Below are 57,671 nucleotides of genomic sequence, written 5' to 3'. Positions count from 1 at the left end.
ATTTAGGAAACGGTGCAAGTATTGCTGCCATTGAAGGCGGTAAATCCATTGATACTTCTATGGGCTTTACCCCGCTTGCTGGCGTGGCAATGGGTACACGTTCAGGAAATATTGATCCAGCTTTAATTCCATTTATCATGGAGAAAACGGGTCATTCTGCGATTGAAGTATTGGATATTTTAAATAAAAAATCCGGTCTGCTTGGAATTTCAGGCTTATCATCTGACCTTCGCGACATTACAAAAGCTGCGGAAGAAGGCAATGATCGTGCAAGAACTTCATTAGAAGTATTCGCAAGCAGAATCCATAAATATATCGGATCTTATGCAGCACGCATGTCCGGTGTAGATGCGATTATCTTCACTGCCGGAATTGGTGAAAACAGCATCGACATTCGTGAACGTGTCCTTCGCGGATTAGAATTTATGGGTGTATACTGGGATCCTGCTCTTAATCAGGTCCGAGGCGAAGAGGCGTTCGTAAGCTATCCTCACTCACCAGTAAAAGTCATCATTATTCCTACAAATGAGGAAGTTATGATTGCCCGCGATGTTGAGCGTATTGCTAAATAATAAGAATTGATTGATAAGAAGACAGTCATCGTTGATGGCTGTCTTTTTGTTGTCTTCATGTCTGCAAGCTGCATTAGTGGAAATGTTATATTTTTGGCACACTATTAAGAAAAGCGGAACCGACTGTTCAGACCCGACAGACAGATAAGGATTCGTCAGAAAAGGCGCTTTTTGCCTTTACTGACGAATCTGTTCTGGCCGAGGGGCTAGGAGGTGAAGCTAGACAATGAGAAAAGCGGAACCGACTGTTCTGGCCGAGGGGCTAGGAGGTGAAGCTAGACACCAATCCGCAAATTTTTTCTCTTTAAAAAATGCATGAAAGAAAGGAGCAATCTGTTTGGAAAACGCCTGGCTCTCACTTGTTCCGTTTTTAATCGTTATTGCCCTATCAATATGGCTTAAAGAAATTTTGCCTGGTCTAGTATTTGGTCTGCTTGCAGGTTCTTTTATTGTAAATCCTGATCTTCTAGGAGGTCTGGAGGAAGTCCTGAATTATGTGTTAAAAACGCTGTCAGACGATACAAATATGAAAATTATCGGTTTTCTGTATTTGTTTGGCGGGTTAGTCGGAATGATGAAAATATCCGGAGGAATTAAAGGGTTCTCCGAATGGGTCGGAAAGAAAGTAAAGTCAGAGAGGGGGCTGCTCAGCATTATTTGGCTGTCTTTGCCTTTCACCTTTATGATGCCGATGTTCAGGATTATGATGATTGGTCCTGTAATAAAATCATTGATGGAAAAAAGAGAGCTGTCGAAACAAAAAGTTGGTTTTACGATGGATGTTTCAACTGCATCAACGATTGTTCTGTTGCCTGCAGGTACAGCATTTACCGGTTTTATGCTTTCACTGGTAGAGGGCGGAATGGAAAGAAATCAGCTGGACTTCGCTCCCTATGAGATTTTTCTCTCAAGCATACCTTTTAATTTCTTTGCGATTGTCATGCTTGTGCTTGGATTGATCAGCACCTTCAGAAAACCTAATAAACAGAGCCGTGCTAAAAGTGAAAAAGCAGCGGAAGAAGAACATCCCTATCATGGAATTGGTCTTAAGCAGGAGCTTGAAGAAGTAAAAGCCGAGCCTTGGCATTTAATTGTTCCTTTATTTCTCCTTCTCGGACTATCTATGTTTCTTCTGTGGCAGGATGGGAGGGAAAAGGGCGGCAATACAGTATTTCAAGCTTTTGCAAAAGCGGATGCGACCTTTGTTATGCTGCTTGCTGTTTTCTTAACACTGGTGATTACTTTCCTGTTTTACAGTATACGCCGTGTCCCGCTGAAAGAAACACTTTACCATTTTTATGACGGCGGCAATCAGATGATGCAGGCAATCATCCTTCTGATTTTAGTATGGGCCCTCTCACTGTCAGCAGAGGATATTGGTTTTTCTGATTTCATCAGTTCGACGCTTGGAAATGTTCTGCCTGCTTCCTTCGTGCCGGCTATAATCTTTTTGCTTGGATCTGCTGTCGGTTATTTTATTGGATCCTCCTGGGGAACATGGGGGTTATTTATGCCGCTTGGAATAACACTTGCTGTCGCTTCAGGTGCTTCCATACCGCTTACTGTGGGTGCAGTATTTGCAAGCGGGGCATTTGGCGCCATGACCTCCCCGCTTGGAGACACTACCATTACTACAGCCTCAATACTCGGTATGCCAGTTGTAGAGTATGCCCGCTATAAATTGAAATTTACCGCAATCGGCTGTGCCGCTGCTGCCGTATTATATGTGGCCGCTGGTTTTTTACTGAAATAATCAACTGAAAACACTAAATAAGACCAATGAAACCGTACGATTCAATATGATATAATTGAAGAAATAATGGAGATGTCTGGAAACAGGAGGAAGGAATATGACGCTTTCAAATCGGGAAAGTCAGCTGCTTGCAGAAATAAAAGAGTGGGAACAGCAATTAGGGGAGGATTTTCGCTCAGATTTTGGCCGCACGTATGATAAATGGCTAAATCGAAAGCTTAATGAGATTCCTGAGCCAATTAAACGAAAATTTTTTGATAAGCTGGACGATATTCTCTTTCATTTGCATTCTTTTATTCAAAATTCTCATGTGCAGCATGATGCAAGACAGCAGCTGCTCATGACTGCAAAAACGTTTGATGAAGATATTCATCATATATATGACCTGAAAAAACTAAGTGTTGATCAGCTGCACTATATATCAGACTTACAATTGTCCAAGCATCGGCTATATTCATTCGTTCAAGGCGGCTTAGCGGGAACAGGCGGATTTCTATTAATGGGAATTGATCTGCCGGCTCAAATGCTGCTGAATCTGCGAGCTGTTCAAATGACGGCTCTAAGCTATGGGTATGAAGTGAATTCTCCTTTTGAAATGATGACATCTTTAAAAGTTTACCATGCGGCGCTTCTGCCCAAGCATCTTCGATATAAACAATGGGCTGCGCTGACAGAGGATCTTAGAAACCAAGATGAAAATCCGTTTTTTTACGAGGGAGAAGATAAGCTTGCCAATCAGGCGAGCATTGATCACTTAATTAAACAGCTTGTTAAAGTATCCGCTATTACCATGCTGCGTAAAAAGATGATTGGCGGTATTCCATTGATCGGCATGGCTATCGGTGCCGGAATCAACTACCAGCTGACAAGACAAATTACAGATTTTGCCCATCAATATTACCGCTACAGGCTGCTGCTTGAAAAAAAGGATGCCGATTATGAGTTCAATTGAACATAAATTGCATGCACCTGTGAAGGTGTGCTGTAAAATTATAACAGTCAGTGATACTAGAACGCCAGATACGGATAAAAGCGGCCAGCTTATTTCGGGACTTATTCAAAATGCAGGCCATGAAGTTGTGCAGTATGAAATTATTCCTGATGAAGAAACGTTAATTAAAAGCGCGGTTGTCAGCGGATGCAAATCCAGTGAAATTGATGTCATCCTTCTAAGCGGCGGCACTGGAATCGCAAAAAGAGACGTCACCATTGAAGCAGTTCAAAGTTTGCTTGAAAAAGAGATCCCGGGGTTTGGAGAGCTGTTCAGAATGCTCAGCTATCAGGAGGATATCGGATCATCAGCGATCCTGAGCAGAGCCATTGGAGGCGTTGCTGATGATACTGTCATCTTCTCAATGCCAGGGTCAGCGGGTGCTGTTAACCTTGCAATGGAAAAGCTGATTATTCCCGAACTTGGACACGTTGTCAGAGAGGTTAAAAAAGATTTAAAATAATGCGCAAAAAACATCACCGTCTCCGGTGATGTTTTTTTTATACATTTCTATTCATTAACCATGCATCCGTTCTGATACGTTCTGATGCAGCCTGAACCAGAGCCATAAGTCATTGATAATGGATGCATGCTCAGATATCTCCGCGTTAAGTCTGCAGGACCTTGAAAAATCCTCTTCATTGTTCAATTCATTCTGTTTAGCGTTAATCTGTTCTTCTATTTTTGCAATTTGATCGGGTATGCTCCCGCGGATTTTTTCCCATTGCATCAGGATCGCTTCCTGTTCATGTGGATGAATCTTTTCCCACTCCACTTCGAGGTTTGGACAGTAGATACCAAGCCTCTCGCTAAAACGAAAATGTTTCATTGCCATTCCCCCGTGCGCAAGCTTTCCTTCATTTTACATGACCCTTGTATAAAATTCACGATTATTTCATAAAAAGTTTTGCGAAATCTATTGAAAAACCATGGATAACTTGTTAAAGTGGTATTTATCAAATGAATAGTTATGAATCTAAATTAATATTTATACATCCGAGAGGGGAAATTAAGATGACTTTAAATAAAAAAGTAGTGTTGGCTTATTCAGGCGGTTTAGATACTTCAGTAGCAATCAAGTGGCTTCAGGATCAAGGATACGAAGTGATTGCATGCTGTTTAGATGTCGGTGAAGGAAAAGATCTTGCATTTATTCAAAGCAAAGCGCTGCAGGTTGGGGCTTCTAAATCATACGTAATTGATGCAAAGAAAGAATTTGCTGATGAATTTGCATTGGTGGCTCTTCAATCACATGCTTTATATGAAGGAAAATACCCGCTTGTATCTGCATTGTCACGTCCTTTAATTGCTAAAAAGCTAGTAGAGGTTGCGGAGCAGGAGAATGCCATTGCAGTTGCGCATGGCTGTACGGGAAAAGGCAATGATCAGGTTCGGTTTGAAGTATCTATTAAAGCTTTAAACCCTGACCTTGAAGTGCTTGCTCCAGTACGTGAGTGGAGCTGGTCGCGTGAGGAAGAAATTCAATATGCACAGGACAACAATATCCCGATTCCAATTAATCTCGGCAGCCCGTTTTCAATTGATCAGAACTTATGGGGACGAAGCAATGAATGCGGAGTTCTTGAAGACCCATGGGCAGCTCCTCCTGAAGAAGCATATGACCTGACAAATTCCATTGAAAATACACCGGATACAGCTGAAATGGTGGAAATCGAATTTGAGCAAGGCGTACCGGTTTCATTAAATGGCACAGCTTATCCGCTGGCAGAGTTAATCCTTCATTTAAATGCACTTGCAGGCAAGCATGGGGTCGGAAGAATTGATCATGTAGAAAATCGCCTAGTTGGCATCAAATCTCGTGAAGTATATGAATGCCCGGCTGCGATTACGCTGCTTAAAGCTCATAAAGAATTAGAAGATCTGACTCTTGTTAAAGAAGTGGCACACTTTAAACCAGTTATTGAAATGAAGCTGACAGAACTCATTTATAACGGCTTATGGTTTTCGCCGCTGAAGGATGCCCTGCTTGGATTCCTGAAAGAGACACAAGCATATGTTACAGGAACGGTGCGGGTAAAACTTTTTAAAGGTCATGCCATTGTTGAAGGCAGAAAATCTGCATACTCTCTTTATGATGAAAAGCTTGCAACATATACAACTGAGGATTCATTTGACCATCAGGCAGCAGTTGGGTTCATCTCGCTTTATGGACTTCCTACTAAGGTCAGCAGCATGGTGCAGGGAAAAAAGAAGGTGAACGTATGAAAAAACTGTGGGGTGGACGTTTTCAAAAAACACCTGAAAAATGGGTGGATGAATTTGGAGCATCCATTTCCTTTGATAAAGAACTCGTTCTAGAAGATCTTCAGGGAAGCCTTGCGCATGCTCATATGCTCGGACAATGCGGGATCATCGAACCAGCTGAGGCCGAGCAAATTAAAACAGGTCTTATTCTTTTAAAAGAAAAGGCTGAAAATGGAGAGCTTGCGTTTTCCGTGGATTACGAAGACATCCATTTAAATCTCGAAAAGCTGCTTATTGATGAAATCGGGCCTGTAGGAGGCAAACTTCATACAGGCAGAAGCAGAAACGATCAAGTTGCTACAGATATGCACCTTTATTTAAAAAATCATGTGAAGGAAATTACTCAGCTGATTACTTCCTTTCAGCAGACGCTTTTAGAAAAAGCAAAAGAGAATGTAGAAACGATTTTGCCGGGCTATACTCATCTTCAGCGTGCACAGCCAATTTCGTTCGCACATCACCTTCTTGCCTATTTCTGGATGCTTGAGCGGGATAAACAGCGTTTTGATGAATCCTTAAAGCGCATCAACATTTCTCCGCTCGGCTGCGGGGCGCTTGCAGGGACAACGTTTCCGATTGATCGTCACTTAACGGCTGAACTGCTTGAATTTGAAGGGATTTATGAAAACAGCCTTGACGGAGTCAGCGATCGCGATTTTATCGTTGAATTTCTGAGCAACAGCTCTCTGATGATGATGCACTTATCACGCTTATGCGAAGAACTGATTTTATGGTGCAGCCAGGAATTTCAGTTTGTAGAGCTTGATGATACTTACGCAACAGGAAGCTCCATGATGCCTCAGAAGAAAAACCCGGATATGGCCGAATTAATCCGCGGCAAAACGGGACGGGTCTATGGCCATTTATTTGCTTTGCTGACGACTTTAAAAGGATTGCCTCTCGCTTATAACAAGGATATGCAGGAGGATAAAGAGGGAATGTTTGACACAGTCCGGACAGTAGAAGGAAGTCTGCAAATTTTTATTGGCATGATCGGCACGCTTAAAGTAAAAAAAGAGAAAATGAAGAAAGCGACAACAGAAGATTTCTCAAATGCAACGGAGCTTGCGGATTATCTTGCTAAAAAAGGCATGCCTTTTAGAGAAGCACACGAAGTAGTTGGAAAACTTGTTTATACTTGCATTGAAAAAGGCATTTATTTAAAAGATCTTTCACTCGAAGAATATCAGGATGCGTCTTCTTTATTTTCTTCAGATATATTTGAAACAATCGATCCATATACGGCGGTTGCCAAAAGAATAAGCGATGGCGGCACGGGCTTTTCAAAAGTAAAAGAAGCGATAGCTAAGGCTGATAAAGCATTACTGTGAAATTTGAAGGTTTTACCATCGTAAACAGGTCCATTTTCACAAACGATAGTAAAGAATACACTATCTGAACTTGAAGGAGCTGTTACCGATGGGAAAAGAAAAAGATCCAAAAAATCAATCGGCTTATTATGATTATGAAGGAGAAAATGAAACATCACAGTTAATTACAGATGCTTATTCAAGCGGAGTAGTTGAACAGCAGTACGAACAAAATTTTCTTCAGGAAAATCTTCAGCCGCGAGACGAAGATAAAGAATAGCTTTTATTCTAATACAAGAAAAAGTCATCAATCATGATGACTTTTTTCTTTTTTATTAAGGATCAAGCAGAGCAGGCCAGAGGTGATAAATGTTAAAAAACCAGGTGAAAAAGGATCAGGAATGATGAAATAAATACATATCCCGCAAATAATGGCGATAGCAGCTCTTCTGTTTATTTGCTTTGAGGAGACTTGTGCTGTTTTATAATGATTCATCACAAATTCCACGACAATAACAGCAGATAGCGGAATAATCGCGGATCCCAACAAAGAAATGAAATAAGAAGCTTCCGTGACAAACGCAGGAATTGTACTCAAGCAGATGGCCGCTATGCCGAAAACAGCTGCACTTTTCAGTCTTCCAAGTGCCGGGAAAATATTCAGCAGGCTGAAGGCACCTGTATAAGCATTGTTCAGATTGATTGAAAACATCGATAAAATCGAACAAAGTAAAATGACCATCACGAGTGGAATGGAATCAGTCAAGGTACTTGCTGATATGAATGGATTCAGCTGGTTATAATAAAAGGCACTATATGCCCCGAAGCAGGCTGTCAGGAAAAATCCAAAAAAATTGCCTGCATATAAGCCAAAAAATCCGTGCTTAGGAGATTTCGCATATCTCGCCATATCCGCTGAAGCGCTGACGCCAGAAATATACTGGACAAATACAAGGCTTGCATAGAGAGCCATTGTCAAAAAGGCAGAATTTGAGTTTATGGGCATATCAGATGCTGAAGGCGATGCTGATCTTGTAGTAAAATACAAATAGAAAATAGCTCCTTGTCCAGCAAGCAAAAAAGGCAGGAAATATTTTGTGATTTTTTTTACAGCATCAAAACCTGCAGCTGCAATTGCAGCCATGCCTGTTCCAAGCAGCATAGCAAGGGGAGCGAATTCAAGTTCAATTTGAAAGTATCGTCTGCAGATCTCAATGATCATCAGTGTTCCGCCTATTGTTTGAACGCAGAACCAATAAAGTGATGTAATAGTGCGCACCGGTGAAGAGAAAAAGCGCGCTCCTTTTGTTCCAATAAAAGACCTTATCGCATATTGTGCAGGAATTCCGTGAACTGAGCCTGGAAGCGATAAAAGCGAAACAAAAAAGAAGGCAAGAGAAGCTCCAATCACTGTGCATAGTACTGCCTGGAAAAAAGAAAGTCCCCCTTCCATAACGGCCAGCGCAGGAAGAAGAAAATTGCCTGCATTAACAGAAAACGATAATTGAATGATAAAATAGTCAAACCAGGAAGTGCTGCGACGTTCCTTAGGGACAGCCTCTAATCCGTATTGTTCAAGTTTTGATGCGATCGCAGATTGGGCCATGATTTTTCCGCCTTTGTTAATTATTTATTTTATGTATCTGGATCATCTGCGGACTCCATGCTGTTATATAATCAGATCTGCAGAAGGTTCAGGCATTGTCAAACCCGGACTTTTCGGGTGAATTCTTATCAGTCTGTAGGAGCTAAACAGTCGGTTCCGCTTTTCGTTTTGTCTAGCTCCACTTCCTAGCCCCTCGGCCATAACAAATTCCCCCAAAAAGTCAAAACCGGACTTTTCGGGTGAATTCTTATCTGTCTGCCCGAGTCTGAACAGTCAGTTCCGCTTTTCGTTTTGTCTAGCTCCACCGCCCAGCTCCTCGGCCAGAACGGCTCATCCAGCAAAGGCAAAAAGCGCCTTCGCCGGCTGATCCTTATCTGTCTGTCGGAGCTAAACGGGCGATTCCGCTTTTCGTTATTGTAAGATTGTTTTCATTTCAATACAATAAAAAAGATAAATAGCATACTATATCCCGGTGCACCGAGGAGGATTTTAACGTTGAGACATGCCATCATAACAGCTGGTTCAAAAGGTTTAGGAAGAAAAGTGACGGAGCTGTTCCTCTCTGAAGGCTACTCTGTCACAATTAATTACCGCAGTGATGAATCTGCCGTTGCAGAGCTAAAGAAACAATATGCACATCTTGAAGACCGCATGCTTTTTATTAAAGGGGACGTAACTAAAAAAGAAGACCTGCTTTATTTAGTTGATGAGGGATTTAAAAAGTTTGGCCGCATCGACTGTTTAATTAATAATGCCGGTCCTTACATATTCGAAAGAAAAAAATTGGCTGATTATCTTGACGCGGAATGGCATGAAATGATAGACGGCAATTTGACCGCTGTCTTTTATCTGCTGAAAAAAGTGATTCCCATCATGCGAAAACAGCAATACGGACGCATTATCACATACGGTTTTCAAGGAGCTGATTCATCATCAGGCTGGCTGCATCGGTCTGCATTCAGCGCAGCTAAAACCGGTCTTGCATCTCTCACTAAAACGATTGCGATTGAGGAAGCAGAATACGGCATAACGGCAAATATGATTTGCCCTGGCAATATCACAGGAGAGATGAAGGAAGCCAGTATTTCTCAGGCAAGAGAGATTCACGACCCGGATACTCCGATTGGCAGATCAGGAACGGGAGAAGATATCGGAAGACTGATTGCGTTTTTATGCAGTGAAAATTCAGATATGATTACCGGAGCTGTCATCGAAGCTACCGGAGCTGTAAATGTATTGAACCGCCGCCCGTAATGTTCACCTCAACTCATGTTGGGGTGTTTTTTAATAGAGAGAAAATAAACCTCCCAGCTCCTCGGCCAGAACGGCTCCGTCTGTAAAGGCAAAAAGCGCCTTTTCAGCCGGATCCTTATCTGTCTGCCTGCGCTAAACAGGGCGGTTCCTCTTTTCGTGGTATCTAGCTCCACCTCCTAGCCCCTCGGCCAGAACAAATTCCCCCAAAAAGGCGGGACCCGGACTTTTCGGGTGAATTCTTATCTGTCTGCCCGAGTCTGACCAGTCGGTTCCGCTTTTCGTTATTGTCTAGCTCCACCGCCCAGCTCCTCGGCCAGAACGGCTCCGCCAGTAAAGGCAAAAAGCGCCTTTTCTGTCGGATCCTTATCTGTCTGTCGGAGCTAAACAGGGCGGATCCGCTTTTCGTGGTAAACGCACATTTCCTAGAATACATTTCCAATTCAGGTGAGTTTCCATATGATAAATTAAGGAAATACTTAAAATAGAAACGGATTGAAATGGAAATGATACAGGAGGAAAAACGATGAAGATCGGCATACCTAAAGAAATTAAAAATAACGAAAACCGTGTGGCTATGACCCCTGCTGGTGTCATTCCCCTTGTTCAGGCGGGGCATGAGGTGTATATTGAGCAAAACGCAGGGGAAGGATCGGGTTTTCCGGATCATCAGTACATGGAAGCAGGTGCGAAAATCGTTGTCTCACCAGAAGAAGCCTGGGCGATGGATATGGTGATGAAGGTAAAGGAACCCCTTCCATCTGAATACCAGTACTTTCGTGAGGGGTTGATTTTATTCACCTATCTGCATCTTGCTGCTGAATCAGAGCTTACCCGTGCACTGATTGACCGGAAAGTGGTTGGGATTGCTTATGAAACGGTTCAGCTTCCAAACCGCTCATTGCCTCTTTTAACACCGATGAGTGAAGTGGCCGGAAGAATGGCTTCACAGATTGGCGCGCAATTTTTAGAAAAGCCAAAAGGCGGAATGGGTATCTTATTGTCAGGGGTACCCGGAGTGAAGCGCGGGAAAGTGGCCATTATCGGAGGCGGGGTAGCTGGAACGAACGCTGCCAAAATCGCCGTCGGGCTTGGGGCCGATGTTACCATGCTCGATGTAAACCCGGATCGTTTGCGCCAGCTGGATGATATTTTTGGAAAAGAAATCACCACGCTTATGTCAAACCCCTACAATATTGCTTATGCTGTCAGCCAGTCAGATCTTGTGATTGGAGCTGTGCTTATACCTGGGGCAAGAGCTCCAAAGCTTGTGTCTGAGGAAATGGTCCAAAGCATGACTCAGGGTTCAGTCATTGTCGATATTGCAATTGATCAAGGAGGTATTTTTGCTACTACAGACAGAATTACAACTCATGATAATCCAACATATGAAAAGCATGGAGTTCTTCACTATGCTGTAGCGAATATGCCTGGTGCTGTGCCAAGAACATCAACGATTGCTCTGACGAATGTAACTGTTCCTTATGCAGTGCAAATCGCAAATAAGGGTTACAAAAAAGCCTGCCTGGAAAATGAATCGCTTTTAAAAGGACTCAATACATTAAACGGTTTTGTAACTTATGAAGCAGTGGCGGAATCTCATGGATTAACTTATTCAGATGCGAAAGCATTGCTGGGTGAATAATCGAGTACAGCGGACATTGAAAAGAATGTCCGCTTTTTCATGTCTGTTTGAAGGTTATAATGTGACATCAATGGTCATTTTTAGTACGATAAAATTATCAATGGATTGGGAGTGAGAAAATGAAGGTTTCATACCATGGACATTCAGTTGTGAAAATTCAAACGGATAAACATACGATTGTCATTGATCCATTTATTAATGGAAATGGCCAGACAGACTTGAAGGTTGAAGATTTAAAAGTTGATGTTATATTACTGACACACGGTCATAATGACCACGTCGGAGACACCATTCAGCTTGCGAAACAAAACAATGCCCTGGTTGTTGCTCCTTTTGAACTTGCTACATATTTGGGATGGAAAGGATTAAATGTCCATCCAATGCATATAGGCGGATCACACAAATTTGAATTTGGAACGGTGAAATTCACTCAGGCATTTCATGGTTCCAGCTATGAAGAGGAAGAGGAGCAAAAAATCGTTTATACAGGCATGCCAGCCGGGATTCTTTTTAAAAATGAAGGAAAAACGGTTTACCATGCAGGGGATACGGCGCTCTTCTCAGATATGAAGCTTCTGGGAGAATTTGAAGATCTTGATCTGGCCTTTTTGCCGATTGGGGATAATTTTACAATGGGACCTGAGGATGCTGCGATTGCTGCCAAGTGGATCAAAGCAAAAACGGTTGTTCCTATGCATTACAATACATTCCCTGTCATCGAACAGGATCCAAAAGAATTTGTCAGCAGACTCTCCAGCAATACCGGAAAAGTGATGGAAGCTGGAGAATCTATTAAACTATAAAGCGCAGGCGGGGGTTATTCCTCCGCTTTTTCTATGTCAATTTTTCTTCTCTTAAATCCACGGTGTTTCGCATGAATGAGAGGACCAGTGCATAAAATGAAACAAGCTGTAAAAAGGAGTTGGTCTATAATGCGTATTCTTTATATCTTATTTGCCGGAGCCATTGTCTATTTTGCATTGCCCCGTCTGGATTTTTCAAGCAGCAGTTCTTTGGAAAGCTTCTTTTCTCTAGTTTGGCTGATCTTTGCTTTATGTGTGATTGGCGGTAATATGACGGGGCTGATTTATGCTCCTAAAAAACGTTCTGCAAAACGTGCAGCTGTGCGCAAGTACCAGGCAAAAACTAAGCAGCGTGCAGCAGCTCGTTGATATAAAGCGTTCACACCCTTATAATGAAATTGGAAGATAAGAATGGCTGATGAAAAAAGGGTGAAGAAGCTTGGCAACAAAGCATGAACAAATACTGCAGCATATTGATTCCCTCCCGATCGGGGAAAAGATCTCGGTCCGGCAGATTGCAAAAGATATGAGTGTAAGCGAAGGTACAGCTTATCGTGCGATAAAAGAAGCTGAAAATAAAGGGTATGTTAGCACGATAGAGCGCGTGGGAACAATACGGATTGAAAAAAAGAAAAAAGAAAACATCGAAAAACTCACTTATGCTGAGGTTGTAAATATTGTTGATGGACAAGTACTTGGAGGCCGTGCCGGACTTCATAAAACACTGAATAAATTTGTCATCGGCGCAATGAAACTAGAAGCAATGATGCGTTATACGGGCGCAGGCAACCTGCTGATTGTAGGAAACAGGACGAATGCTCATCAGCTTGCCATAGAAGCGGGTGCTGCCGTGCTGATAACAGGCGGCTTCGACACGGACGAGCATGTCAAAAAAATTGCCGATGAGGCAGAGCTTCCGATTATTTCAACGAGCTATGACACCTTTACTGTTGCAACTATGATCAACAGAGCCATTTACGATCAGCTTATAAAAAAAGAAATTGTTCTTGTAGAGGATATTCTAACATCGCTTGATAAGACCGTATGCCTGAAAACGACTGATCCTATTGAAGAATGGTATCAGCATAACTATAAAACAGGGCACGGGCGTTTTCCTGTTATCGATCATAATTTAAAAGTTCAGGGAATGGTTACATCAAAAGATGTGATGGGATATGAGCGTAATGTTTCTGTAGAAAAAGTGATGACTAAAAACCCAATTACCGTTATCGGCAAAACCTCTGTGGCATCTGCGGCCCAAATGATGGTCTGGGAAGGCATCGAGGTCCTGCCAGTCGTTGATCAGAACAATCGGCTTGAGGGAATGATCAGCCGTCAGGATGTGCTTCAGGCGCTGCAGATGATTCAAAGGCAGCCTCAAATAGGAGAAAAGCTGGATGATATTGTGACAAACCAGTTTGTTGTAATTGCAGAGGATGCAAAAAAGGCGAATGTTTATCGCTTTCAGGTCAGTCCGCAAATGACAAATCATCTTGGAACGATTTCTTATGGAGTGTTTACAACGGTCGTTACAGAAGCAACAAATCGCTATTTGCGCACACAGAAAAAAGGCGAAATTGTTGTTGAGAATATTACGATTTATTTTATGAAGCCTGTTCAGATGGACAGTATGCTTGAGGTTCATCCGAAAATACTGGAAGTCGGACGCAAATTCGGAAAAATAGATGTAGAAGTGTTCAGCAATGGAGTCGTTGTCGGGAAAGCGATGATGATGGTTCAGCTAATAGAGAGAAGTTAAAAAAAAAGGACGGTTATCCGTCCTTTTTCTTTTTTAAAAGATAAGAAAGTATAAAATTTTGTGCTTCGATGGCGAGCGGAACCGCTCAGGCTCCTCGGCCAGAACGGATCCGAAAGTATTGGCAAAAAGCCCTTTTCTGTCGGATCCTTATCTGTCTGCCTGCGCTAGACGGGCGCTTGCGCTTTTCTTATCAGCCCTGCTTGGATTCCTTAAGAGCAAACGGCAAATAATGTTTATAGGCTTTATATCCTGCCCAGCTGCTTGCGAGTCCGACGATCATAAAAATGATTCCAACGACTAATGATACGGTTGAATGAAAAAGAAATAATTGATTGAGTCCAAAGAAAAAGACGAAAATTCCAAGGGCAATGCTTGACTTTGCAGAGAGCCATTGCTTCTCCATAGGCTTTTTTGTTCTGTAGAATTTGACTTTATAGAAGAGATAAAAGGAAAAGGCAAAGATGATCAGAATTACGAATACAGGCATTAAGTAAAACCTCCATATTAAACTTACATCCTCTATTTTAATCATTCTTGCAGTGAATTGCCATAACCAAAAGAGAAGATTCGCTTTTCTGCACGATGGTTTTTATGATTTAATTAGTTTATAAGCAGGTACGCAAAGGAGACTACATATGAAAAGTGAAATACTGTCAGCCATAAAAGAATATCAAACGATCATTATCCATCGCCATGTGCGGCCTGATCCGGATGCTTACGGATCTCAGTGCGGATTAGCTGAAATCATCAAAGCATCATTTCCTGATAAAAAAGTATTGCTCGCAGGACTTGGGGAGCCGACTCTTGAATTTTTGTATAAGATGGACACTGTTGCAGACAAGGATTTTGATGGCGCTCTGGTAATTGTCTGTGACACAGCGAATCAGGAGCGTGTTTGTGACCAGCGTTACCGTACAGGTGCAAAATTAATTAAAATCGACCATCATCCAAATGAGGATCCATATGGTGATCTGTTGTGGGTAGATACGAAAGCAAGTTCTGTCAGTGAAATGATTTATGAATTTTACCTTTCAGGGAAAGAAGATGGACTTGTTTTGCCTGATAAAGCGGCTCAGCTGATTTATGCAGGCATTGTTGGAGATACAGGCCGTTTTCTTTTTCCAAGCACAACGAAAAAAACGCTGAGGTACGCAAGTGAGCTCGTGGAGTACAACTTTGCTTTCACAGAAATTTACGATGAGTTATATAAGACGAAAGTGAATGCAGCTAAGCTTAGCGGATATGTTCTTCAAAATTTTAAACTTTCATCTTCCGGTGCTGCATCGATGATTCTGACAAAAGAGATTCTTAAAAAATTTGAAGTAAGTGCTTCTGAGGCTTCTCAACTGGTTGGGATGCTTGGCAATATAGAAGGTCTTCGGGCATGGGTCTTCTTTGTAGAGGAATCCGATCAAATTCGGGTGCGTTTAAGATCTAAAGGACCGATAATCAATGAGTTGGCAAAGAAATATCGCGGCGGAGGGCACCCGCTTGCTTCGGGGGCATCAATCTATAACTGGGAAGAAGCAGAGCAGGTTCTTGCAGATCTTGAAAAAGTGTGTCAGGCTTAATCAATTATTTAACTGGGATAAACCAATACCCGAATTCGGTTGAATCCTCGTGGAAGGTTAGTCCTTGTGCAAGCAGTTCCTTTTTAATTAATGAAGCTAGTTCAGCAGACTCTGCATAAGCGGAAAAGCCTTCTTTCAGCCGTTCAGCTTTTTCACGGGCCATCTTTTTGTGATTTAATACATACATCACATTCCCTCCTTCTATAAAATGGGTGATTGGGTCTGATGCTATTACCATTTTACCCCATAGATGCGAGGGAGTGCGATGTAATTAATTGAAATTTCAAAAAATAATTCCATTTAATTAGTTGATTCCCTTTTGAAACTATTTATTCGGTTCGGAAGTCCCGGCTGCTACTTTGCAAATGCTACTTTAAGCTCGATAAACAGGGTCGTGTATATGAACATTTCCTCAATTTCCACTTTATATTGTTTGTCGTCAATTTTATAGACCTTATTTTCAATCGCTTTTTTCATCAGCTTCCGGCTTTTATAGACACTCTCTAAATCCTTTGCAATTACGTCAGAAATATCCTCTTTAACATGATCTTGAATCATATAAGTCATAAGCGAAGTGAATTGATACCTTTCCCCGTTTACCAGAGTTACATGAATGTTTTGGACCCTCAGTTTTTCCTGATTGATTTTATTGAGGGTCTCAATTTCTTCTTTGTAGCTTATATTTGTCTTTTTTAATTCTGCGATTGTATATGCCTGATCTTCAATCTTAGTTATTAGTTCCTCCTGCCATTCACCGTAAATGTAGAGAAAGATACACCAGCTGACGACAGCGCCGAGAACCATTCCCGCGAAAAGCCGCTGCCAGGAAGGTCTTTTGTACAGAGGCGGAATTCTCATTGCGGCTGCTCCTGTGTCAGCCATGAAATAAGGAGCCAGCCTGTCTGGGCCCCGCCCATAGCTGAAATAATCAGCAGAATCTGTTTGATGACATCCCGTGTTTCGCCTTCGAAAAATCCTCTTTCAAAACTGTAAAAGGTATCAAATGTACCGCCGATTGCAGCAACAAGCGCCCAAATTTTCAATCTGTTTGCAAGACTGTAAATAGTTGACAGAGGAGGCTCCCCGGCTAAGTATGCTCCTACGCCGCCAATAATTGAACCGCCCAAGATTACTCCAAGCGCTATAAAATAACTATTTATAAAGGCTGGTATAAAAGCTTCTTTAACCTCCATTTTTATCATCATCCCCTTACTGACATGTATATGGACAAACAGAGTGAAGTATGTGATGAGAAAGCTTCAATTTGTGTCACTTTTCAAACAGGAATATAATAAAACTATGAGAATGCCAGAAAGGATGGGAACATAGATTGCCATTTGTTCACCTTCAAGTTCAAAGTGCCTACAGTCTGCTGAACAGCTCAGCAAGAATAGATAAGTTAATCGAAAAAGCAAAATCATATCAATTCAAGGCTCTCGCTATTACAGATTTTCATACGATGTATGGAGCGATTGCTTTTTATAAACAATGCAAAAAACATGGCATCAAGCCAATTATCGGACTGACAGCTTCGGTCATTTTAGAAGAGACCGGTGAGGATGCAGGGTATCCCCTTATACTGCTCGCTAAAAATAATGATGGATACCGGAACCTTTTGAAAATCAGCAGTGTTCTGCAAACAAAATCGCCTCAAGGAATTAAGAGCAGATGGCTGAAATCCTACAGCAGCGGTTTAGCGGCCTTTACCCCCGGCAGAACAGGACTTGCTGAAAAGTATATTGGAGAGGGAAAAAGTGAAGAAGCAGTAAAGATACTCGAAATGTATAAGAGCTTTTTTAAAGAAGGAGACTTCTATTTATCTGTTCAAAAGCATTCTCTCCAAGATGATTTTCGAATGACTGAGGAAATCCTCAAAATAAGCCATCAAACAGGTCTGCCGCTTGTAGCAGCAAATGATGTTCATTACGTGGAAAAAGAGGATGCCTTTGCCCATAATTGTTTGCTTTCTATTAAAAATGGCTCAAAAATGGAAGATGACAGTGATTATGCGCTGCCTTCGAATCAGTATTACTTTAAATCCTCTTCTGAGATGACTGAACTTTTTCAAGATTGTCCTGAAGCTCTGGAGAATACGCTGAAAATTGCTGAAGAATGCAACGTCTCTCTTGAACTCGGAAAAACACAGCTTCCGAAATACCCTGCACCAGCCGGCCAATCAGCTGATGAGTATTTGGAAAGACTCTGTCTGCAAGGATTGAAACATCGTTTTTCTGAGCCGGAAGATACATATTTTAAAAGGCTTGAGTATGAACTGAATGTTATCAAACAAATGAAGTTCAGTGATTATTTCTTAATCGTCTGGGACTTCATGAAGTATGCCCACGACCATCATATTCTGACGGGGCCAGGGAGGGGATCTGCTGCCGGATCCCTTGTAGCGTATGTGTTGAAAATTACAGATGTAGATCCAATTGAACATCATCTTTTATTTGAGCGTTTTTTAAATCCTGAACGCATCAATATGCCTGATATAGACATTGATTTTCCTGATGCAAGACGGGATGAAATGATTGCCTATGTTGCAGAAAAATACGGCTCTATGCACGTTGCCCAGATTGTGACATTCGGAACGCTTGCAGCTAAGGCTTCGCTTCGTGATGTCGGAAGAGTCATGGGGGCATCAGCAAAAGAGGCGGATGTGCTGGCAAAGCTCATCCCTTCTAAACCCGGAACAACGTTAAAGCAGGCTTATTCAGAGTCTAAAGATCTGCAAAATCTTCTAGCAGAATCAGATTTATATAAAAAGATTTATGAAACGGCCCTGAAGATTGAAGGCCTGCCGCGCCATACATCCACACATGCTGCCGGTGTAGTATTCAGCAGCGAGCCGCTGACTGACATCATTCCCATTCAGGATGGGCATAACGGGATCTATTTAACTCAATTTTCGATGGATTACCTTGAAGACCTTGGATTGCTGAAAATGGATTTCTTAGGCCTCAGGAACTTAACGCTTATCGAAAGAATAACAGGTCTTATTGAACGGAATGAGAAGAAAAAAATCGATTTCTCCAAAATTTCTTATAAAGATGAAAAGACATTTGAACTGCTCGGCCAAGGAGATACAACGGGGGTTTTTCAGCTGGAGTCTGAAGGAATGCGGAGCGTTCTTAGAAGGCTGAAACCAACAGATCTTGAAGATATAGTGGCTGTAAATGCCCTTTTTCGTCCGGGACCAATGGAAAACATACCTCTCTTTATAAACCGGAAGCATCACAGAGAAAAAATCGAATACCCGCATCCTGCACTGGAGCCTATCTTAAAAACAACCAATGGGGTAATCGTGTATCAGGAGCAGATCATGGAAATAGCCTCAAAAATGGCTGGGTTCTCTTTGGGTGAAGCTGATTTATTAAGAAGAGCAGTAGGGAAAAAAATTAAGGATATGCTTGATCAGGAAAGAGAGCATTTTGTATCGGGCTGCATCAAAAACGGCTATGATGAAGCTTCTGCAAACAGCATTTATGATTTAATTGTTAAATTTGCAAACTATGGATTTAATAGAAGCCATGCCGTGGCCTACAGCATGATTTCGTTTCAGCTTGCTTATCTGAAAGCCCATTATCCTGTTTATTTTATGGCGGCACTTTTAACTAGTGTGATCGGCAATGACGAAAAAGTCGCTCAATATATTAGAGAGGCAAAGCAGCATGGCGTTGCTGTTTTACCGCCATCTATTAACAGAAGCGAATATCCTTTTACTGTAGAAAAAGGAAGCATTCGATTTAGTCTCAATGCAATTAAAAGTGTTGGAACAAACGCTGTTAAAGAAATCTATCAGGCAAGAAAGAAAAAGGAATTTGCTGATCTTTTTGATTTTTGTGTGAGGGTATCAATGAAAATCGTCAACCGAAAGGTGATGGAATCTCTCATTTTTTCCGGAGCAATGGATGAGTTTGAGATGGAAAGATCGACGCTGCTGGCAAGTCTTGATTTAGCAATCGAGCATGCGGCACTTTTTTCTTCAGATGATGAAAATCAATATGATTTGTTTTTGGAAGAGGAAGAATTCAGCATTAAGCCGAAATATATAGAAGTTGAACCATTCAAAATGGAAGAAATGCTTAAATTTGAAAAGGAAGCATTGGGATTTTACTTTTCAAGTCATCCAGCATCAGCGCACCCGTTCTTATTTAATCGTTTTGGGGTTGTGAAAATCAGCGATGCGCGGCAATTGCTTCATCAGAAGGTGAAGGTCGGAGTATTTATCACAGCAATCCGCACGATCCGGACAAAAAAAGGCGAGGTTATGGCATTTCTTGCTTTAAGTGATGAGAGCGGGGAACTTGAAGCGGTAGCCTTTCCGGCTGTTTATACAAAAGCCGGGGATATCTTTTCTCAAGGGAAAGTTGCAGTACTGAGCGGAAAGATTGAGAATCGCAATGACCGGCTGCAGCTGATTATTTCAGATGCAGAAACCATTCAAGATCTCGAGAAGAAAACGAAAACATTATTCCTTAAAATTGAAGAGTCACATCTGGCTGAAGGGAAAATGCAGACTGTACAAGATACCCTAAAGCAGCATCGCGGGAGCACACCTGTTTTTCTTTATTACGAGAAGGACAAAAGAACCGTCCAGCTGCCAAGAGACTATTTTGTGGATGCAACTGACCGGTGTTTGTCGGAGCTTAGAGAACTTTTAGGCAATCAGAATGTGGCAGTGAAAGATTAAAAACGTTTAATCGGAGAAGTCAAAAAAATACAAGTCTTTACAATAACTAAAATTATGATATGATTTATTATTGGCTGGAGTGGTCAGACCACCTCCAATATGACCCTAAGGAGTGAGAAGATGTCATTGCGAGAAGAAGCATTACATATGCATCTAATTCATAAAGGAAAGCTAGAATCAAAATCAAAAGTGCCAGTCAGAAATGCTAAAGACTTAAGCTTAGCTTACTCTCCAGGGGTCGCTGAACCTTGTAAGGCAATTTATGACGATAAAAATAAAGTGTACGACTATACGATGAAAGGCAACATGGTGGCAGTAGTATCAGACGGCACTGCCGTGCTTGGCCTTGGAAATATCGGACCGGAGGCAGCACTCCCGGTAATGGAAGGCAAAGCAGTCCTTTTCAAAAGCTTTGCGGGAGTGGATGCATTTCCGATTTGTTTGAATACAACAGATGTGGATAAAATTGTAGAGACGGTCAAATTGCTTGAGCCTACATTCGGAGGCATCAATCTTGAAGATATTGCAGCACCGAATTGTTTTGTTATTGAAGAAAGATTAAAAAAGGAAACGAATATTCCTGTTTTTCATGATGATCAGCACGGAACTGCCATTGTGACTGTTGCAGGACTTGTGAATGCACTGAAGCTTGCAGGCAAACAAATGTCGAACATAAAAGTGGTGGCAAATGGAGCAGGTGCAGCGGGGATAGCCATTATCAAGCTTCTATACCGCTATGGCGTGCGCGATATTATCATGTGCGATTCAAAAGGTGCAATTTTTGAAGGACGTTCGTTTGGCATGAATAATGTAAAAGCGGAAGTAGCTAAGTTTACGAACCGTGACCGTGCTGAAGGCTCATTGGCAGATGTCATCAAAGATGCCGATGTATTTATCGGTGTTTCAGTTGAGGGCGCATTGACAAAAGAAATGATTGCAACCATGAAAAAGGATCCAATTATTTTCGCGATGGCGAATCCAGTGCCTGAAATCATGCCGAGTGAAGCTAAAGAAGCAGGTGCGATGGTGATTGGCACCGGACGTTCAGATTTCCCGAATCAAGTCAACAATGTTCTTGCATTCCCGGGCATTTTCCGAGGTGCTCTGGATGTGCGTGCTACACATATTAACGAACAAATGAAAATTGCGGCTGTAGAAGCAATTGCTTCATTAATAAGTGCAGAAGAATTATCCGCGGACTATGTTATTCCGGCTCCATTTGATGCGCGTGTTGCTCCTGCAGTTGCTGCAGCGGTGGCAAAAGCAGCGATGGAAACTGGTGTGGCAAGATTAAAGGCTGATCCAAATGAAATAGCTGAAAAGACTAAACAGTTAGCGATCATCGAGACAAAGTGAGTGGTGTACTGTGACTGCACCGAAGTCGAAGGTATATATTGAGATACTTCGTCAAATAAGGTCCATTATCCACGAAGATGGTCTTTCAGCAGGCGATAAAATTCCATCTGAAAGAGAACTCGCTGAACGCTTAAATGCAGGGAGATCATCTGTCAGAGAAGCTCTTCGGGCACTCGAGCTCCTCGGAATGATTGAAACAAGACGCGGTGAAGGAACGTATATCAAGGATTTCCGCGAACATGGTCTTGTTGAAATTCTAGGCACGTTTATTTTGCAGGATAAGAATGCGATCGCAGATTTGATTGAAATGAACGGTCTGCTGGAATCAAATGCGTTAAAATTATTGCTTGTAAAAGATAATCATGCTGAAGAATTAAAGAATATCGGCATCTCTATTCACGATCAGAATCTGGGACATGTGGAGATTATGACTAAGTTTATGCAGCTGTCGGACAACTACCTTTTATTCCGGATATGGACGGTCCTGAATGAGTATTTAAAGGTGATCCAGCCGGAGCAGAAGACCAGCAGAGCTAATGTATATGAAACAATAATTGATGGACTCATTTCAAAAGATGAAAAGAAGGTTTTTGATTCTTTTAACACTCTAACAAAGAAAGAAAATGTCGAATAGGACATGACACCTTTTTACAAAAAAATTGAAAATGATTCGGTAAAGTAGATAGATATGGCTAAAAGACAGGAATGAATCATTTTATTCAATCAGGCGATCTGTCTAGCGACACCGAATGATGTTCATAGAAAAGGAGGCAACGTTTTGTTAAAGGATTTATTTTCTAAAAAGAATTCAAAAAAGAAGAAATATGCATCCATTCCTTCTGAGCAGGCAAAGCATGATGTGCCTGAAGGAATCATGACAAAGTGTCCTAGCTGCAAAAAGATTATGTATTCAAAAGAATTGAATAAAAACCTGCGTGTATGCATGAATTGCGGCCATCATCACACCATGACTGCCAGAGAAAGAATTAAAAGCTTATTTGATGAACATTCATTTACTGAGTTTGATAAGGAAATGGTCTCTGAAAATCCGCTTAATTTTCCCGGGTATATGGAAAAAGTAGAAAAGGACCGCAAAAAAACAAATTTAAACGAAGCAGTTGTAACCGGAGAAGGCACGATAAACGGCAATAAAACGGTCATTGCCATTATGGATGCAAGCTTCAGAATGGGCAGCATGGGTTCAGTTGTCGGCGAAAAGATTACTAGAGCGATAGAGCGTGCAAATGACCGCGAGCTGCCATTTATTATTTTTACAGCTTCCGGCGGTGCAAGGATGCAGGAAGGTGTTCTTAGCTTAATGCAAATGGCCAAGACCAGCTCTGCACTGAAAATGTTCAGTGATAACGGAGGTCTGATCATCTCTGTCATGACTCATCCGACAACAGGAGGGGTTTCTGCAAGCTTTGCTTCTCTTGGTGATTATAATTTTGCAGAACCGCGTGCACTGATAGGATTTGCAGGACGACGAATCATTGAGCAGACTATCCGTGAAGACCTGCCGGAGGATTTTCAGACGGCAGAATTTCTTTTGAAACACGGCCAGCTCGATGCTGTTATTAATCGATTGGATATGAAGGAGACTCTTTCAAACATCCTAGAACTTCATACGTCAGGAGGTGGATCTGCATGGTAGGAGAACTTGAGTTTGAAAAACCGGTAACAGATTTAAGGGAAAAAATCTCAGAGCTTAAAGAATTTACAAAGAATACCGATGTAGATCTATCGGCTGAGATAGTAAAGCTTGAAGGTCGTCTTGAAAAGCTTGAAAAAGATATTTATACCAATTTACAGCCTTGGGACCGGGTGCAAATTGCAAGACATCCTAACCGTCCGACAACATTGGATTATATTGATAAACTTTTCACAAACTTCTTTGAAATACATGGCGACCGCTACTATGGCGACGATGAAGCTATTGTTGGCGGCATCGCTAAATACGATGGACTTCCTGTAACGGTCATTGGCCATCAGCGCGGCAAGGATACGAAAGAAAATATCCGCCGGAACTTCGGAATGCCTCATCCGGAAGGCTACCGCAAAGCACTGCGCTTAATGCATCAGGCTGAAAAGTTCAACCGTCCGATTATTTGCTTCATTGATACTAAAGGAGCTTATCCCGGCAAGGCTGCAGAAGAACGGGGCCAAAGCGAAGCAATCGCCAAAAACTTATTTGAAATGGCTGGATTAACTGTTCCGGTTATCTGTATTGTGATTGGTGAAGGCGGCAGCGGCGGCGCGCTTGCGCTCGGAGTCGGAAACCACATTCACATGCTTGAGAACTCGACTTACTCTGTTATATCGCCTGAAGGAGCAGCTGCTCTTTTATGGAAGGATGCAGGGCTTGCGAAAAAAGCGGCGGAAACAATGAAAATAACAGCGCCTGATCTCAAGAAGCTTGGCGTCATTGATCAAATTATCAATGAAGTTAAAGGCGGCGCACACAGAGATGTTTCTGAACAGGCAAAAAATATTGATAAAGTCATTCATGCTTCCCTGAAAGAGTTATTGAAGCTTGATGGACCTCAATTGGTTCAGCATCGCTATGAAAAGTTTAAAAGAATCGGTCAAGTTTCGTTTGCAGAAGAAATACTTGGGGTAAAATAGATTAACGTGTAGCCTCCGAACAGGAAGGCAGCACGTTTCTTTTTTTAAGGGAATATACCTAGAAAATGATGGTAAACGCATGCCCTCTGAGCTGATGAGATTATTCGACAAATTGAAAAGGAAGCGTTTACTTTATTTAATTTTCAAAGATTCGCTGAAAACCCCTCAAAACAAGAGGTTTTATTGTATAATGAGAAAGGTTTAAATGTAACGTGAAAATTCGACATTTGTCGTTTCTTGTCTATTGTGTTGCCCATTTCTTCATGTTATTTTAATATCACATACTACTTTGGGGTGAGAAAAATGAAAAAAATCGGCGTATTAACTAGTGGAGGAGATTCACCTGGTATGAACGCAGCCGTACGCGCTGTTGTACGTAAAGCGATCTATCATGATGTAGAAGTGTACGGAATTTATCACGGTTATTCTGGATTAATTGCTGGACATATCGAAAAGCTGGAGCTTGGATCTGTAGGAGATATTATCCACCGCGGGGGTACAAAGCTCTATACAGCACGCTGTCCTGAATTTAAAACAGTTGAGGGACAATTAAAAGGAATCGAGCAATTAAAGAAGCATGGAATAGAAGGCTTAGTTGTCATCGGCGGAGATGGTTCTTATATGGGAGCCAAAAAGCTGACTGAACATGGTTTTCCATGTGTAGGCGTTCCGGGAACCATTGATAATGACATTCCAGGCACTGATTTTACAATTGGATTTGATACTGCACTGAATACAGTCATTGATGCTATAGATAAAATTCGGGATACTGCAACATCACATGAACGTACATACGTGATTGAAGTCATGGGAAGGCATGCTGGGGATCTTGCGTTATGGTCAGGTCTTGCAGGCGGAGCAGAAACGATTCTGATTCCGGAAGTGGACTATGATATGGAAGATATCCTTGCACGGTTAAAGCATGGAACAGACCGGGGCAAAAAACACAGTATTATCATTGTGGCAGAAGGCGTAGGAAGCGGAGTCGAATTCGGCAGAAAAATTGAAGAGGCTACAAAGCTTGAAACACGCGTATCAGTACTCGGGCACATTCAGCGCGGAGGATCTCCTACGGCGTTTGACCGTGTGCTTGCCAGCCGTCTTGGTGCTTATGCTGTAGAATTATTGCTTGAAGGAAAAGGCGGACGCGCAGTCGGCATTCAAAGCAATAAATTAACAAACAATGATATCCTTGAGATTTTAGATACACCGCATACAGTTGATAAGAACATGTATCAGCTTTCAAAAGAATTATCAATCTAAATGATATCTGTTTGGTATCGTTTTCATACCTATTAACAGGAGGAATATAACGAATGAGAAAAACGAAAATAGTCTGTACGATCGGCCCTGCAAGTGAAAGTGTTGAAAAGCTTACGCAATTAATGGAAGCCGGTATGAATGTTTCACGTTTAAACTTCTCTCATGGAGATTTCGAAGAGCACGGAGCACGCATCAAAAACATTCGCGAGGCATCAGGAAAACTTAATAAGGATATTGCAATCCTCTTGGATACAAAAGGACCTGAAATCCGCACGCACTCCATGCAGGACGGTGCAATCGAGTTAGTTGCAGGATCAGAAGTGATCGTGTCAATGACTGAGGTACTTGGAACAGCTGATAAGTTCTCGATCTCATACGAAGGTTTAATTGATGATGTACATGCAGGATCAATCATTTTGCTTGATGATGGTCTGATCGGACTTGAAGTTCTTGAAATGAACAAACAGGCGAAAGAAATCAGAACAAAGGTTTTAAACACAGGCACATTAAAGAACAAAAAAGGTGTCAATGTTCCAGGCGTAAGCGTTAAGCTTCCGGGAATCACGGAGAAAGATGCAAATGATATCGTTTTTGGAATCGAGCAGGGAGTAGACTTTATCGCTGCATCATTCGTACGACGTGCAGCAGATGTTCTTGAAATTCGCGAATTGCTTGAAAAACACGATGCGGGCCACATTCAAATCATCCCTAAAATTGAAAACCAGGAAGGTGTCGATAACATCGACGAGATTCTTGAGGTTTCAGATGGTTTAATGGTTGCACGCGGTGACTTGGGTGTTGAAATTCCAGCTGAAGAAGTGCCATTGGTTCAAAAAGACCTAATTAAAAAGTGCAACGCTTTAGGCAAACCTGTTATTACAGCTACACAAATGCTTGACAGCATGCAGCGCAATCCACGCCCGACACGTGCAGAAGCAAGTGACGTTGCAAACGCCATTTTTGACGGGACTGATGCAATCATGCTATCTGGTGAGACGGCTGCAGGATCATACCCTGTTGAAGCTGTTCAAACTATGAATAACATTGCTTCACGTGCGGAACAAGCTCTTGATTACAAGCAAATTCTTGCAAAGCGCAGTGAACAGGCTGACATGACAATTACGGATGCAATTGGACAATCGGTTGCGCATACAGGACTTAACTTGAAAGCTGCTGCAATTGTAGCAACGACTGAAAGCGGGCATACGGCGAGAATGATTTCAAAATACCGTCCTAAAGCTCCGATCGTGGCAGTTACTTCATGTGAGTCAGTTTCACGTAAGCTTGCTCTTGTTTGGGGCGTATACCCACGCAATGGTCAAAAAGCAGCATCAACAGATGAAATGCTTGATCAGGCAGTACAAGAGTCTCTTCAGTCTGGAATTGTTAAGCATGGTGATTTAGTTGTCATTACTGCAGGCGTGCCAATCGGCGAAACTGGCACAACGAACTTAATGAAAGTTCACGTTGTTGGCGATGTGATTGCTAAAGGACAGGGAATCGGACGCAAAACAGCGTTTGGAAAAGTTGTCGTGGCAAGCTCAGCATCTGATGCTGAATCAAAAATGACTCAGGGTGCTATTTTAGTTTCTCAAAGCACAGATCGAGATATGATGGGCGCATTAGAGCAAGCATCAGCACTAATTACAGAAGAAGGCGGATTAACAAGCCATGCTGCTGTAGTTGGCTTAAGCCTTGGAATTCCTGTAATCGTAGGAGTGGAAAATGCAACTTCTATCCTGAAAGATGGTCAGGAAATCACAGTTGATGGATCTCGCGGTGCCATCTATCAAGGACATGCAAGTGTTCTTTAAGTAAATACAGACAAAAAGAGAAGGGCTTTTCCTTCTCTTTTTTGCATGCATTCCATATACTCTTTATATACGACAAAATGAGGTGCATTAGATGAGATATTTACTGCCGTTTTTAATCATCATCCCAGCATGTGAAATTGGCATCCTTCTTTTCTCAGGCAAAACAATCGGAATCATTCCAACGATCCTTCTGATCATTGCAACTGGAATAGCTGGAGCGTGGCTGGCAAAGAAGCAGGGAATGGAAGCGATCCGAAAAGTTCAGCGTGAAATCAGCTTTGGAAATATTCCCGGTGATGCCATAATTGACGGGCTTTGCGTTCTCGTTGGGGGCTTGCTTCTTTTAACACCAGGTTTTATAACAGATTTGACAGGGTTTGTTTTATTAATCCCCGCAACAAGAAAATTTGTAAAACCGCTGCTGCAAAAGTGGATGAGCAGAATAATCGATCAAAATCGATTTACAATTATCCGATAAAACCGCCTGAGCTTATTGCATCAGCGGTTTTTTCCTGTTTGCCAATACAGAGACAGAGAAAAGCGGAGGACTGGCCGAGGAGCTAAACAGGCGTTTGGCGCTTTTCTGGTGAGAGTATAAAATTTTGCGTTTCGATGTCTAGCTCCAGCGCCAAACTCCTCGGCCAGAACGGATCTGCAAGGAAAGGCAAAAAGCGCCTTTCCTTGCAGATCCTTATCTGTCTGTCGGAGCTAAACAGGCGCTTCCGCTTTTCTGTAGGCCCTTACGATTTTTTAGCAGTGATAAATGTCCAAATATCTTCAAATATTCCTGCATTGTGAAGGGCATTGAATATGACTAAAGAAACTGGCCCGACAATTAAACCAAGAAACCCAATCAATTTGAAACCTACAAATAACGAAATCAGCGTAGCAAGAGGGTCAAGTCCAATCGTTGAAGATAAAATCTTAGGTTCCATCATTTGACGCTGAATCAATATAATCAGGTATAATACACCTAAACCAATAGCAAACGGCAGATCGCCGCTGAATGCTGAGTAAATGATCCACGGGACAAAAACAAGACCTGTTCCCAGATAAGGAAGCAAATCAACAATGCCAATCAGCAAAGCAATTGTAATTGCATAATCCACCCTTAGGAAGAGTAACCCTATTAATACGATAATTGTTGTGATGCTGATTAAAATCAGCTGAGCTTTAATGAAACCAAGCAAGGCTTTTTTTAAGTCATCTACAACCGTTCTGCCGCTTTTTCTCGCTTTAATAGGAAGGTATTTGCGCAGCAGCTTCTGAAATTTGTACCAGTCTTTGCTGATGAAAAAAGCTGCAAGCAAGGAGAAAATCGTTACTGTTGCAGCGTTCGGGAGCCAGCTGATCAACAGCGGAATATTCTCAAGCAGCCCTTTTAAGAAGTCGGCTGCATTTGATCCGATTTTTTCGCCTGCATTTTGAATGTTGGCAAGGATCGTGGCCTGCTGACTTGAATCAAGCGTATTAAATAAAGCAGCAACATCTTCATAGATGGGAAGCACGCGGTCCCCAATGAATGTCTCAATATAAACGACAAGTGCTTTGAAATGCTCAGGCACGGATGATGCAAGATACGTTGTTCCCGTTACTAGTTCAGTGACCAGCAAAGTAATAATGCCTGCGAAAATGACAAAAAGAAACGCGATAGATAGAAAAACGGCAGCACTTCGGACCATTTTTTTTTCGAGCAGGTTGACCATCGGATTAATGAACATCGCAAGGATGAGTCCTATTATAAACGGATAAGTGAGAGCCGATACATAATAGACAGAGGCGAGCACAGCGGCAATCATGCCGGCAACTGCAAGCGTTCTGACAGTAACTTGTACAATATAAGCGTTCAAATGATCCCCTCCTGTTCACCATTCAGATTTTTTATAGATTAAGATCGTTTATAAATTTCGGTACTTGTGTCAAGCACGAGGCCCCAGACTCTTTGCCGAAAAGAGATCTGTATCTGCCGCTGTGCTGGCAAAGACTTTTGAAAGGAAGTAAGAAAATGAATCAACCTGTCCTATTCTTAATCATATTATTGATCGTTGGATTTCTTGCCAAAAATCAATCATTAATGTTCGCAGTCGGTTTTTTACTAGCAGTGAAATTGACCGGCCTTGATACGAAATTGTTTCCTCATATCCAGGCGAAGGGGATAAATTGGGGTGTCACCGTTATTACGATCGCCGTTTTGGTGCCGATTGCTACCGGTGATATTGGATTTAAACAGCTGACAGAGGCAATGAGATCCTCCTATGCATGGATTGCTTTGGGAGCCGGGATTGCAGTAGCCCTTATTGCTAAAAATGGTTTGACGCTGCTTGCTGAAGATCCCCATATCACTACAGCTCTTGTGTTTGGAACCATTTTAGCAGTGTCTTTATTTGGGGGAGTTGCCGTCGGACCGCTGATTGGAGCGGGAATTGCCTATTTGGTCATGCAAACGGTTAAATTTTTTGGTTAATATAATAAATTCTGATACAATAAGTGAGAAGGCGCCTTTAAAACTCATTATTCTTCTTAAATATCATTTTTCTGACAAATTTTTTGGTTCTGGAAATTCTTTTCGTTCACAAAAATCAGATAATTGTTTATAATGGGTATAGGCAGTTTCATTCCGCCTTCTTATTAATTAAAGTCACAATTGAAGATAACATTCGATGTGGCTATTATATTAGCTGTAAATGTAAGCATTTTCTTTTTAAAAAATGCTTGTGTATTGAGCAAGCGCTCGGTCGTTTAAACGATTGAAAGATTGGGCAAATAAAAAGAAAAAGACCAGTTTGTCGAATGCTATCTTTTATTGTTGACGAGAAGAGCGGATCAATGGGGATATTTTTGCAAAGGAGAGATTTACATGACAACAACACGGGGTCTAGAAGGAGTAGTTGCTACTACTTCATCTGTAAGTTCTATTATTGATGATACTCTTACATATGCGGGGTATAATATCGATGATTTAGCAGAGAATGCTAGTTTCGAAGAGGTCGTTTATTTATTGTGGCATAGAAAGCTTCCAACGAAAGACCAGCTTGCCGAAATTAAAAAAGAACTTGCTGAGAATGCTGAAATACCGCAGGAGGTTGTTGATCACTTTAAATCATACGATTTAAAATCTGTACATCCGATGGCAGCTCTGCGTACAGCTGTATCTCTTCTTGGCTTGTTTGACAGTGAAGCAGATGTAATGGATCCGGAAGCTAACTACCGCAAAGCGATCCGCCTTCAGGCTAAACTGCCGACAATTGTTTCAGCATTTGCCCGGATCCGTAAAGGACTTGAGCCTATTAAACCAAAATCTGATGCTAGTTTAGCAGCGAACTTCCTGTATACTTTAACTGGCGAAGAGCCGAGCAGTGTAGCAGTTGAAGCTTTCAACAAAGCGCTGGTCCTTCATGCGGATCATGAGCTCAATGCATCTACATTTACAGCACGGGTTTGTGTAGCAACATTATCAGATGTTTATTCCGGCGTGACTGCAGCAATCGGAGCTCTTAAAGGGCCTCTTCATGGCGGTGCAAATGAAGCAGTTATGAAAATGCTCAAAGAAATCGGCGATGTTGATAACGTTGAGTCATATTTGCATGAAAAGTTCGCACGCAAAGAAAAAATTATGGGCTTTGGACACCGTGTGTACCGCCAAGGTGATCCTAGAGCGAAACATCTTAAGGAAATGTCTGAAAAATTGACGAACCTCACGGGTGAGCCAAAATGGTTTGAAATGTCTACAAAAATTGAAGAAGTCGTAACAAGTGAAAAATCCATTCCGCCAAACGTAGATTTTTATTCAGCATCTATGTACCACAGCTTAGGAATCGATCATGATTTGTTCACGCCTATCTTTGCTGTCAGCCGTGTATCCGGATGGCTCGCTCATATTCTTGAGCAATATGAGAACAACCGTCTGATCCGCCCGCGTGCAGATTATACAGGACCTGACATGCAGAAGTATGTCCCAATCGATGAGCGCGGCTGATCTCTTTTAAAGATTAGAGGCCCTTTACAGTGAAAGCTGGACCGGCCTCTTATTGAAGAATCAGAAAAAACCAGGCGATTCCGCTATTCTAGCTGTCTAGCTCCACCGCCTAACTCCTCGGCCAGAACGGCTTCGCAAGCATTGGCAAAAAGCGCCTTTACTTTCGGATCCTTATCTGTCTGTCGGAGCTAACCAGGCGATTCCGCTTTTCTAACTATTATACATAACAGGAGGTAATTATTTTGACACAAGGACAAAAAATTACAGTAACAGATGGAGTATTAAACGTACCTAACAATCCAATCATTCCATTTATCGAAGGGGACGGAATTGGTCCTGATATCTGGGCAGCAGCTTCTCGCGTTTTAGAGGCAGCAGTTGATAAAGCATATAACAGCGAAAAGAAAATTGAGTGGAAAGAAGTTTTGGCTGGGGAAAAAGCATTCAACCAGACTGGCGAATGGCTTCCTGAAGAAACACTTAATGTAATCCGCGAATACTTCATCGCGATTAAAGGACCTTTGACGACTCCAGTAGGCGGAGGAATTCGCTCATTAAATGTTGCTCTTCGTCAAGAACTTGATTTGTTCACTTGCCTTCGTCCTGTTCGCTATTTCAATGGAGTTCCTTCTCCAATTAAGCGTCCTGAAGATACAGACATGGTCATTTTCCGCGAGAATACGGAAGATATTTATGCTGGAATTGAGTATGCTAAAGGATCTGAAGAAGTAGAAAAATTGATTTCATTCCTTAAAAATGAGTTAGGCGTTAATAAAATCCGCTTCCCTGAAACTTCAGGCATCGGCATTAAGCCTGTTTCTGAAGAGGGAACTCAGCGTCTAGTGCGTGCTGCGATCAATTATGCAATTAAAGAAGGCCGCAAATCAGTAACACTAGTTCACAAAGGAAACATCATGAAGTATACGGAAGGTGCTTTCAAGAATTGGGGCTATGAACTGGCTGAAAAAGAATTCGGAGATCAAGTATTTACTTGGGCTGAATATGACCGCATCGTTGAAAAAGACGGTAAGGATGCTGCAAACAAAGCACAGCAGGATGCAGAAGCTGCCGGCAAAATCATTGTAAAAGATTCTATCGCTGATATTTTCCTTCAGCAGATCTTAACTCGTCCTCGTGAATTTGACGTAGTTGCAACAATGAACTTAAACGGAGACTACATTTCTGATGCCCTTGCTGCTCAAGTAGGCGGAATCGGTATCGCTCCTGGAGCAAATATCAACTATGAAACTGGACATGCTATCTTCGAAGCTACCCATGGTACAGCTCCTAAATATGCAGGACTTGATAAAGTAAATCCATCATCTGTCATTCTTTCCGGTGTGTTAATGCTTGAGCACTTAGGATGGAATGAAGCAGCTAAATTAGTTGTTGATGCAATGGAACAATCAATCTCAGACAAAGTAGTTACGTATGACTTTGCCCGTTTAATGGACGGCGCTAAAGAAGTAAAATGCTCTGAGTTCGCAGATGCGTTAATCAGCAAAATGTAAGAAAACCAGTAAGGCTATTTTTCATCTTTGAAAAATAGCCTTATCATACATTGTAAAGGGGTTGTTTTGAATGGGAATGAAACGCAAAAAGGTTTCAGTGATCGGTGCTGGCTTCACTGGTGCGACAACTGCATTTTTATTAGCTCAAAAAGAACTTTCAGATGTCGTATTAGTAGATATTCCGCAGCTTGAGAATCCTACTAAAGGGAAAGCTTTAGATATGCTGGAAGCTAGCCCTGTTCAAGGATTTGATGCTAATATTATTGGAACAAGCGATTATGCAGATACAGCTGATTCTGATATTGTCATCATTACAGCAGGCATCGCCCGCAAACCTGGTATGAGCCGGGATGACTTAGTTCAAACAAACCAAAAAATTATGAAAAGCGTTACAAAGGAAATTGTGAAATACTCTCCAAATACAATCATCATTGTTTTAACAAATCCTGTCGATGCTATGACTTACACTGTGTATAAAGAATCAGGATTCCCGAAAAGCCGTGTAATCGGACAATCAGGAGTGCTTGATACAGCACGATTCCGTACATTCGTAGCACAAGAGCTGAATCTTTCAGTGAAAGATGTAACAGGTTTTGTACTGGGCGGACACGGAGACGATATGGTGCCGCTCGTACGCTACTCATATGCAGGCGGTATTCCCCTTGAAACATTAATCCCGAAAGACCGTTTAGAAGCAATCGTTGAGAGAACACGCAAAGGCGGCGGAGAGATTGTTAACTTATTAGGCAATGGCAGCGCGTATTATGCTCCAGCAGCTTCATTAGTTGAAATGTCAGAGGCGATTCTTAAAGATCAGCGCCGCGTAATCCCTGCGATTGTTTACCTCGAAGGCGAATATGGCTATAAAGGAATTTACTTAGGCGTTCCAACGATCCTTGGAGGAAACGGGCTTGAGCAAATTATTGAGCTTGAATTAACGACTGACGAAAAAGAAGCATTAACAAAGTCTGCAGAATCTGTAAAAAGCGTAATGAAAGTTCTTACGTAATAACTCTGAAGTTGGAGAGAGATCTCCAGCTTCTTTGCGAAAGAAATTGTAAACGTTTTCACTTTTGGAGGTGACCGCAAGTGCTGCTTGGCAAAAAAAGAAAACTTGGGAGACAAATCGATGAAATCACTACAGGAGAAAAATTAACACTTACTGAGAAGATTGAAGATAAAGATTTGCTCCTGTATCTTGGCCTGACAAATGATGCAAACCCGCTTTATATTCAGCATGACTATGCCTCGTTAACACCTTATGAAAAACCGATTGTACCAAGTATCATGCTTACAGGAATTATTACTTCTGCTGTTTCTAAATATTTACCGGGACCAGGAAGTCACATTCTGCAGCAGAATCTCTCGTTTCCTCTGCCAGTCTATCATTACAGCATGATTCAATTTTTCTTTGAAGTCACAGATGTTAATAAAGCAGAGAATCAGATTACCTTGCGTGTAGAAGCGCAGAATGAAAAAGAAGTGACTGTTATCGAAGGATCGATTATTGTTGTACCACCTGTTCAGCTTTCATCAATGGACGGACATGCTCTTGAAAACTTTTAAACCTGAAATACCAGTGTCCTAATGCGGATGCTGGTATTTTTTTTAGATTCATGTGTTCTTTTGTTCTGCTAAGAATACAATAGGAATTTGTCTGCTTTTATTGGTCATTCTAAGGAATAGTAACCTGCTTGATTAGAGGTGGATCTGTATGATTTGAAAGAAAACGTTTGTTCAATTGCATCTATCCTCTATAATGGAGATATAAAAAGAGATAAGCGATTTGGATTGTTTGGGGTAAAACTATTTGGTGGAGGCTTATATGAGTAAGAAAATTCTGGTCGTAGATGACGAACAATCAATTTTAACCTTGCTTCAATACAATCTTATTCAAGCGGGTTTTGAAGTAATTACAGCAATCGATGGAGAAGAAGGTCTTGAAATGGGGCTGACTGAATCACCAGATTTAATGGTGCTCGATCTCATGCTTCCAAAAATGGACGGCATAGAGGTATGCAAACAGCTTAGACAAAAGAAAATCATGGTGCCGATTCTGATGCTGACGGCTAAAGATGATGAATTTGATAAAGTTCTTGGTTTAGAACTTGGGGCAGATGATTATATGACAAAGCCTTTTAGTCCAAGAGAAGTTGTTGCGAGGGTAAAAGCCATTTTAAGAAGAACACAGACTTCATCTGATCCAGAAATTAAAGAACTTGATACTTCTGAAAGAATGATGATTGGAGATCTGAAAATCCTTCCGGAACATTACGAAGCCTATTACGGGGATGAACGTCTTGAGCTGACTCCTAAAGAATTCGAACTTCTTGTTTATTTAGCCAGACATAAGGGCCGTGTACTGACAAGGGACCAGCTGCTGAGCGCTGTCTGGAACTATGATTTTGCCGGAGATACACGAATAGTCGATGTACATATCAGCCACTTGCGTGAAAAAATTGAGCGAAACACAAAAAAGCCGCTCTACATAAAAACGATAAGGGGACTGGGATACAAGCTCGAGGAGCCTAGAATGGATGAATAGGTTTCGTTCACGCCTGATTTTTGCTCTTATCACGCTGATCATTGCGGTTTTAATTGGCCTTGGGCTGCTTCTTGGACAAATATTCGGCAGTTATTATATGAATTCCTTTCAAGAGCGGATAAAAGAAGAGGCAAAAATAACGGAACTTTTGATTCAGGAAAAGGGATTTACTTCACCTAATTTTGATTCGTTTCTTAAAAACTACAGCGAAACAATCAAATCTCATATTACAATTTACGATCGAAACGGAAATGTGTTAAAGGATGCCGGGCCATTTCAGCAAAATCATGAGGCAATTGCGAAAGAAATATTGATAAAACACCGCAATTCCAAAAAAGGATTCAAACTCAATATCGAGGAAGAAAATCTCTATTTCTATGGTTTGCCTTACATTGAGAATGATGTGAAACAGGGCTATATTATCCTTAGCTCAACAGAAAACTCCTTAAAGAAAATCAATCAGCAAATATGGGGTCTTCTTATTGCGAGCCTTGGTTTGGCTCTTCTCGTTATCCTCCTCCTTGCTGTAAGGATCACTTCCCGTTATACAAAACCGATTGAATCCGCCACAAATGTGGCTATGGAGCTTGCAAAAGGCAACTATAAAGCGAGAACGTATGAAGATCGCCTTGATGAAACCGGCATGCTCAGTCAATCCATCAATGTTCTGGCAAGAAATCTTCAGGATATGAACCGTGCTCAGGAAATGCAGCAGGATCGTCTCCAGACTCTAATAGAAAACATGGGCAGCGGCTTGATTTTGATTGATGGCAGAGGATATATCAATCTAGTCAATCGTGCCTACAAAGAATTATTCAATATTGAATCCACCGACTTTTTATATAAACTATATTATGAAGCCTTTCAGCATAAAGAAATTGTTGATCTGGTCGAGCACATCTTTATGACCGAAATCAAGGCGAGAAAACAGCTGCATCTTCCTCTTAAAATAGAGCGCAGGCATTTTGAAGTATACGGTGCGCCGATTATTGGCACCAATGATGAATGGAAGGGCATCGTTCTTGTTTTTCATGATATTACGGAACTGAAAAAGCTTGAGCAAATGAGAAAAGACTTCGTTGCGAATGTATCTCATGAGCTGAAAACGCCTATTACATCCATTAAAGGCTTTACAGAAACATTGCTTGACGGGGCACTCGAGGACAGGCAGACCCTGGAGTATTTCCTATCCATTATTCTTAAAGAGAGTGACAGACTGCAAACCCTGATTCAGGACTTGCTTGACTTATCAAAAATAGAACAGCAGGGCTTCAAGCTCAATCTTCAAAACTGCAATGCAAAGGAAATCCTTGAAGAAGTCATTATCATTCTCAAAAGCAAAGCAGATGAGAAAGAAATAGAGTTATCACTTCATGTGAATTCTGATGAACTGTATGTGTTTGGGGATGTTTATCGTCTAAAGCAAATCTTTATTAATCTTATTAGCAATGCCTTGAACTATACGCCTAAAGGGGGTAAAGTGCAGGTGTTTCTAAAAGACGGTGAAAGTCACGCAGCTTTTATTGTCAGTGATACAGGAATTGGAATTGAAAAAGAAGAAATTCCAAGAATTTTTGAACGTTTTTACAGAGTAGATAAAGCGAGAAGCCGTAATTCGGGCGGAACGGGGCTGGGACTTGCTATTGTTAAGCATTTGGTTGAAGCGCATAAGGGGCAGATTTTTGTAAACAGCACGGTAGGTGAAGGAACGACTTTCACAGTAAAGCTGAAAAAAAATCATCATTTGGAGTAGGTTTACATTATATTTACATCACATTTAATCTTGCTTAATAAAGTGCTGATAATATAATAAGTGAAAACCCCTTCATCCAAGGAGCCAATCTTTTGGACGAGAACATTCCCTGTTCTCGTCCCTTTTTTTGTTCCAATATTTAAAAAACTTCCAAAAAAATGAAACCTTTTCACCGGCGCTGCGTAAATATTTGTGAAGGTAAAAAGGGGGCATAGAAATGATCAGCATCAAGCGCATTTATACAATAATCGGAGCTGTCTTATTAGTTATTGTTCTAGCTATTCTTGCATTTACAACCTGGTATACGGTGGATGAATCGGATCAGGCTGTTATTATCACATTTGGCGAAGTGGAAGAAGGCATCAGTGAACCCGGGCTTCACTTTAAAATGCCATGGCCAATTCAATCTGTTGAAAAACTGTCAAAAGAAACATTCAGTCTTCAGTTTGGCTATACAGAAAAAGATGGAGATGTAAAATCATTTCCAAAAGATACAAAAATGATCACAGGTGATGAAAATATTGTTTTGGCTGATATGGTTGTGCAATGGAAAATAACCAATCCTGAAAAATATTTATTTAACTCGGAGGATCCTCAGGAAATTTTATATGATGCAACATCTGCTTCTTTAAGAAGTATTATCGGAAGTTCAATTATTGATGATGCACTTACATCCGGAAAGGTAGAAATTGAGGAAGATGTACAGGAACTGTTAATCTCCCTTGTTGAAAAATACGATATCGGCATTTCTATACTTGCAGTAAAGCTTCAGGATGTTGATCTGCCGAATGATGAGGTCCGCAAAGCCTTTACAGATGTAACAAGTGCACGTGAAACAATGAACACTAAAATAAATGAAGCAAAAAAATATTCGAATCAGCGGACTCAAGAGGCAGAGGGAGAAAAAAATGCATTAATGTCAAAAGCTGAAGGGGATAAAACGGCAAGAATTGAGAAAGCACGCGGTGAGGTTGCTACATTCAATGCTGTTCTGGGAGAATATCAGAATGCGAAGGCAATCACGGAGAAACGTTTAATCCTTGAAACGATTGATCAAGTGCTTCCGGGAGCAACGATTTATTTCATGAAAGATGACGGCAGCACAATGAAGTATTTCCCAATTGGCGACATGCAAAAGCAAGCAGAGGCAAAGCCAAAAGCAGCAGATGAAGAAGGAAGTGATAAAAATGGCCAATGATAATCTAGTCAAAATGAAAGATCAGCGCAAAGATTTCAGCGGATACCGAAAATATATCCGTGCTGGGATCTGGTTTGTCTTAACGCTCATCCTTGCCATTGTCCTGCTTACAAATCTGTTTGTCGTGAAAGAAAATGAGTACAAAGTAATCCGCCAGTTTGGAGAAGTTGTTAAAATTATTGAAAAACCTGGTCTGCACATAAAAATACCATTTGTTCAAACGGTATCTTCCATTCCAAAATACCAAATGACTTTTGACGTAGAAGAGGCGGAAATAAACACAAAAGATAAAAAGCGGATCTTGATAGATAACTATGCTGTGTGGAAGGTAGATGATCCGAAAAAATTGATTGCCAATGCAAGAACGCTTGTAAACGCTGAAACAAAGATGGCGGAATTTACGTTTTCAACCGTTCGTTCTGAGCTTGGGAAATTAAACTATGATGAAATCATCAACGATGAAAAGTCATCCAGGGGAAGCATTAACGATAAAGTAACGGAGATTGTGAATTCTCTTCTTGAAAAAGACGGATACGGCATCAGTGTAACGGACGTGCGGATTAAACGGACAGATTTACCGGAAGATAATGAGGAATCGGTTTATACCAGAATGATTTCAGAGCGGCAGTCAACGGCACAGGAGTATTTATCCATGGGAGATGCGCGGAAAAATACGATCATTGCAGAGACAGATCGGACGGTAAAAGAAATGCTTGCTAAAGCAGCTGCAGACGCAGACGTCATCCGAAGCCAGGGTGAAAAGGAAGCAGGTAAAGTTTACAATAGCTCTTATTCAAAAGACCCAGCATTCTATGAGCTGTATCGAACACTCGAATCCTATAAGAAAACAATCGGCGATGAAACAGTCATCATCATGCCGTTTGACTCCGAATATGCCAAAACATTGATGGGTGAGACGGAATAAACCTAATCAGCTAAACAGAAATAATAAGCCCTTGATTTTCTTTCTTTCTGCCTCTCATGGTAGAATAGAGAAAGATAAATCATGGGTTTTTTCTTAAGAAAAACGTATGAATAAGGTGTATTTCTTACATACAGGAGGTTCGGTTGAATGACAAAAAAACTCGTTCTCATTGACGGGAACAGCATTGCCTATCGCGCTTTTTTTGCCTTGCCATTGCTGAATAACGATAAAGGCGTACATACGAATGCTATATATGGATTTACTATGATACTTATGAAAATACTTGAGGATGAAAAACCTTCACACCTTCTTGTTGCATTTGATGCAGGGAAAACTACTTTCAGACATGAAACGTATAAAGAATATAAAGGCGGAAGACAGAAGACCCCGCCTGAGCTCTCGGAGCAGTTTCCATTTATCCGCGAGCTGCTGGATGCCTACAGCATTTCACGCTATGAACTTCCGAATTTTGAAGCGGATGACATTATCGGAACGCTGTCAAAGCAAGCTGAACGGGATGGATTTGAAGTGAAGGTCATCTCTGGTGATAAAGATTTAACCCAGCTTGTTTCAGAGCATATCACGGTTGATATAACGAGAAAAGGAATTACAGACGTGGATTCCTATACACCTGAGTTTGTTCAGGAGAAATATGGACTTGTTCCGGCTCAGATTGTGGATATGAAAGGATTAATGGGTGACAGCTCGGATAATATCCCAGGTGTTCCCGGTGTTGGAGAGAAGACAGCGATTAAGCTGCTGAAGGAGCACGAAACGCTTGAACGTCTCCTCGAATCTCTGGATCAGGTGACCGGTAAGAAGTTAAAAGAGAAGCTTGAAGAAAACAAGGATCAGGCCATCATGAGCAAGGAGCTTGCAACAATCAACTGTGCTGCACCTGTAGAAATAACATTAGCTGATGTGCAGTACGGAGGCTACGATGTAAAGAATGTTGCAGGGATCTACAAAGAACTGGGGTTCAATTCATTGCTGGGCAAGCTTGGAGCGGAAGCAGAGATTGAGGAACAGCCAATTGAGGATGTCCAATATGAAATCGCAGAAGACATAACAGATGATTTGCTTACAGATGATGCTGTTTTAATCGTTGAAGTATTGGAAGATAACTATCATAACAGCGACATTATCGGTCTTGCGATCATAAATGAGAACGGAAACTTTTACGTTCCGACTGAACTGGCTTTAACCTCTGAAAAGTTTTCAAAGTGGGCTTCAGATCATACGAAGCGCAAAACTGTGTATGATGCTAAACAATCGATTGTCGCTCTTCATTGGCAGGGGATTGATCTTAATGCGGTTGAATTTGATGTTTTGCTTGCGGCATACATCCTCGACCCTTCACAAACGTTTGATGATGCAGCAAGTGTTGCCCGCCATAAAGGCATACATATTGTTCAGTCAAATGAGGCTGTTTATGGAAAAGGAGCCAAGAGGGGAATTCCTGAGACAGAAAAACTTGCGGAACACTTAGTGCGCAAAGGCATTGCTCTGCAGACAGTCAGAGAAAAACTGCAGCTTGAGCTGGAGGAGAATGAACAGCTTGAGCTTTACCAGGATCTTGAAATGCCGCTTTCAATCATTTTGGCTGAGATGGAAGCAACAGGTGTAACGGTGGATGTGAACCGTTTAAACGATATGGGGCAGCAGCTGACTGAAAGGTTAAAAACTCTTGAAGAGAATATTCATCGCTTAGCCGGTGAAGCGTTCAATATTAATTCTCCGAAGCAGCTTGGAGTCATTTTATTTGATAAGCTTCAGCTTCCGGCAGTTAAAAAGACGAAAACAGGCTATTCTACATCGGCTGATGTTCTGGAAAAACTTGCGGATAAGCATGAAATCGTACAGGAAATTCTTCACTATCGTCAGCTTGGGAAGCTGCAGTCAACCTATATTGAAGGATTGCTTAAAGTTGTTCACCGCGACACAAATAAAGTTCATACAAGATACGTTCAGACATTAACGCAGACTGGGCGGTTAAGCTCAACAGACCCGAACCTGCAGAACATTCCAATCCGATTAGAAGAAGGGCGGAAAATTCGTCAGGCATTTGTCCCATCTGAATCAGACTGGGTAATGTTCGCTGCTGACTACTCTCAAATTGAGCTCAGAGTTCTTGCCCATATAGCAGGAGACAGCAATTTGATTGAAGCCTTTCAAAATGATTTGGACATTCATACAAAAACAGCAATGGATGTCTTCCATGTTGAAGCTGACGCCGTGACTTCCAATATGAGAAGACAGGCAAAAGCCGTAAACTTTGGAATCGTCTATGGAATCAGTGATTATGGATTATCTCAAAGCTTAAATATTACCCGAAAAGAAGCGGGTGAATTTATTAAGCGTTACCTCGAAAGCTTCGAAGGTGTTAAAGAGTACATGGAGGAAATCGTTCAGGAAGCAAAGCAAAATGGCTATGTAAAAACGCTGCTTCAGCGCCGCCGCTATATTCCTGAGATTACAAGCAGAAATTTTAATGTGCGCAGCTTTGCCGAGAGAACGGCTATGAATACTCCGATACAGGGAAGCGCCGCTGACATCATTAAAAAAGCGATGATTGATATGGCTGCACAGCTGAAAGAGAAAAAACTGAAAACGCGATTATTGCTGCAGGTGCATGATGAATTGATCTTTGAAGCTCCTAAAGATGAAATTGAAATACTTGAAAAACTGGTTCCGCAAGTGATGGAGCATGCAGTTGAACTGAAGGTGCCGCTTAAAGTCGATTATTCATTCGGATCATCTTGGTATGACGCAAAATAAGGAAGTGATAAGATGCCTGAATTGCCAGAGGTTGAAACCGTCAGACGAACACTTATTGAACTTGTAAAAGGAAAAACAATCGCAGCGGTTTATATCCATTGGCCTAAAATAATTAAAAGACCTGAAGTGATTGAGCAATTTCAGGATGCTGTAATTGGTCAGACAATCCATGATGTAGGGAGACGGGGAAAGTTTCTTAAATTTTTCCTTGATGACTATGTGCTCGTTTCACATCTGAGAATGGAAGGAAAATACGGCCTTTACAAGGACTCTGATCCGATTGATAAGCATACACATGTTGTATTTGTGATGACAGACGGCACAGAACTGAGGTATAAAGATGTACGCAAGTTTGGAACAATGCATCTTTTTAAAAAGGGAGAGGAAGAACTCGATCTTCCTTTATCTCATTTAGGACCTGAGCCTTTTTCTGAGCATTTTACAGTGAATTATCTAAGCGAAAAGCTCCAAAAAACAAATCGTAAAATAAAAGTTGTTCTGCTGGATCAAAAAGTGATGGTCGGACTTGGAAATATATATGTTGATGAGGCTTTATTCCGTGCGGGCATTCACCCCGAACGCCCTTCAAACGAATTGTCGAATGAGGAAATGATAAAGCTGCACCATGAGATTATTCTTACTTTAAGCGAAGCGGTTGAAAAAGGCGGAAGCACTATAAGGTCTTACGTCAATACACAAGGACAGATTGGTATGTTCCAGCTTGAATTGTTTGTTTACGGAAGAACGAATGAGCCGTGTAAAGTTTGCGGAAAAACATTAATCAAAACGGCTGTAGGGGGCAGAGGAACACACTACTGCGAAAACTGCCAGCGATAAGACTTTAACACCTCATAGGCCATTGTCATATACTACCGTAGCTTTTGCGGAAGGGGCATGGTTTATGGTTGCAGCTGCATCACTCTTTTTATTAGCATTTGCAGTAAGTTTGGATAGTTTTTCAGTCGGTTTTACTTATGGATTAAGAAAAATGAGCATGCCGATTAAGTCAATTATTATTATTGCCTGCTGTTCAGCAGTGACTTTGCTTTTAGCGATGGGAGCAGGGCATCTTCTCACGTCCTTTCTTCCTCATAGTCTGACTGCAAAACTTGGAGGCGTCATCTTAATTGCTATTGGAGCCTGGGTTCTTTATCAGTTTTTTCGTCCGGTAAAGGAAATGACTCAGGAAGAATCGGAGAAAACACTGCTCAACTTAGAGATTAAATCGTTTGGCATCGTGATTAATATATTGAGCAGGCCAACTGCGGCAGATATAGATAAATCCGGAACCATTACAGGAATAGAGGCGCTGCTGCTTGGTTTTGCGTTATCACTGGATGCATTTGGAGCGGGTATCGGCGCTGCTCTATTAGGTTATTCACCTATAATGACCAGTTTGCTGGTAGCTGTTATGAGCTCATTGTTTGTGGCGTTTGGAATCAAATCGGGCCATCTGTTTTCCCGGTTTGCCTGGATGGATAAACTCACTTTTTTACCAGGTGTCCTGCTGATTATTTTAGGCATCTGGAAGCTTTAGGCAAGGGGGATTCAAAGTGACATTGGCGATTGGATTAACAGGAGGCATTGCAAGCGGTAAAAGCACAGTCTCAAACATGTTTAAGGAAGCAAATATCCCGGTAATTGATGCAGATGTAATCGCCAAACAAGTAGTGGAAGCGGGAGAACCTGCTTATCATTTAGTGGTGGAGACATTCGGCCGCAGCATCTTAAAAGATGATGGCTCAATTGACCGTGAAAAGTTAGGCAGCATCGTTTTTCAAAACGAAACAGAGAGAAAAAGACTGAACGGCATCGTTCATCCTGCAGTCCGCAGGGAAATGCTGCAGCAAAAAGAGGATGCTGAAAAAAGAAATGAGCCTGCAGTAGTGCTGGATATTCCTCTCTTATTTGAAAGCAATTTATCACATATGGCAGACCTGACGGTTGTTGTTTATGTAGACCCGAGTGTGCAGCTTGAGCGGCTAATGAACCGGAACCAATTAACTAAGCAGGAAGCTGAATGGCGGATTCAGTCTCAGCTGCCTCTGAAGGATAAAAAGGAGAAAGCAGACGAAGTAATTGATAACAACGGCTCGCTTCAGTCAACGAAAAAGCAATTCGAAGATCTGATGAAAAAATGGAATCTTGCTTCTGAATGAAGCTTGATTCTTTTTTTTGAAAAAAAACGAATTTAATCATCCTAATAGTGGTTAAATGTGATATACTATTTATGAAATTAAGCATATATTAGTATATCACATAATCCGGAAGGGGTAATGGTATGAAAGCGAAGATTGCCATTAACGGTTTTGGTCGCATTGGGAGAATGGTATTTAGAAAAGCAATCTTTGAAGAAAATTTATCGATTGTAGCGATTAACGCAAGCTATCCGGCTGAGACGTTGGCGCACATGATAAAATATGATACAAATCACGGGAAATTCGAGGGAGAAGTTATTCCATTCGATGATTATTTACTTGTAAATGGACAAAAAATTCAGCTGCTGAATTTCAGAGATCCAAGGGATCTGCCTTGGGGATTGATGGATATCGATATCGTCATTGAAGCAACGGGTAAGTTCAATGACGGCGAAAAAGCCATGTACCATGTACAGGCAGGGGCTAAAAAAGTTGTCTTGACGGCACCTGGCAAAAACGAAGATGTAACAATTGTGATGGGTGTAAATGAAGAGGCTTACAATAATGAGCAGCACGTTATTATTTCAAATGCTTCCTGCACAACTAACTGTCTTGCTCCAGTTGTGAAAGTACTCGATGAGCAATTCGGGATTGAAAACGGATTAATGACGACCGTACATGCATACACAAATGATCAAAAAAACATAGATAATCCTCATAAAGACCTTCGCAGAGCAAGAGCCTGCGGCCAGTCTATTATACCTACAACTACAGGAGCCGCCAAGGCGCTGTCGCTTGTATTGCCGCATCTTCAAGGGAAACTTCATGGCATGGCGCTAAGAGTGCCGACACCAAATGTTTCACTGGTAGATCTTGTAGTGGATGTGAAGAGGGATGTAACGGTTGAGGAAGTAAGTTCAGCATTTATGACTGCTGCAATCGGACCATTACAAGGAGTGCTTGACTTCACGACAGAGCCGCTTGTTTCCATAGATTTCAACACAAACCCTCATTCTGCAATCATTGATGGTTTATCAACAATTGTGATGGCGGGCCACAAGATAAAAGTGCTTGCGTGGTATGACAATGAATGGGGATATTCTTGCAGAGTCGTTGACTTAGTCCAGTTCGTTGCTTCAAAAATGAAGAAGCTGTCTGCAGTTTAATAGGATGATAAAATGAAAACAGGCTGGGACAAAAGGTTTTCAGCCAAAGAATAATCCGAACTATTATGTGAAATTCCAACTTGAATTTCGTTATAGTTCGGATTTTTTTCTTTGGCTCTTTTCATAAATATTGTTGCTGCAGTACTAATTGTAGAAACCTTAAGTGGATTGCAGCGGAAGGAACTTGACTCCTGCGGGACATAGAGCAAAATGGGAGACCCCACAGGCAAAGCCGAGGAGGCTCCCATGCTCCCCGCGGAAAGCAAGTTCCTGGAGCTGCAAGGAACGGACATTATTTATCATGTAAAACAACAATTTATGCGAAAATAGCTCTTTCTTTTAATGGTTTTCGCACTATTCAATGTTCGGCTTTCATTCAGGAGATAAGGAGATAATCGTTACGTCCCAGTCTCTTTTTTTTTTGCTCAGAATGAGTGTTAGTTCCGCAAGAGGTATGTAAATGTCTCGATATTCACAGTCAATCAGCTTTAGCAGGTAATCGCCACCCAGTATCGTAATCAAAAAAATGGGCTGCTTAAAAAATCAGTTTTGGCGGGCTCTGCGGTTCATGTGAGAAAAGGTGCTGTATTTTTTCAAAAAAAGTTTGTTGCAAAAACAAACTAAAGGAAGTATACTATTTTTCGTGAACTTCTTACTAAGCGCGGCCTTGTGGCTACTTAAAGGGTTAGGACCTCTTTGGACTAACTTTCCCCCGTGGTAGTTGAACAATCCATTTGCGAAGAATTCATGTAAACTAATTTTGCTAAAGGGGGATCCATTAAAAATGGAAACAATGGGAAGACACGTTATCTCAGAATTATGGGGATGTGACTTTGATAAGCTGAACGATATGGAATACATTGAAAAGACTTTTGTAAATGCTGCTTTAAAATCAGGTGCCGAAGTACGCGAGGTTGCCTTTCATAAATTTGCTCCACAAGGTGTAAGCGGAGTTGTTATCATCTCTGAATCACATTTAACTATCCACAGCTTTCCTGAACACGGATATGCAAGCATCGATGTATACACATGCGGTGACTTAAATCCGAATATTGCTGCAGACTATATTGCAGAAGCTCTTGGAGCACAAACTCGCGAGAATATCGAAATTCCGCGCGGCATGGGTCCTGTACAAGTTAAACAAGCTCAAGTAAAAGCTCTTTAATGATGAATGATTTTCATGTAAAATAAAAGAGGTGCGAACTGCACCTCTTTTTCTTATGCTTCATATTTATTTTTTGAAATGATAAAAAACTCAGTGCTGCCTGCACGATTGTTTAAGAATGACAAATTTACATACAGAAAACAATAAAAGGAGCTTTACTTCGACTATGAGCATGCTGCGAAAAATGAAGGTTTTTCTTTCTACAGGTCAGGAAACATCCGAGAATCATTATGACGATGCTTTAAAAAGCCATTATTATAAAACTACCGCGAAAAAGGCAATTGAAGCAGTTGAAAATTCATTCAGCAAACAGCCCGGTGCGACGGTTACATCAGTATCAGAAGATCGCGGCGAAATCAGCGTTGTAATCGACAAACCGAAAAAAGCGCTGATGATTATCACGATCGTTTCGGTAAGACCTTATGAAACAGCCATTGATTTTAATGTATCAACAGATACTAAATTGGCAAGTGATTTCGGATTCAGCCGCAAGCTGATTATTGATTCATATGAGAAGCTGAACAAGGCACTGCCGTTTATAGGAACAGGACTGCATTCAAAGTGATCTTTGCTGCATGTCATTTATTTTCATAAAATAAGGCTCTTTTCGTAAACATTGTTGCTTTTAGACTAGATGTTAAAATCTTAAGTGAATTGTAGCGGAAGGAACTTGACTCCTGCGGGAAATTAGAGGGAAATGGGAGACCCCGCAGGCAGGGCCGAGGAGGCTCACACCCTCCCCGCGGAAAGCAAGTTCCTGCAGCGGAAAGTAACGGACAACATTTATAATCAAAAACAACAATCTATGCGAAAACAGCTTATAATAAAGATACAACCCTGATGCTTTTGGATTGGAGCTGGTAGTATGAAATGTCCAACATGTCAGCATAATGGAACAAGAGTGCTTGACTCACGGCCTGTTGATGAAGGGAAATCGATTAGAAGACGACGTGAATGCGAGGAATGCCAATACCGATTCACAACCTTTGAAAAAGTGGAGGAAATTCCGCTTATTGTTGTGAAAAAAGAAGGCGTCAGAGAAGAGTTCAGCAAGGACAAAATCCTGCGGGGCTTGATTAAAGCATGTGAAAAACGTCCTGTGCCTCTTCCGAAATTAGAGGAAATCGTCCAGGATATTGAAAAAGAATTAAGAAATCAAGGAATCTCAGAAGTAAACAGTGAAGATATCGGCGAGATGGTCATGGACAGACTTGCGCATGTAGATGAAGTTGCATACGTCCGGTTTGCTTCTGTTTACCGTCAATTTAAAGATATCAATGTTTTCATTCAAGAGTTATCAGAACTGATTAAAAAGGTGAAATAAAGAGCTCGTGAAGGAATCGCTTCAGGCTCTTTTTTTAACTTATGAAATAGAGGGAATGTAATGGACAAGCATTGGAATCAGTTATTGCCTGTTGATCGGTATTTGGTCAAAATGAATGGTGTCCTGCAGGATTTTGACAGGAAAGTTTTGACGCTGCTCTATCAGCCGCTATTAGGTGCAAAATGCTATGGTCTTTATATGACGCTTTGGGCTGAGCTTGAACAGGACCGGATGTGGAGCGAAGAAACGACACATCATGGGCTGATGTCCCTCATGCAGAGCAACCTGAGAGAAATCTATGAAGAGCGGATTAAGCTTGAGGGGATCGGGTTATTAAAGACGTTTCAAAAAGAACAAAGTGATACAAAGCTGTATATCTACGAATTGATGCCTCCTCTGAAGCCTGCTGACTTTTTTCAGGATGGGGTACTGAACATCTATTTATATAATCGCGTCGGGAAAAACAAATACAATCAGCTGAAGAAGTTTTTTGCAGACAGCAGCCTGTCTTCGGATCTCGTTCAAATTACGCGCCCGTTTAATGAGGTTTTTAAATCTCTGCAGCCGAGTGAAATGATATCTAGACTCACAGATGAAGTGCAGGAAGATCTTGAACCAGAAAAGGGAACAGAATTTTATCATTCTGGAGAAGCAGCATCGCCTTTGATGACAGATGATGTGTTTGATTTTGATTTATTTTTTGCAGGATTGTCAGAAGCGGTCATTCCTAGAAAGTCCATAACGAAGAAAGTGAAAGAAACCATTAAAAAACTTTCATACTTGTATGGGATTAATGCAATGGAAATGAAAAATGTCGTGATGAATGCCATTGACGCAAATGAAACAATCCAAATTGACAGCTTAAGAAAAGCTGCAAGAGACTGGTATCAATTTGAGCACGGAGAAAAATTGCCTGCACTTGCCGATAAAACCCAGCCTGCTTTTCTAAGGTCTGAAACTTCCCCTGAAAAAGAACTGTCTCAGGAGGAAATGCTGATCAAACAGCTTGATTCGATTTCGCCAAAGCAGTTTTTAATGGATCTCGCAGATGGAATTGAGCCAGCGTCAGCTGATTTGCAGATTGTTGAAGAAGTCATGTTTAAGCAGAAGCTTCATCCTGGCGTCGTTAATGTTTTAATTTACTATGTTATGTTAAAAACAGATATGAAGCTATCGAAATCCTATGTGCAGAAAATTGCAAGTCATTGGGCCAGAAAACAAGTAGCCACTGTCAGATCCGCAATGGAGCTCGCAAAGCAGGAGCACAGGCAATACCAGGAGTGGGCAGAAAAGAAAACTGTTTCTAAAACTGGCAGAAAACTGATAAGAAAAGAGAAGCTGCCTCAATGGCTTAAAGAAGATCTGGAAAAACCTGAAACAAAAGAAGAAATCAACCAAACAGAAGTGGATATCGAGCGGAAAAGGCTTGAAGAAAAAATAAAACAATACAGACAGCAGCAGTCAGAATAACTTGTGGAGGTGAAATCAATTGGAATCGATTAATAAAACGTTAAGCGGACTTGCTAACCGTGAGGATTTTCAAAAACGGATGAGTGCGATGAAAGCACAAATTATGAAGAATCCAGACATTCAAAAATTTCTGAGTGAACATCGTTTGGAAATTGATGATGCGATGATTAACAGAAGTCTAATCAAGCTGTATGAATACATCGGCCAAAGCAAGCGGTGTGCAGATTGCCCGAGCCTCTCAGAATGTAAGAACCTAGTTGAAGGATATCATCCGCAGCTTATTTTACAAGGGAAAACGATCGATTTAAAATATGAGGTTTGCCCAATGAAGGAAGCAGAGGATGAGCGCAAGAAACATCAGGCTTTAATTAAATCCATGTTTATTCCCCGTGATATTTTAAATGCGAAGCTTGAAGATATTGATTTAAAAGAAGACAGCAGGGTAAGAGTTGTTCATACGGTTCTCAGCTTCAGCGAAGAATATGAAGCAGGAAAGAATGTGAAGGGAATGTATCTTTACGGTTCGTTTGGAGTCGGCAAGACCTATATACTCGGAGCCATTGCAAATGAGCTCGCCAAGAAAAAAATTCCTTCCATGCTCGTTTATGTTCCTGAATTTATGAGAGAACTGAAGAGTTCACTCCATGACAATTCACTTGAAAGCAAGATTGATGCCGTTAAAAAAGTGAAAGTGCTTATGCTCGATGATATTGGTGCAGAGGCGATGTCCAGCTGGATTCGTGATGATATATTAGGCTCTATTCTTCAATACCGCATGCTTGAAAATCTGCCGACATTTTTCACGTCAAACTTCAGCATGAAAGATTTGCAGAGTCATTTAAGTGTTACACAGCGCGGGGAGGAAGAACCTGTAAAATCCGCACGAATCATGGAGAGAATTAAATATCTTGCCGATCCTTATGAATTAAAAGGCCGAAATTGGCGGGAGAGGTAGCTCAGCGAGACACAGTTCTAAAAGGACTGTGTTTTTTATTTTCCCTTAAAAAACGATTCTATTTAACGGTTCTCCGCCATATAAATGAAATCAGGTATTGGCTAAAAAGGGGGGACAACCATGATCGAAATATTTTTCAATTCTCCGCATGAAGCAGAAACAGTCCACAATATGCTTGATCATGAACGCGATAAATGGAAAGCTGAGATTGTTAGAATAAAGGAACATGGAATTCAGATTATGAGCAATGATCCAGTTGAGATGATTAACGTCCTTCTGATTCCGGTGATCGTCCGCTACATCCTGAAGTACAAAGAATCTCACCTGATGCTGTCCATCATTAAAGACAGATTCTATTTTCAAGAGCCTGAGGAACAGCAGCAAATCATACATATTGCCGAGGCGATTATTGAAGGAGAACGCAGCGAGATTCCGAAAGTTGATCAGCTTCCATTAAGGGAAACTCCGATCTATGAAGCTCTGGCTGATTTTATCAGGCCTAATCTGTCTTTTGCGCTTCCATCCTTTATAAAATTCCGTCTTCACCAGTATGTGGAGCGTTTAAATAAATATATTGAGATTGCCATTGAAGAGTACAAGCTCGAGCAGGAATACCAGACATTTATTCAGAGTTTAAGAGATTATGCCATGAGCAGAGAAACGAAAGTGAACGTGCTTCATATCGTGCATGAAAAAGAGCTGACAGTTTACAATGAACAGTTTGCAAAACTGAGCCAGGATGAGCTGATGAAGTATATTGACAGGTCCTTTATTCATCAGCATCCTATGTACATTGACGCTTCGCTTTTGGCGCCGCTGGTGTCAATTGCTCCTAACAAAATTCATTTATATACCGATTCTCCAGACTTTGGCATGGTTAGAACCATACAGAATATTTTTTTAGAGAGAGTAAACATTTATCCGAGAAAAAAGGCGGGTATTTAAAAAAAAGCTGAATAATCTTGATTTCCCCTGGAAATGATTTTATAATACGTAATAAATACATGATAAGTTATGATGAGGACATGAGAGTGTTATCACGGCGCAAAGAGAGGGAAGTCAAGGCTGAGAGCTTCCTGGCATGAATAACCCGCTTACCACCTCTAAACTTCAGCTGTGAAAGGCATGATGCCGAGTAATCGCTGACGGGTATTCCCGTTACAGATTTTTTTGAGCCATTCACTTTAAGACGTGAATGGAAACAAGGGTGGAACCACGGCGAATAATCACTCGTCCCTTACTTTAGGGACGGGTTTTTTATTTTTCAAAAATTATCAAAGGAGTGACAAGGATGTCAGACGCTGTAAAAATTTCATTTCCGGACGGAGCTGTAAAGGAATATCAGGCAGGCACAACAACTGAAGATATTGCGGCATCCATCAGCCCGGGGCTTAGAAAAAAATCATTAGCAGGAAAATTCAATGGTGAATTGATTGATTTGAAAACACCAATCGATCAAGATGGAAGCATTGAAATTGTCACACTTGACAGTCCTGACGCATTGGAGATCATCAGACATAGTTCTGCACACGTGCTCGCGCAGGCTATAAAAAGAATCTACAAAGATGTGAAGCTTGGAATTGGACCGGTTATCGAGAACGGATTCTATTATGACATTGATATGGAACAATCGATTTCTGTTGAAGATCTACCGGCCATTGAAAAAGAAATGAAAAAAATCATCAATGAAAACATCGAAGTTGTCCGCAAGATCGTTACAAGGGAAGAAGCAAAAGCCATCTATGAAGAGATTGGCGATAATCTGAAACTTGAACTTCTGGATGCTATTCCTGAAGGCGAAAAGGTAACAATCTACGAGCAGGGTGAATTTTTCGACCTTTGCCGCGGCATACACGTTCCTTCAACTGGAAAATTAAAAGAATTCAAACTTTTAAGTGTAGCAGGTGCGTACTGGCGCGGAGACAGCAACAATAAAATGCTGCAGCGCATTTATGGCACAGCTTTTATTAAAAAAGCAGACTTAGATGAGCATCTTCGTTTATTAGAAGAAGCGAAAGAGCGCGATCACCGCAAGCTGGGTAAAGAGCTGAGCTTATTCACTACGTCCCAGAAAGTAGGTCAGGGTCTTCCAATCTGGCTTCCAAAAGGTGCGACAATCCGCCGTATCGTTGAGCGCTACATTGTGGATAAAGAAGAGCGCCTGGGCTACCAGCACGTTTACACTCCTGTTCTTGGAAGTGTGGAGCTCTACAAAACATCAGGTCACTGGGATCATTACCAGGATGACATGTTCCCTGCTATGTCTATGGACAATGAGGATTTAGTTCTTCGTCCAATGAACTGCCCGCATCACATGATGGTTTACAAACACGACATTCACAGTTACCGCGAGCTTCCGATTCGTGTAGCTGAGCTTGGAACGATGCACCGCTATGAAATGTCTGGTGCACTGAGCGGCCTTCAGCGCGTGCGTGCAATGACACTTAATGATGCACATATTTTTGTCCGCCCTGATCAAATCAAAGATGAGTTTATCCGAGTGGTGAGATTGATTGAAGAAGTCTATAAAGATTTTGGAATCAACGATTATTCATTCCGTCTTTCTTACCGCGATCCAGAGGATAAAGAAAAATACTTTGATGATGATGCAATGTGGGAAAAAGCTCAAAGCATGCTGAAGTCAGCAATGGATGAACTTGAACTTGATTATTTTGAAGCAGATGGCGAAGCAGCGTTCTACGGTCCTAAGCTTGATGTGCAGGTTCGCACAGCACTTGGAAAAGATGAAACACTGTCTACAGTTCAGCTTGACTTCTTATTGCCGGAGCGTTTTGATTTAAATTATGTCGGCGAGGACGGCAAACAGCATCGCCCGGTTGTTATTCACCGCGGGGTCGTATCAACAATGGAACGCTTTGTAGCCTTCTTGATTGAAGAATACAAAGGAGCTTTCCCGACTTGGCTCGCTCCGACTCAAGTGCAGGTTATTCCGGTTTCGCCTTCTGTACATCTTGACTATGCGAAAAAAGTTCAAGAACTGCTGCAGGCTGAAGGAATCCGCGTAGAGCTTGATGCACGCGATGAAAAAATCGGCTATAAAATCCGTGAGGCACAAATACAGAAAACTCCTTATATGCTTGTTGTCGGTGACAATGAAGCGGCTGAGTCTGCTGTTAATGTCCGCAAATACGGAGAACAAAAATCAGAGACAATTGCTCTTAAAGAATTTATCGATGGAATTGTTAAAGAAGTGAAGAGGTAAAATCTTCTCGAAAAAAACTATTGCACATCCAGTAAATGTTTGATACAATTCATTTTGTTGCAATAAAACCAGCATGACTTGACAGCGGAAGTTTTTTCGTGATATAATTTGCAGGGTAATTGAATAGAAGTTTGTCTTGCAAGCAGAAGCACCCGCTTCTCACCTGATCGACGCATCATTGCAGTCTGCAGGTTTACGACTATATATACTTAGTATACTAAATCGTAGTGTGGGTGTTTTGTGCGCCCACACTTTTTTGTTTTTCAAGAAAGTGTAGCACAAACAATTCATCTGTTCAGTTAAAAATCCTTGGAGGTGGCTAATTATTAGCAAAGACATGATGGTAAACGATGGAATTCGCGCTCGTGAGGTTCGTCTGATTGGTGCAAATGGCGACCAGCTTGGAATTAAATCTCGCCAAGAGGCGCTTGAGATTGCTGCCAGATCGAATCTTGATTTAGTTTTAGTTGCTGCAAATGCGAAACCACCTGTATGTCGCATAATGGACTACGGCAAATTCCGTTTTGAGCAGCAAAAGAAAGATAAAGAAGCACGTAAAAATCAAAAGATCATCAGTATTAAAGAGGTTCGCTTCAGCCCGACAATTGATGAGCATGATTTTAACACAAAACTTAAGAATGCACGCAAGTTTCTTGAAAAAGGCGATAAAGTGAAAGCTTCTATCCGTTTTAAAGGCCGTGCAATCACTCATAAAGAAATTGGTCAACGTGTTTTAGACCGTTTTTCTAAAGCTTGTGAAGATTTAAGTACAATTGAGTCTCATCCGAAAATGGATGGACGAAGCATGTTCTTGGTTCTAGCACCTAAAGTAGAAAAGTAAAGATACGAGGAGGAATACCTTATGCCAAAAATGAAAACTCATCGCGGCGCTGCAAAGCGTTTCAAAAAGACTGGATCAGGTAAATTAAAACGTTCACACGCTTACACTAGCCATTTATTTGCTAACAAATCTACAAAAGCAAAACGCAAACTTCGCAAAGGCACTTTAGTAAGCAAAGGCGACTTCAAACGCATCCGTCATTTATTAGATAATATTAAATAATTCGTTTTCACATAGGAGGGAATTGACATGCCAAGAGTAAAAGGCGGTACTGTCTCACGTCAAAGACGTAAAAAAGTTATTAAATTAGCTAAAGGTTATTACGGTTCAAAACATACATTATACAAAGTTGCTAATCAGCAAGTAATGAAATCATTAATGTATGCTTACCGCGATCGCCGTCAGAAAAAACGCGATTTCCGTCAGCTTTGGATTACTCGTATCAACGCAGCTGCTCGCTTGAATGGTCTTTCTTACAGCCGTTTAATGCATGGCTTAAAGCTTGCTGGCATCGAAGTAAACCGCAAAATGCTTGCTGAGCTTGCTGTAACAGATGCTCAAGCATTTGCTCAATTAGCAGACGCTGCTAAAGCTAAATTAAACAGCTAATCATTGCTGAAAAGGTCATTCTCACCGTTTGAGAATGGCCTTTTTTCACATTTATTTTTATAGAAAGGGTGCAAGTTGATGGCGCTTCTGATTGGATATTACATAATACTGAATATTTACGGCTTCTATTTAATGGGAGCAGATAAAAATAAAGCGAAAAAGGGACAATGGAGAATCAAAGAAAACACGCTTTGGCTTATTGGCTTCATTGGGGGTGCGATCGGGCTGACAATTGGAATGAATGCATTCAGGCATAAAACGAAGCATCAATCGTTTGTTGTCGGTCTGCCTGTTTTGATGGTGATTCATCTCGTCCTGTTCAGCTATTTTTTATATAAGATGTCATAATGCCGCTATAAAACAGATACAATTTAGTAACACGTTACTCACAAAAAGTCATCTTATGAACTGCATGAAAGAGGTGAGAACAATCGATCTTGCAACTTCAGCAGTCGTTTCAACGGTTCAGTCCACAGGCTTTCTGGCACCGCTCTTTTTTATCTTTATGCACATCTTAAGACAGTTTTTATTCATTCCTGTGGTTGTCATCTGTATCATTGGAGGAATACTATTCGGAACTCAATTTGGGACCTTTTATTCGATTATCGGGCTGACTGTCGCAAGCATAAGTTTTTATATCCTATCAAAACAATTTCCTTCTTTTTTGGAGCGGTTTTCAGGATTAAGGAAAAAATGGCTTGGTAAATACACGAGACTTTCTGTAGGACAAATCATTGTTCTTAGAATGATCCCGTTCGTTAACTTTTCCATTTTATCATTATGCATTCTTGACCGGTCGACATCATTTAAAGATTACGCAAAGCTTTCTTTTTGGACTCATATCCCTGCAGCCTTTTGTTTTACATCCTTTGGGGCTTACTTTGGAAAATTCTCGCTTATTACAACAATTGTATTAATTGGAACGCTGATTTTATTTGTTTATTTGCTGAGGGAAAAAAGAGTGGTCTTAAAATGGAACGATTTCTTTATAAAATCAATGGAAAAGCCGTGACCTCTGTCACGGCTTTTTGCTTTTTAATAATAATTCTTTTACTGGACTTTTCCAATCGAGTGCGGCATGAGGATATTGTTCCCTCACTTTTTCCTCAACAAATTCAAAATCAGAGAGAGAAAGTCCTTGGAGTTTACTTGGACTGCCGGTCCACATAAAGATGGATACAACCTCAAACGCCAGATCTGTTGTTCCAAGGTATTTCTCGCCTTCGAACAAAACACCCTTGTAGGTTAACAAAAAGTTTTTGCGCACGTTGTCACGGTCATCAAGCAGGAAATACTCTTTTTGCTCCTGTGCAAGCTCAAGCTTCCGCTTGGGATTCAGCACATATTTTACAAGAGAATAAAGGACAAAGACAATAAGAGCAAGCAAAAGTAATCGTAACAGGATTACTATCATGGTAGTGCCTCCCAAACGTATTTTGTTACAATACGTTTGAAGCATTCATAAAGTTTCAGTTTTTTTATGGAAGTTCAGATTTTTTTTGAAGTGAAAAGGTGCAAGTGTTAAACTTGGCGAGTATAGGAGTGATAAACAATGAATTTTTTGAAGCTGTTTGAGATGCAGAATGATCTTGATTCGAAAATTGAAAAACAGCACGGTTTGGAAGAAGAACCGCTGCTTGAAAAGAAAATTTTAGCTTTGCTGGTTGAGGTAGGCGAACTGGCCAATGAAACAAGATGCTTTAAATTTTGGAGTTTAAAGCCCCCGGCTGAAACAATCGTTATTCTTGAGGAGTATGTGGATGGCATACATTTCATTCTGTCGCTTGGAATTGAGATAGGCGTGACAGATGGTGTTGAGTTTGATTTAGCCGCTGATGAAAATTCCTTAACAGCCCATTTTGTGCTTGTTTATGAAAAAATTGCGCAGTTTGAAAAAAGCCGTTCAGAAGCACACTATCTAGAACTGTTTCGACAGTATCTTTTGCTCGGAGAAGCTCTTGGATTTTCACCTGAAGAGATTGAGGCTGCTTATGTTAAAAAAAATGAAGTCAATCACGATCGTCAAAAACAAGGGTATTGAGAATTTTGAATTACTTTCCAGCGTCTAGTATAATAGTAATTAATAAAAGAGGGGGGTAAACTGATGGTGAAATTAGACGAAACACTGCAGATGCTGAAAGATTTAACAGATGCAAAAGGAATTCCCGGCAACGAAAGAGAGCCGAGAGAAGTCATGAAGAAATACATAACGGCATATGCCGATGAGGTAACAACAGACGGTCTTGGGAGCTTGATAGCCAAAAAAACAGGCAAAGAAGGCGGCCCGAAAATTATGGTTGCGGGTCATTTAGATGAAGTAGGCTTTATGGTTACCAAAATAGATGATAAAGGATTTCTCCGTTTTCAGCCGGTAGGCGGATGGTGGTCGCAGGTTATGCTCGCACAGCGTGTGACGATCAGCACCAAAAAAGGGGACGTGACAGGTGTGATCGGATCTAAACCGCCGCACATTCTTCCTCCTGAAGCAAGAAAAAAACCGGTCGATATTAAAGATATGTTTATTGATATCGGTGCATCAAGCCGTGAGGAAGCGATGGAGTTCGGGGTCTTGCCTGGAGATCAGATCGTTCCTTATTTTGAATTTACAGTTATGAACAATGAGAAGATGCTTCTTGCGAAAGCATGGGATAACCGCATCGGCTGTGCAATAGCAATTGATGTCCTTAAAGGGCTGAAAGACGCCAACCATCCAAATGTTGTTTATGGGGTCGGAACGATTCAGGAGGAAGTAGGTCTTCGCGGAGCGCGTACTTCAGCACACGTAATCCAGCCTGATATCGGTTTTGGTGTCGATGT

General features: G+C 41.3%; 57 protein-coding genes and 1 other annotated feature (2 of these 58 only partly in view). Of the genes, 49 read left to right on the top strand and 8 right to left on the bottom strand.

Annotation, left to right across the window (positions count from 1 at the left end; genetic code table 11):
• From AC3ISE_RS17025 to AC3ISE_RS17010, 4 genes are all read left to right on the top strand, one after another.
• A protein-coding gene (locus AC3ISE_RS17025; RefSeq protein ID WP_489221885.1) for an acetate kinase crosses the window boundary here: on the top strand, positions 1–572 show its final stretch. It extends 616 nt beyond the left edge of the window; 572 of the gene's 1,188 nt are visible here — the last part of the coding sequence; the start codon falls outside the window, past its left edge; the stop codon is at positions 570–572.
• A 337-nt stretch (positions 573–909) separates the two neighbouring features.
• A complete protein-coding gene (locus AC3ISE_RS17020) occupies positions 910–2,325 on the top strand; it encodes a Na+/H+ antiporter NhaC family protein (RefSeq protein ID WP_489221884.1) in 1,416 nt (471 codons plus the stop codon).
• A 97-nt stretch (positions 2,326–2,422) separates the two neighbouring features.
• Complete coding sequence (locus tag AC3ISE_RS17015) at positions 2,423–3,277, top strand: EcsC family protein (RefSeq protein ID WP_489221883.1); 855 nt, start codon at positions 2,423–2,425, stop codon at positions 3,275–3,277.
• The gene (locus tag AC3ISE_RS17010) at positions 3,264–3,779 is read left to right on the top strand and encodes a MogA/MoaB family molybdenum cofactor biosynthesis protein (protein ID WP_489221882.1); all 516 of its coding nucleotides are present in this window, start codon (positions 3,264–3,266) and stop codon (positions 3,777–3,779) included. Before AC3ISE_RS17015 ends, AC3ISE_RS17010 begins: the two co-directional genes overlap by 14 nt.
• 54 nt (positions 3,780–3,833) lie before the next feature.
• On the opposite strand, the gene AC3ISE_RS17005 is transcribed toward AC3ISE_RS17010, so the two are convergent.
• Positions 3,834–4,145: a hypothetical protein gene (locus AC3ISE_RS17005; RefSeq protein WP_489221881.1), complete on the bottom strand. Its 312-nt coding sequence runs from the start codon at positions 4,143–4,145 to the stop codon at positions 3,834–3,836.
• 185 nt (positions 4,146–4,330) lie between these two features.
• Here AC3ISE_RS17005 and AC3ISE_RS17000 point away from each other — a divergent pair, with 185 nt between their 5' ends.
• From AC3ISE_RS17000 to AC3ISE_RS16990, 3 genes are all read left to right on the top strand, one after another.
• A complete protein-coding gene (locus AC3ISE_RS17000) occupies positions 4,331–5,542 on the top strand; it encodes an argininosuccinate synthase (protein ID WP_489221880.1) in 1,212 nt (403 codons plus the stop codon).
• Positions 5,539–6,912: an argininosuccinate lyase gene (gene argH, locus AC3ISE_RS16995; RefSeq protein WP_489221879.1), complete on the top strand. Its 1,374-nt coding sequence runs from the start codon at positions 5,539–5,541 to the stop codon at positions 6,910–6,912. The genes AC3ISE_RS17000 and argH overlap by 4 nt, the downstream gene beginning before the upstream one ends.
• 88 nt (positions 6,913–7,000) lie before the next feature.
• Positions 7,001–7,171: a hypothetical protein gene (locus AC3ISE_RS16990; RefSeq protein WP_165971054.1), complete on the top strand. Its 171-nt coding sequence runs from the start codon at positions 7,001–7,003 to the stop codon at positions 7,169–7,171.
• Positions 7,172–7,198: 27 nt separating this feature from the next.
• On the opposite strand, the gene AC3ISE_RS16985 is transcribed toward AC3ISE_RS16990, so the two are convergent.
• Complete coding sequence (locus AC3ISE_RS16985; RefSeq protein WP_489221878.1) at positions 7,199–8,497, bottom strand: purine-cytosine permease family protein; 1,299 nt, start codon at positions 8,495–8,497, stop codon at positions 7,199–7,201.
• 495 nt (positions 8,498–8,992) lie between these two features.
• On the opposite strand from AC3ISE_RS16985, the gene AC3ISE_RS16980 reads away from it, so the two are divergent.
• The 5 genes from AC3ISE_RS16980 (at position 8,993) to AC3ISE_RS16960 (ending at position 13,955) form a co-directional block, all read left to right on the top strand.
• Positions 8,993–9,751 (top strand): SDR family oxidoreductase, encoded by a 759-nt coding sequence (locus AC3ISE_RS16980; protein WP_489221877.1) that lies wholly within the window; start codon positions 8,993–8,995, stop codon positions 9,749–9,751.
• 523 nt (positions 9,752–10,274) lie between these two features.
• Positions 10,275–11,393, top strand: coding sequence for an alanine dehydrogenase (gene ald, locus AC3ISE_RS16975; RefSeq protein ID WP_489221876.1), 1,119 nt, complete (start codon positions 10,275–10,277; stop codon positions 11,391–11,393).
• 119 nt (positions 11,394–11,512) lie between these two features.
• Positions 11,513–12,196: a metal-dependent hydrolase gene (locus AC3ISE_RS16970; protein WP_489221875.1), complete on the top strand. Its 684-nt coding sequence runs from the start codon at positions 11,513–11,515 to the stop codon at positions 12,194–12,196.
• A gap of 129 nt (positions 12,197–12,325) precedes the next feature.
• Positions 12,326–12,565, top strand: a complete 240-nt coding sequence (locus AC3ISE_RS16965) for a hypothetical protein (RefSeq protein ID WP_070877738.1) — start codon at positions 12,326–12,328, stop codon at positions 12,563–12,565.
• Positions 12,566–12,635: 70 nt separating this feature from the next.
• Positions 12,636–13,955, top strand: a complete 1,320-nt coding sequence (locus AC3ISE_RS16960) for a DRTGG domain-containing protein (RefSeq protein ID WP_489221874.1) — start codon at positions 12,636–12,638, stop codon at positions 13,953–13,955.
• A 190-nt stretch (positions 13,956–14,145) separates the two neighbouring features.
• Here AC3ISE_RS16960 and AC3ISE_RS16955 read toward each other — a convergent pair whose 3' ends face one another.
• Entirely contained in the window at positions 14,146–14,442 is a 297-nt protein-coding gene (locus AC3ISE_RS16955; protein WP_070877736.1) for a YtpI family protein, read from the bottom strand.
• Positions 14,443–14,590: 148 nt separating this feature from the next.
• Here AC3ISE_RS16955 and AC3ISE_RS16950 point away from each other — a divergent pair, with 148 nt between their 5' ends.
• On the top strand, positions 14,591–15,526 hold the full coding sequence (locus AC3ISE_RS16950; RefSeq protein ID WP_489221873.1) for a DHH family phosphoesterase: 936 nt from the start codon (positions 14,591–14,593) through the stop codon (positions 15,524–15,526).
• A gap of 4 nt (positions 15,527–15,530) precedes the next feature.
• Here the strand turns inward: AC3ISE_RS16950 and AC3ISE_RS16945 are convergent, their stop codons facing one another.
• From AC3ISE_RS16945 to ytrH, 3 genes are all read right to left on the bottom strand, one after another.
• A complete protein-coding gene (locus AC3ISE_RS16945) occupies positions 15,531–15,713 on the bottom strand; it encodes a YtzJ family protein (RefSeq protein WP_489221872.1) in 183 nt (60 codons plus the stop codon).
• Between the two features lie 167 nt (positions 15,714–15,880).
• Positions 15,881–16,384 (bottom strand): sporulation membrane protein YtrI, encoded by a 504-nt coding sequence (gene ytrI / locus AC3ISE_RS16940; RefSeq protein ID WP_133309870.1) that lies wholly within the window; start codon positions 16,382–16,384, stop codon positions 15,881–15,883.
• Positions 16,381–16,719, bottom strand: coding sequence for a sporulation membrane protein YtrH (gene ytrH, locus AC3ISE_RS16935; RefSeq protein WP_070877732.1), 339 nt, complete (start codon positions 16,717–16,719; stop codon positions 16,381–16,383). The genes ytrI and ytrH overlap by 4 nt, the downstream gene beginning before the upstream one ends.
• A 137-nt stretch (positions 16,720–16,856) precedes the next feature.
• Between ytrH and dnaE the strand changes: the two genes are divergently transcribed.
• The 8 genes from dnaE to AC3ISE_RS16895 all read left to right on the top strand — a co-directional run bounded on the left by dnaE (position 16,857) and on the right by AC3ISE_RS16895 (position 27,755).
• Positions 16,857–20,219: a DNA polymerase III subunit alpha gene (gene dnaE, locus AC3ISE_RS16930; protein WP_489221871.1), complete on the top strand. Its 3,363-nt coding sequence runs from the start codon at positions 16,857–16,859 to the stop codon at positions 20,217–20,219.
• A 120-nt stretch (positions 20,220–20,339) separates the two neighbouring features.
• Positions 20,340–21,575: an NADP-dependent malic enzyme gene (ystJ, locus tag AC3ISE_RS16925; RefSeq protein WP_070877730.1), complete on the top strand. Its 1,236-nt coding sequence runs from the start codon at positions 20,340–20,342 to the stop codon at positions 21,573–21,575.
• A 10-nt stretch (positions 21,576–21,585) separates the two neighbouring features.
• Positions 21,586–22,209 (top strand): FadR/GntR family transcriptional regulator, encoded by a 624-nt coding sequence (locus AC3ISE_RS16920; RefSeq protein WP_489221870.1) that lies wholly within the window; start codon positions 21,586–21,588, stop codon positions 22,207–22,209.
• A 144-nt stretch (positions 22,210–22,353) separates the two neighbouring features.
• Complete coding sequence (gene accD, locus AC3ISE_RS16915; RefSeq protein WP_489221869.1) at positions 22,354–23,229, top strand: acetyl-CoA carboxylase, carboxyltransferase subunit beta; 876 nt, start codon at positions 22,354–22,356, stop codon at positions 23,227–23,229.
• Positions 23,223–24,200 (top strand): acetyl-CoA carboxylase carboxyl transferase subunit alpha, encoded by a 978-nt coding sequence (accA, locus tag AC3ISE_RS16910; protein ID WP_489221868.1) that lies wholly within the window; start codon positions 23,223–23,225, stop codon positions 24,198–24,200. Before accD ends, accA begins: the two co-directional genes overlap by 7 nt.
• Positions 24,201–24,503: 303 nt before the next feature.
• Positions 24,504–25,463: a 6-phosphofructokinase gene (pfkA, locus tag AC3ISE_RS16905; protein ID WP_070877726.1), complete on the top strand. Its 960-nt coding sequence runs from the start codon at positions 24,504–24,506 to the stop codon at positions 25,461–25,463.
• 53 nt (positions 25,464–25,516) lie between these two features.
• Entirely contained in the window at positions 25,517–27,277 is a 1,761-nt protein-coding gene (gene pyk / locus AC3ISE_RS16900) for a pyruvate kinase (protein WP_489221867.1), read from the top strand.
• A 91-nt stretch (positions 27,278–27,368) separates the two neighbouring features.
• Positions 27,369–27,755: an FxsA family protein gene (locus AC3ISE_RS16895; RefSeq protein WP_489221866.1), complete on the top strand. Its 387-nt coding sequence runs from the start codon at positions 27,369–27,371 to the stop codon at positions 27,753–27,755.
• Between the two features lie 262 nt (positions 27,756–28,017).
• Here the strand turns inward: AC3ISE_RS16895 and ytvI are convergent, their stop codons facing one another.
• Positions 28,018–29,127 (bottom strand): sporulation integral membrane protein YtvI, encoded by a 1,110-nt coding sequence (ytvI, locus tag AC3ISE_RS16890; RefSeq protein WP_489221865.1) that lies wholly within the window; start codon positions 29,125–29,127, stop codon positions 28,018–28,020.
• Between the two features lie 155 nt (positions 29,128–29,282).
• On the opposite strand from ytvI, the gene AC3ISE_RS16885 reads away from it, so the two are divergent.
• From AC3ISE_RS16885 to AC3ISE_RS16760, 26 genes are all read left to right on the top strand, one after another.
• Positions 29,283–29,741, top strand: coding sequence for a DUF441 domain-containing protein (locus AC3ISE_RS16885; RefSeq protein ID WP_489221864.1), 459 nt, complete (start codon positions 29,283–29,285; stop codon positions 29,739–29,741).
• 393 nt (positions 29,742–30,134) lie between these two features.
• Positions 30,135–31,253 (top strand): citrate synthase, encoded by a 1,119-nt coding sequence (citZ, locus tag AC3ISE_RS16880; protein WP_489221863.1) that lies wholly within the window; start codon positions 30,135–30,137, stop codon positions 31,251–31,253.
• Positions 31,254–31,495: 242 nt separating this feature from the next.
• Entirely contained in the window at positions 31,496–32,764 is a 1,269-nt protein-coding gene (gene icd / locus AC3ISE_RS16875) for an NADP-dependent isocitrate dehydrogenase (RefSeq protein ID WP_489221862.1), read from the top strand.
• Between the two features lie 70 nt (positions 32,765–32,834).
• Positions 32,835–33,773, top strand: a complete 939-nt coding sequence (mdh, locus tag AC3ISE_RS16870) for a malate dehydrogenase (protein WP_133309882.1) — start codon at positions 32,835–32,837, stop codon at positions 33,771–33,773.
• 80 nt (positions 33,774–33,853) lie between these two features.
• Positions 33,854–34,330 (top strand): MaoC/PaaZ C-terminal domain-containing protein, encoded by a 477-nt coding sequence (locus tag AC3ISE_RS16865; protein ID WP_070877719.1) that lies wholly within the window; start codon positions 33,854–33,856, stop codon positions 34,328–34,330.
• 259 nt (positions 34,331–34,589) lie between these two features.
• Complete coding sequence (locus AC3ISE_RS16860; RefSeq protein WP_489221861.1) at positions 34,590–35,309, top strand: winged helix-turn-helix domain-containing protein; 720 nt, start codon at positions 34,590–34,592, stop codon at positions 35,307–35,309.
• Entirely contained in the window at positions 35,302–37,062 is a 1,761-nt protein-coding gene (gene pnpS, locus AC3ISE_RS16855; RefSeq protein WP_489221860.1) for a two-component system histidine kinase PnpS, read from the top strand. Before AC3ISE_RS16860 ends, pnpS begins: the two co-directional genes overlap by 8 nt.
• 217 nt (positions 37,063–37,279) lie before the next feature.
• On the top strand, positions 37,280–38,260 hold the full coding sequence (hflK, locus tag AC3ISE_RS16850) for an FtsH protease activity modulator HflK (protein WP_489221859.1): 981 nt from the start codon (positions 37,280–37,282) through the stop codon (positions 38,258–38,260).
• Positions 38,250–39,185: a protease modulator HflC gene (hflC, locus tag AC3ISE_RS16845; RefSeq protein ID WP_489221858.1), complete on the top strand. Its 936-nt coding sequence runs from the start codon at positions 38,250–38,252 to the stop codon at positions 39,183–39,185. Before hflK ends, hflC begins: the two co-directional genes overlap by 11 nt.
• Positions 39,186–39,332: 147 nt before the next feature.
• A complete protein-coding gene (gene polA / locus AC3ISE_RS16840) occupies positions 39,333–41,963 on the top strand; it encodes a DNA polymerase I (protein ID WP_489221857.1) in 2,631 nt (876 codons plus the stop codon).
• Positions 41,964–41,975: 12 nt separating this feature from the next.
• The gene (mutM, locus tag AC3ISE_RS16835) at positions 41,976–42,800 is read left to right on the top strand and encodes a DNA-formamidopyrimidine glycosylase (protein ID WP_489221856.1); all 825 of its coding nucleotides are present in this window, start codon (positions 41,976–41,978) and stop codon (positions 42,798–42,800) included.
• 64 nt (positions 42,801–42,864) lie between these two features.
• A complete protein-coding gene (ytaF, locus tag AC3ISE_RS16830) occupies positions 42,865–43,500 on the top strand; it encodes a sporulation membrane protein YtaF (protein ID WP_489221855.1) in 636 nt (211 codons plus the stop codon).
• A 16-nt stretch (positions 43,501–43,516) separates the two neighbouring features.
• Complete coding sequence (gene coaE / locus AC3ISE_RS16825) at positions 43,517–44,122, top strand: dephospho-CoA kinase (RefSeq protein WP_489221854.1); 606 nt, start codon at positions 43,517–43,519, stop codon at positions 44,120–44,122.
• A gap of 122 nt (positions 44,123–44,244) precedes the next feature.
• A complete protein-coding gene (locus AC3ISE_RS16820) occupies positions 44,245–45,267 on the top strand; it encodes a glyceraldehyde-3-phosphate dehydrogenase (protein ID WP_489221853.1) in 1,023 nt (340 codons plus the stop codon).
• Between the two features lie 784 nt (positions 45,268–46,051).
• Positions 46,052–46,432 (top strand): adenosylmethionine decarboxylase, encoded by a 381-nt coding sequence (gene speD / locus AC3ISE_RS16815; protein ID WP_070877709.1) that lies wholly within the window; start codon positions 46,052–46,054, stop codon positions 46,430–46,432.
• A gap of 166 nt (positions 46,433–46,598) precedes the next feature.
• A complete protein-coding gene (locus tag AC3ISE_RS16810; RefSeq protein ID WP_489221852.1) occupies positions 46,599–46,997 on the top strand; it encodes a cytosolic protein in 399 nt (132 codons plus the stop codon).
• A gap of 300 nt (positions 46,998–47,297) precedes the next feature.
• Positions 47,298–47,756 (top strand): transcriptional regulator NrdR, encoded by a 459-nt coding sequence (nrdR, locus tag AC3ISE_RS16805; protein WP_070877707.1) that lies wholly within the window; start codon positions 47,298–47,300, stop codon positions 47,754–47,756.
• A gap of 60 nt (positions 47,757–47,816) precedes the next feature.
• Positions 47,817–49,226: a replication initiation and membrane attachment family protein gene (locus tag AC3ISE_RS16800; RefSeq protein ID WP_489221851.1), complete on the top strand. Its 1,410-nt coding sequence runs from the start codon at positions 47,817–47,819 to the stop codon at positions 49,224–49,226.
• Between the two features lie 19 nt (positions 49,227–49,245).
• Positions 49,246–50,181, top strand: coding sequence for a primosomal protein DnaI (gene dnaI, locus AC3ISE_RS16795; RefSeq protein WP_489221850.1), 936 nt, complete (start codon positions 49,246–49,248; stop codon positions 50,179–50,181).
• Between the two features lie 120 nt (positions 50,182–50,301).
• Positions 50,302–51,126 carry a putative sporulation protein YtxC gene (gene ytxC, locus AC3ISE_RS16790; protein WP_489221849.1) on the top strand — a complete coding sequence of 275 codons (825 nt, stop codon included), beginning with the start codon at positions 50,302–50,304 and terminating at the stop codon, positions 51,124–51,126.
• Between the two features lie 346 nt (positions 51,127–51,472).
• Positions 51,473–53,404, top strand: coding sequence for a threonine--tRNA ligase (thrS, locus tag AC3ISE_RS16785; RefSeq protein ID WP_489221848.1), 1,932 nt, complete (start codon positions 51,473–51,475; stop codon positions 53,402–53,404).
• 134 nt (positions 53,405–53,538) lie between these two features.
• Positions 53,539–53,668, top strand: a sequence feature (ribosomal protein L20 leader region).
• Between the two features lie 58 nt (positions 53,669–53,726).
• On the top strand, positions 53,727–54,245 hold the full coding sequence (gene infC / locus AC3ISE_RS16780) for a translation initiation factor IF-3 (RefSeq protein ID WP_180850219.1): 519 nt from the start codon (positions 53,727–53,729) through the stop codon (positions 54,243–54,245).
• A gap of 21 nt (positions 54,246–54,266) precedes the next feature.
• Positions 54,267–54,467, top strand: coding sequence for a 50S ribosomal protein L35 (rpmI, locus tag AC3ISE_RS16775; protein WP_029279195.1), 201 nt, complete (start codon positions 54,267–54,269; stop codon positions 54,465–54,467).
• Positions 54,468–54,494: 27 nt separating this feature from the next.
• Positions 54,495–54,854 (top strand): 50S ribosomal protein L20, encoded by a 360-nt coding sequence (rplT, locus tag AC3ISE_RS16770; protein ID WP_070877701.1) that lies wholly within the window; start codon positions 54,495–54,497, stop codon positions 54,852–54,854.
• Positions 54,855–54,932: 78 nt separating this feature from the next.
• Positions 54,933–55,202 carry a DUF1294 domain-containing protein gene (locus AC3ISE_RS16765; RefSeq protein ID WP_489221847.1) on the top strand — a complete coding sequence of 90 codons (270 nt, stop codon included), beginning with the start codon at positions 54,933–54,935 and terminating at the stop codon, positions 55,200–55,202.
• A gap of 55 nt (positions 55,203–55,257) precedes the next feature.
• Positions 55,258–55,866: a TVP38/TMEM64 family protein gene (locus AC3ISE_RS16760; protein WP_489221846.1), complete on the top strand. Its 609-nt coding sequence runs from the start codon at positions 55,258–55,260 to the stop codon at positions 55,864–55,866.
• Between the two features lie 6 nt (positions 55,867–55,872).
• Here AC3ISE_RS16760 and AC3ISE_RS16755 read toward each other — a convergent pair whose 3' ends face one another.
• The gene (locus tag AC3ISE_RS16755; protein WP_489221845.1) at positions 55,873–56,268 is read right to left on the bottom strand and encodes a sigma-w pathway protein ysdB; all 396 of its coding nucleotides are present in this window, start codon (positions 56,266–56,268) and stop codon (positions 55,873–55,875) included.
• A 138-nt stretch (positions 56,269–56,406) separates the two neighbouring features.
• Here AC3ISE_RS16755 and AC3ISE_RS16750 point away from each other — a divergent pair, with 138 nt between their 5' ends.
• Together AC3ISE_RS16750 and AC3ISE_RS16745 are read left to right on the top strand one after the other, a co-directional pair.
• Complete coding sequence (locus AC3ISE_RS16750) at positions 56,407–56,895, top strand: dUTP diphosphatase (RefSeq protein WP_489221844.1); 489 nt, start codon at positions 56,407–56,409, stop codon at positions 56,893–56,895.
• A 63-nt stretch (positions 56,896–56,958) separates the two neighbouring features.
• Positions 56,959–57,671: the 5' portion of a M42 family metallopeptidase gene (locus AC3ISE_RS16745; protein WP_489221843.1), read on the top strand. 373 nt of this gene lie beyond the right edge of the window; only the first 713 of its 1,086 coding nucleotides appear in the window; its start codon is at positions 56,959–56,961; its stop codon lies off the right edge, out of view.

This window comes from Metabacillus sp. KH_069, assembly GCF_057838075.1.
This window is presented reverse-complemented; position numbering and strand designations above follow the sequence as displayed.

Coding starts and splice junctions, on each gene's coding strand:
- AC3ISE_RS17015 (WP_489221883.1), top strand. CDS start 2,423: ATGACGCTTTCAAATCGGGAAAGTCAGCTGCTTGCAGAAATAAAAGAG.
- AC3ISE_RS17010 (WP_489221882.1), top strand. CDS start 3,264: ATGAGTTCAATTGAACATAAATTGCATGCACCTGTGAAGGTGTGCTGT.
- AC3ISE_RS17005 (WP_489221881.1), bottom strand. CDS start 4,145: ATGAAACATTTTCGTTTTAGCGAGAGGCTTGGTATCTACTGTCCAAAC.
- AC3ISE_RS17000 (WP_489221880.1), top strand. CDS start 4,331: ATGACTTTAAATAAAAAAGTAGTGTTGGCTTATTCAGGCGGTTTAGAT.
- argH (WP_489221879.1), top strand. CDS start 5,539: ATGAAAAAACTGTGGGGTGGACGTTTTCAAAAAACACCTGAAAAATGG.
- AC3ISE_RS16990 (WP_165971054.1), top strand. CDS start 7,001: ATGGGAAAAGAAAAAGATCCAAAAAATCAATCGGCTTATTATGATTAT.
- AC3ISE_RS16985 (WP_489221878.1), bottom strand. CDS start 8,497: ATGGCCCAATCTGCGATCGCATCAAAACTTGAACAATACGGATTAGAG.
- ald (WP_489221876.1), top strand. CDS start 10,275: ATGAAGATCGGCATACCTAAAGAAATTAAAAATAACGAAAACCGTGTG.
- AC3ISE_RS16970 (WP_489221875.1), top strand. CDS start 11,513: ATGAAGGTTTCATACCATGGACATTCAGTTGTGAAAATTCAAACGGAT.
- AC3ISE_RS16965 (WP_070877738.1), top strand. CDS start 12,326: ATGCGTATTCTTTATATCTTATTTGCCGGAGCCATTGTCTATTTTGCA.
- AC3ISE_RS16955 (WP_070877736.1), bottom strand. CDS start 14,442: ATGCCTGTATTCGTAATTCTGATCATCTTTGCCTTTTCCTTTTATCTC.
- AC3ISE_RS16950 (WP_489221873.1), top strand. CDS start 14,591: ATGAAAAGTGAAATACTGTCAGCCATAAAAGAATATCAAACGATCATT.
- AC3ISE_RS16945 (WP_489221872.1), bottom strand. CDS start 15,713: ATGTATGTATTAAATCACAAAAAGATGGCCCGTGAAAAAGCTGAACGG.
- ytrI (WP_133309870.1), bottom strand. CDS start 16,384: ATGAGAATTCCGCCTCTGTACAAAAGACCTTCCTGGCAGCGGCTTTTC.
- ytrH (WP_070877732.1), bottom strand. CDS start 16,719: ATGGAGGTTAAAGAAGCTTTTATACCAGCCTTTATAAATAGTTATTTT.
- ystJ (WP_070877730.1), top strand. CDS start 20,340: ATGTCATTGCGAGAAGAAGCATTACATATGCATCTAATTCATAAAGGA.
- accA (WP_489221868.1), top strand. CDS start 23,223: ATGGTAGGAGAACTTGAGTTTGAAAAACCGGTAACAGATTTAAGGGAA.
- pfkA (WP_070877726.1), top strand. CDS start 24,504: ATGAAAAAAATCGGCGTATTAACTAGTGGAGGAGATTCACCTGGTATG.
- pyk (WP_489221867.1), top strand. CDS start 25,517: ATGAGAAAAACGAAAATAGTCTGTACGATCGGCCCTGCAAGTGAAAGT.
- AC3ISE_RS16895 (WP_489221866.1), top strand. CDS start 27,369: ATGAGATATTTACTGCCGTTTTTAATCATCATCCCAGCATGTGAAATT.
- AC3ISE_RS16885 (WP_489221864.1), top strand. CDS start 29,283: ATGAATCAACCTGTCCTATTCTTAATCATATTATTGATCGTTGGATTT.
- citZ (WP_489221863.1), top strand. CDS start 30,135: ATGACAACAACACGGGGTCTAGAAGGAGTAGTTGCTACTACTTCATCT.
- mdh (WP_133309882.1), top strand. CDS start 32,835: ATGGGAATGAAACGCAAAAAGGTTTCAGTGATCGGTGCTGGCTTCACT.
- AC3ISE_RS16860 (WP_489221861.1), top strand. CDS start 34,590: ATGAGTAAGAAAATTCTGGTCGTAGATGACGAACAATCAATTTTAACC.
- pnpS (WP_489221860.1), top strand. CDS start 35,302: ATGAATAGGTTTCGTTCACGCCTGATTTTTGCTCTTATCACGCTGATC.
- hflK (WP_489221859.1), top strand. CDS start 37,280: ATGATCAGCATCAAGCGCATTTATACAATAATCGGAGCTGTCTTATTA.
- hflC (WP_489221858.1), top strand. CDS start 38,250: ATGGCCAATGATAATCTAGTCAAAATGAAAGATCAGCGCAAAGATTTC.
- polA (WP_489221857.1), top strand. CDS start 39,333: ATGACAAAAAAACTCGTTCTCATTGACGGGAACAGCATTGCCTATCGC.
- mutM (WP_489221856.1), top strand. CDS start 41,976: ATGCCTGAATTGCCAGAGGTTGAAACCGTCAGACGAACACTTATTGAA.
- ytaF (WP_489221855.1), top strand. CDS start 42,865: ATGGTTGCAGCTGCATCACTCTTTTTATTAGCATTTGCAGTAAGTTTG.
- AC3ISE_RS16820 (WP_489221853.1), top strand. CDS start 44,245: ATGAAAGCGAAGATTGCCATTAACGGTTTTGGTCGCATTGGGAGAATG.
- speD (WP_070877709.1), top strand. CDS start 46,052: ATGGAAACAATGGGAAGACACGTTATCTCAGAATTATGGGGATGTGAC.
- AC3ISE_RS16810 (WP_489221852.1), top strand. CDS start 46,599: ATGAGCATGCTGCGAAAAATGAAGGTTTTTCTTTCTACAGGTCAGGAA.
- nrdR (WP_070877707.1), top strand. CDS start 47,298: ATGAAATGTCCAACATGTCAGCATAATGGAACAAGAGTGCTTGACTCA.
- AC3ISE_RS16800 (WP_489221851.1), top strand. CDS start 47,817: ATGGACAAGCATTGGAATCAGTTATTGCCTGTTGATCGGTATTTGGTC.
- ytxC (WP_489221849.1), top strand. CDS start 50,302: ATGATCGAAATATTTTTCAATTCTCCGCATGAAGCAGAAACAGTCCAC.
- thrS (WP_489221848.1), top strand. CDS start 51,473: ATGTCAGACGCTGTAAAAATTTCATTTCCGGACGGAGCTGTAAAGGAA.
- rpmI (WP_029279195.1), top strand. CDS start 54,267: ATGCCAAAAATGAAAACTCATCGCGGCGCTGCAAAGCGTTTCAAAAAG.
- rplT (WP_070877701.1), top strand. CDS start 54,495: ATGCCAAGAGTAAAAGGCGGTACTGTCTCACGTCAAAGACGTAAAAAA.
- AC3ISE_RS16765 (WP_489221847.1), top strand. CDS start 54,933: ATGGCGCTTCTGATTGGATATTACATAATACTGAATATTTACGGCTTC.
- AC3ISE_RS16760 (WP_489221846.1), top strand. CDS start 55,258: ATGAACTGCATGAAAGAGGTGAGAACAATCGATCTTGCAACTTCAGCA.
- AC3ISE_RS16755 (WP_489221845.1), bottom strand. CDS start 56,268: ATGATAGTAATCCTGTTACGATTACTTTTGCTTGCTCTTATTGTCTTT.
- AC3ISE_RS16750 (WP_489221844.1), top strand. CDS start 56,407: ATGAATTTTTTGAAGCTGTTTGAGATGCAGAATGATCTTGATTCGAAA.